The following is a 55795-nucleotide window of genomic DNA, read 5'->3' as shown; positions in this document are numbered from 1 at the left end:
GCCTACGCCCAGGGATTCGACCAGCTCAGGGTCGGCAGCGCCGAGTACGGCTGGGACCTCGACCTCGGCGCGCTGGCCACGATCTGGCGGGGCGGCTGCATCATCCGCGCCGTCTTCCTCGACCGCATCCGCGAGGCGTACGCGGCACAGGAAAAGCCGGTCACGCTGCTCGCCGCCCCCTACTTCGCCGACGCGCTCACCCTGGCGCAGGACTCGTGGCGGCGGGTGGTGTCGAAGGCCGCCGAGCTGGGCATCCCGGCGCCCGGCTTCTCGACCGCGCTGGCCTACTACGACGGGCTGCGCGCCGAGCGCCTGCCCGCCGCCCTGATCCAGGGCCAGCGTGACTTCTTCGGCGCGCACACCTACGAGCGGGTGGACCGCGAGGGCTCCTTCCACACCCTGTGGTCGGCCGACCGCACGGAGGTCGAAGGCTAGCCGGTAGCCCCCGGGGGCGGCGGAGTTCCGCCCCCGGCCCCGTCCCTCCGGCCCCGGCCCCCCTGCCCCGGCGCTGTCCCGCTCCCCTGCCGCTCCGCGCTGCCCCGCGTCGGCGCCGCGGCGCCGACGCCGCGCGTTCAGCGGAGCTCGGGGAGCTCTGGGAGCAGGGCGAACGCGTGGTCGGCGGCGGCGACGGCCGACGGGTGGGTCCCCTCGGCCGTCGCCCCCCCGACCAGGGTCAGCCAGTTGCGCCGGGCCAGTACCCGCTGCGTGGCGAGGACCTGACCGGCGACGAGCAGCGCGGTGAGCTCGTCGGTGTCCTCGGCGAGCGCGGCGGCGAGAGCCTCCTCGTCGAGGGCCATGTAGTGGAGCACCCGGGCCGCCAGGCTGGGCGTGGAGAAGACCATCCGGTGGTAGCCGAGCACCTCGGGATGGTCGTTGAGCCCCGTCACGGGATCGCGCCGATCGAGCCCGGCCAGGAAGTGCCGGTGCAGCGCCGCCAGCGGCCTCTCGCCCGCCCCGCGCTCGCGGACGACCCGGGCGGCCTCTCCCTGGTGGTCGGAGATGCGGTGCAGGACGAGGTCCTCCTTGGTCGGGAAGTACTTGAACAGGGTCGGTTTGGAGACCCCCGCCGACGTCGCCACCTCGGCGACCGACACCTCGTCGAAGCCGCGCTCCAGGAAGAGCGTGATCGCCGCAGCCGAGATCGCCTCGTGGACCTGCTGTCTCTTGCGTTCCCGGAGTCCTGTCACGCGGTCCAACCTAACAGAAGCACAACTCGGTCAATATCTTAACCTAGTTAAGCTTTTTGGCGGGTGAAGCGCGACGACCGGCACGGGACTCGACGGCGAGCGGACCTGTCCGGCGGAGCGCGATGCGGCGATTTTCGCATTAAATGCACCTTTCGTCCGTTATCAACATTCAATGACCTGCACTTTAATGCTGGAATTCGCTGGAATTCAGGGGAGGCTGATGGAACTCCTGTTACGCTCCGGGCCGTGAGTGATTCACTGGACGCGCTGGAACGGCGAATAGCCGACCTCCGCGCCGAGGTGCGACGGGCGGTCAAGGCGAGGGAGAACTCGCTCGCCCGGTCGCTGCGCGGGGATCTACGCAGGGCCGAGCAGGCGTGGGACGCGGCGATAGCCTCCGAGGCCCCGGCAGCGGCGCACGAACCCGAGACCTCGCTGCTGCCCATCAGGGAGCAGGTGCACCAGGCGCTGACCATGCTGGGCGTGCCGACGCCGGCCAGGCTGATCGTGGCGGTGAACGACGCCTTCTTCTCCCGCGAGCTGCGCGGCTCCCAGCTGACCAGCCTGCGGCGCGACGAGGAGCGCTCGTTCCGCGGCGACCCCTACGCCAGGCCGTACTACCTGTGCGCCGCGCTGACCGACCGCCTCTCCCCCGCCCGGGGGCTGCTCGCCGACAGCACGTGGCCGCCCGAGCTGCGGGTGCTGGGGCCGCTGAGCCCGCGCGTCGACTTCCTCACCTCGGCCGTACGCGTCGCCGAGCAGCTGACCCGGCTGGCGGAGCCGCCCCCGGGGGCGGTGCGGCTGCTGTCGCGGATGGCGCAGAACATCCCGGGGGCCGTCGAGGGATTCGCCCCGGCCGACCCGGCGACCGCGATCCGCGCGGCGCGGGCCGAGCTGGAGGTGCACCTGGCCGCCGACTCCGCGCAGCGGGCCGAGGTGGCGGCACGGGCGACGAGGCAACTACCGGACGTGGAGCGCCTGTTCGGCGCCACCGCGATGAACACCTTGAGGGGGGCCTGTTGAAGACCAGGCTGGACGGGGAGACCGGCTCATGAACAAGCTCAGGGAGAGGTCCTTCCCGAACAGGCTTGACGAGCTGCGCGGGCCGATGCCGTCCCGCCCGCACGACGCGCGGGCCATCGCGGCGCTCGCCGCCAACCCCGGCTGCGCGCGCCGGGCGCTGATGGACGCCGCCGGTGTCGACAAGGACCTCACGGCCCGGCACGTCGGATTCCCCGCGCCGTTCGGCCAGTCCCAGTTCGCGATCAGCCGTGGCAACGTGTTCGAGGCGCTGGTGAAGGAGAACGGCTGCGCCGAGCTGCTGCGGCTGCTGCGCGACCTGCTCGGCCTGGCCGTCGCCCAGGTCGGCTACCAGGACGTGGAGAGCGTCGGCTCCCACCTGCGCCACTCGCACACCCGGGCGCTGATCGACCGCGCGGCGCGCGAGGACGACGGTACCGCGGTGTTCTACGACCATCCGCTGTTCAGCCTGCAGATCGCCGGGCACACCTCCTACCTGGAACCGGACGTGGTGGCCTTCCAGATCGGAGGGCGTTTCCACATCGTCGAGATCAAGTCGTTCGGCATGATCGACGGCCAGGCCGAGCCGGACAAGGTCGCGGCGGCGGCGCGGCAGGCCGCGGTCTACGTCCTGGCGCTGCGCACGCTCATGGCCGACCTCGGCCACGACCCGCAGCGCGTCTCCCACGACGTGGTCCTCGTCTGCCCGGAGAACTTCGCCAACCGCCCGACGGCGGCACTGGTCGACGTGCGCAAGCACCTCTCGGTGCTCACCCGCCAGCTCACCCGGATGACCAGGGTCGAGCACCTGCTGGAGGGCCTGCCCGGCGACCTCACCTTCGATCTGGCCCCCGGCGAGGACGGCGTGCCGACCCGCTCGGCGGAGGAGCTCGCCCAGGCGCTGCTCCAGGTGCCCGCCCGCTACGCGCCCGACTGCCTGTCCACCTGCGACCTGTGCATGTTCTGCCGTCACGAGGCCCGCGCCTGCGGGTCCACCGACCTGCTCGGGCGCCAGGTGCGCGACCAGCTGGGCGGCGTCTCCGGCATGGACGAGGCGCTCGGCCTGGCCGAGGGCACCCGCGAACCGGCCGAGGGGCAGGAGGAGATCGCCCGCCTGCTCCGGCTGGCGAACCGGCTGCGCGAGGAGTCGCTGCGGTGAGGACGGGCACACCGGCCGCACGAGACGTCACCATGGCGGACACCGGCACACCGGCCGCACGACACGTCACCGACGTCACCATGGCGGAGGCCCGCGAACCGGCCGCGCGGGACGTCGCCGCGACGAGGACCGGTACACCGGGCCCGGCAGGCGCCTCGCGGCGGACGGAGGCCGGCAGGTGAGCACGCTGACGGCGCTGGCGCAGCTGCGGGCCGTCAGGGACGGCGTCGCGCAGCGGATCACCACGGTCCGGCACTGCCACATCTCCGCCCAGCCGATGGTGCTCATCCCGCTCAAGCTCGCGGGCGAGGCCGCCGCGCCGCTGGCCGCCATGGTGGGCACCGACCCGGGTCACCCCCGGCTGCTCCTCGTTCCCCAGCCTCGCAACCGGGACCTGCGGTTCGCCTTCGCCGCCGGGCTGGCCGAGGTGCTGCTGCCGTACATCGAGGGGTTCGAGAAGAGCACCGAGACGGTCGAGCGCAGGGGCGGCGAGCCGTACGAGCGGTGTCTGGACGCGCCGCAGATCCTGGTGCCGAACCGGCCGGCGGCCTCGTTCGCCGGGCTGCTGGGCCGGTCCACCCGGTTCCGCCGGGCCGACGGCCCCTACCCGGTGCATCCTTCGGTGCCGCTGCTCGGCCGGTGGCTGACCTACTTCGGCGACCGGTCGAGGCAGCCGGGCTCCTCGGTGCTGCTCGCGGCCACCGAGGCGCTGAGCCTGCACTGGGCGACCGGGCAGAGCGGGCTGGAGGACGCCAACCTGGCGGCGCTGCTGGGGTGGATCGATCCGCCGCCGGGAATGTCCGGACGCCGGGCGGCCGAGGAGGCCGAGGACCCGCTGCTCTGGCCTCCGGCCGGTCCCGCCACCGATCCCGGCTTCGACAACGAGGTGCTCGGCCCCGCGATACGCGCCTACGAGGAGGCGCCGACCGATCGCGCCGTCGACCGGATCGCCCAGGCGCTGCGCACCCAGCTCGACCCCACCTGGCGGCTGATGTGGCGGAGCGTGGACCTGCTGCGTTCCCTGCCCGAGGGGTCGCGGGTGAAGGACCGCTGGGAGATCGACCGCGGGTCGTTCACCCGGTTCGTCGAGCGGATCGCCGAGGGCGGGCCGCCTCAGGCGCGCAGGGACGGGGCGGTCGGCGCCGCCGCGCGGCTGGCGGGCCTGGAGCGGGCGCGGGCGAGCTACGACGTGCAGCGGGCCCACGACGACCCGCTGCTCATGGCCGAGTACCGGCTGAGCGGCGAGGCCTTCGCCGGGACGGTGACGTCCGCCGACCCCGAGCACAGCGAGGGCGAGGGCCGCTCACGCAAGCTCCGCCCCCTGATCACGGTACGGACCGACGACCCGGTGCGGCTCGCTCCCGGCACCACGGTCGGCAGCCCCGACCGGCGCGGCCACGCCGCCGAGATCGTCGAGATCGCGGACGGCGAGATCACCCTCAAGGTCACCAAGGGGATGGGGCGGGGCAGGACACCGGCCCCCGGCTCGGTGCCCGAACCGGGCGAGCGGGTCTCGTACACCTCGCTGACCGACGACTTCCAGTCGTCGGCGGCGCTGCCCGACCCGGAGCAGACGCCGTGGACCCACGGCGGGCCCCCGCAGGAGTACGAGCCCAGTGACGACGACGCGCAGGAGGAATGGCTGTGAGCGTTCACCGGATCCCGTGCCGCCGCGCGACGCCCCCGGCCTCGCGTGCCTCCGGTGCGGCGGGCCGTGAGGGGGGTGCGGCATGACCCCGCAGCAGGAGGCGGCGGCCGTGGTGGAGGCCGTGCTGGCCGACCTGCCCCGCCACCGCGGCGTGGTCGTGGACTCGCCGCCGGGCGCGGGCAAGTCCACGCTGGTGGTGAGGGCCGCCGGGCACATCGCGGAGACCGGCGAGCCGCTGATGATCGTCGCCCAGACCAACGAGCAGGTCGACGACCTGGTGGAGCGGCTCGCGGCCGAGCACCCCGACCTGCCGATCGGCCGGCTGTCGGCGAGCGGCTACATCACGCCGGGCCGCATCCTCGCCCTCCCCAACGTCTCGGTCGCGGGCAAGCTGCCCGACCTGGGAGACCCGGCCGTGGTGATCGCCACCGCCGACAAGTGGGCCTGGATCGGCGACCGCACCTGGCCGTGGGCCATCGTCGACGAGGCGTACCAGATGCGCTCGGACAAGCTGCTGCGCATCGCCTCGCTGTTCGAGCGGGCATTGTTCGTGGGCGACCCCGGCCAGCTCGACCCGTTCTCGATCGTGGACGGCGACCGCTGGGCGGGCCTGTCGTGGGATCCGGTGCAGAGCGCGGTCTCGGTGCTGCTGCGGCACAACCCCGACCTGCCGGTGCACCGGCTGCCGGTGTCCTGGCGGCTGCCGGCGTCGGCGGCGCCGGTGGTCTCCGAGGCGTTCTACCCGTTCACCGGCTTCCGCGCCGGGACGGGCCCCGACGACCGGTCGCTGGAGTTCACCGTCAACGGCATGCGCACCTCCCACGACCGGTCGCTGGAGGAGGCGGCCGTGTCGGGCTGGGCGCTGTACGAGCTGCCGAGCCGCCACACGGTGCGCACCGACGCGGAGGCCGTGGCGGCGACCGCGTTCCTCGCGACGCGGCTGCTCCAGCGGGGCCCGGTCGCGCACTCCGAGCGCGGCAGCCATCCCGTCACGGCCGACCGGATCGCCATCGGCGCCGCGCACCGCGACCAGGTCGCCGCGATCAGGGCCGCCGGGGTGCCGCCGGAGATCACGGTGGACACCGCCAACCGCCTGCAGGGCCGGGAGTACGACGTGACGATCGTTCTCCACCCGCTCTCCGGGCGCCGCGACGCCACCGCGTTCCATCTGGAGTCGGGGCGACTGTGCGTGCTCACCTCCCGGCACCGCCACGCCTGCATTGTGGTGGCCAGGGCGGGCATTCCCGAACTCCTGGACGCCCACCCGTCGTCCGAGCCGGTCCAGCTCGGCGTGCCGGTGAAGTTCCCCGACGGCTGGGAGGCCAACCAGGCGGTCCTGGCCCATCTCTCCAAGCACCGGGTGACCCCGGACGGATGACCGCTCTCCGCGCGGTCAGATCGTGCGCCGCCAGACGTCGATCGCCAGCACCTGGCGCATGCCCACCGAGAGGTAGAGGCCGAGGGCGGGCGTGCTGTTGTTGGCGTCGACGTGGAGATAGGTGCCGGCCCGCCCGCGGCGGGCGTCGTCGGCGAACGCCCCGCGCAGCATGAACCGGCCCAGGCCCCGGCCCCTGAAGGCGGGGAGTACGGCCAGCCGGCGCACGTAACCGCAGTTCTCGTCGCCGAGGAAGGCGTTGGTCCCCAGCAGCATCGCCACGGGCTCGCCGTCGAGGCGGGCGACCGCCAGCTGCGCCCAGTCGGTGCTGACCGAGGAGTCCAGCTCGCCGTACCACTCGTCGTAGTCCTTCGGGGCGAACCCGAAGTGCTCGGCGAAGCCGGACTGCTCCACGGCGTGGCCCTGGCGGCGCACCTCCTCGGTGAGCCCGTGGTGCACCGTCATCCCGGCCGGGAGCTCGGGCCGGGGCACCGCCCCCTCGTGGTCGGCGCGGAGCCGGATGAAGCTGGTGGCGGCGGCGAAGCCGCGGGCGGCGGCGACGGCGCGCTTGCCGCTGTCCTCGCGGTAGAGGCCGATGTCCACCACTGCCCGGTCGTGACCGAGCTCGGCGGTGATCTGCCCGGCCCGCTCGGTCACGGTGTCCCAGAGCGGGCCGGTCAGGTCCGGCGTGGCGGGGTGCACGACGACGTCGACGTCGACGTTGTCGCTGCCGCCCTTGCGGCAGGCCCAGGCCCACGCCACCAGCCGCCCGGTCTCGTCGTGGACGAGCCAGCCGTCGGACTCCGCGTCGAAGGAGGAGTCGTTCAGCTGGTCGGCGACGTCGTCCAGGGTCATGTCGGCCTTGCCGATCACCTGGGTGTCACAGAGCGAGATCAGCTCGTGGATCTCGCGGGCGTCGCGGGCATCGCGGACCAGGGGCCGCCGGGTGACGTACCCGGCGGCGGGGATGGTTGTCTTCATGCCGCCATCGTGGCGGGGGCGGCTTGGGGATCGCTGGGCCGGGACTTGGGGCCTGTCGGCCAGGCACCGGGACCAGAGCCAGGGCCAGGAACCTGAGCCTGGCCCTGGACCTGGGACTGGGACCGATCGGCCGGTCAGTCGAGCGCCGGGACCGGGGCCTGGGCCTCCTCGGACGCCTCGGGCCCGCCGCGCAGCGGGATCTCCTTGATGAAGGCCGCCAGCAACGGCACCACGACGGCGAACAGGATCGCCCACCAGAAGACGCTGGAGACGGACTCGGCCAGCGACTCCAGGAAGCCGACCCGCACGTTGGCGGGCATCTCGTGCAGCGCGGCCGGGTTGAACTGGGCACCGCCGGAGGCGAGCCGCTCGCCCGCGGCGCCCAGCTTGCTCTCCAGGCTCGAGGTGAGCTGGTTGTTGAAGACCGCGCCGAACAGCGAGACGCCGAACGATCCGCCGATGGAACGGAAGAAGGTCGAGGCGCTGCTGGCGACGCCGAGGTCCTTCTGCTCGACGCTGTTCTGGGCGATCAGCATGGTGGTCTGCATCAGGAAGCCCATGCCGAGGCCGAGCACCGCGATGAACACGCCGGTCTGCCAGGCGGGGGTGTGGACGTCCATCAGGGAGAGCAGCCACATGGCGAGCGCCATGCCCGCGCCGCCGACGATCGGATAGATCTTGTACTTGCCGGTCTTGGTGATGGCGCGGCCCACGAAGAGCGAGACCACCATGGCAGCGCCCATCATCGGGAGCAGCAGCAGGCCGGAGTTGGTGGCACTCGCCCCCTGGACGGTCTGCTGGAACAGCGGGAGGAAGTTGATCGCGCCGAACATGGCGAAGCCGAGCAGGAAGCCCACGCCCGAGATCAGGCTGAAGTTGCGGTCGCGGAAGACGTTGAGCGGCATGATGGGCTCGGCGACGCGGCGCTCCACCAGGACGAACAGCGCCAGCGTGACGACGGCGAGCCCCGCCAGGCCGAGGATCTGCCACGACCCCCACGCGTACTCGTTGCCGCCCCAGGTGGTGATGAGGACCAGCGCGGTGATGCCGACCGAGAGCAGGGCCGCGCCCAGCCAGTCGATGCGGTGCTCGGCGCGGAGTTTGGGCAGCCGCAGCTTGACCGCGAGCAGGGCGAGGGCGGCGAACCCGACGGGCAGGTTCACGTAGAAGGCCCAGCGCCAGTCGAGGTGGTCGGTGATGAACCCGCCCACGAGCGGGCCCGCGATCATCGCGAGTGACATCACGGCGGCCATGATGCCCTGGTACTGGCCGCGCTCGCGGGGCGGGACGAGGTCGCCGATGATCGCCATGGCGTTGACCATGAGGCCCCCGGCCCCCAGGCCCTGGAGCGCGCGGAAGGCGATGAGCTGCGTCATGCCGTTGGAGGGCCCGCCGAGCATCTCGGAGCCGGCCATGCCGCAGAGCGCGGAGCCGGCCATGAAGATGACGATGGAGCCGAGGAAGATGTTCTTCCTGCCGTACAGGTCACCGATCTTGCCCCAGATGGGGGTCGAGACGGTGGTGCCGAGCACGTAGGCGGTCACCACCCAGGACAGGTGTGTCAGCCCCTTGAGGTCGTCGACGATGCGGGGCAGCGCGGTGCTGACGATCATGTTGTCGAGCATGGCCAGGACCATCGCGAGCATCAGGCCCGGCAGCACCACCATGACCTCGCGACGCCGCGCCGGCGCGGCCGCGGTCTCCTTCACTTCTTGCCCCCCGTTGAGAAATCCTTGTAGATCTTGCTTACTTGCCGACCGGCTAGCATCGGCTATGCTGGAATGTAAGCCGCTTACTTGCCGGCCGTCAAGTTAATTTCTCGGTAAGGGAACCATGAGGGAACACGCCGACACACGGACGCGCATCCAGGAGATCGCTCTGAAGCTCTTCACCGAGCAGGGCTACGAGGCCACCTCGCTCCGCGAGATCGCGGAGGCCCTCGGCGTGACCAAGGCGGCGCTTTACTACCACTTCAAAACCAAGGACGACATCATCGCCAGCCTGGCGGAGGACCGGGTGAGGTCGATCGAGGAACTCGTCACCTGGGCCCGGTCCCAGCCGCGCACCGACGAGATGCGCGAGGAGCTGATCCGCCGCTACTCCCACGACCTGTACCGGGGCAGGCACCGCGAGGTCATGCGTTTCTTCGAGCGCAACCAGACCTCGCTCAAGAACCACCCGACGATGGAGAAGACCCGCGAGCGGATGTTCGAGCTGCTCGCCTTCCTCGTCGACCCGGAGGATCCCCTGCCCGCCCAGCTCAGGCACTCGATGGCCCTGTTCGCGCTGCACGCCTCGCTGTTCATGCTCAGGGACGAGTCGATCACCGACGAGGAGCGCCAGGCCGCCGCCCTGGAGGTCGCGCTCGACCTCGCCCGCCGGTGAGCGTGCTCATCGACCCGCCCAACTGGCCGGGTCCGCGCGATCTGCTCTGGTCACACCTGGTCAGCGACAGCTCGACCGAGGAGCTGCACGCCTTCGCGGAGCTGCTCGGCGTGCCGCGCCGGGCCTTCGACCGCGACCACTACGACGTTCCCGAGACCGTCTACGAGCGGGCCGTCGCGCTGGGCGCCGAGGCCGTGTCCTCTCGCGAGCTCGTCACCCGGCTCATCGCCTCCGGGCTCCGCCGGCGCAAGGTCCGTCCCGGTACCGACGGTTCTCGCATGGATCCCAATGCTTCGGGCATGGCATCCCTTTGATGACATCACCGCACGTCAACGGAGGAGACGACATGCTGAACGGCAAGACGATCGCGTTCCTCGTGGCCCCGGAGGGCATCGAGCAGGTCGAACTCACCGAGCCCTGGCAGGCCGTCAAGCAGGCGGGAGGGACCCCCAGGCTCATCTCCACCGAGCAGGGCCGGGTCCAGGGGTTCGACCACCTCGACAGGGCCGACACCTTCCCGGTGGACGCGACGGTCGGGGAGGTCTCCGCCGCCGACTTCGACGGGCTGGTGCTGCCGGGCGGCGTCGCCAACCCCGACTTCCTGCGGACCGTGCCTGAGGCCGTCGGCTTCGCGAAGGGGTTCTTCGACGCGGGCAAGCCGGTCGCGGCCATCTGCCACGCGCCCTGGACCCTGATCGAGGCGGACGTCGTGCGCGGCCGGAAGGTCACGTCCTGGCCGAGCCTGCGGACCGACCTGCGCAACGCCGGGGCGACCTGGGAGGACCACGAGGTCGTGATCTGCTCCTCGGGCCCGAACACCCTGATCACCAGCCGCAAGCCCGACGACCTCAAGGCCTTCTGCCAGGCCGCGATGGACGCCTTCTCGGGCTAGCGTCCTTCGATCACCGGGGCCGGGCGGGGGTCTGCGACCCCCGCCCGGCGGACGTTCCGCGCCCGGAGTGAATCCTCCGCACATCCGATTACCTGTCACGTACGCGGCGCTTTGCCATGCGTTGCCGTATTCCAGGGACACGATCACCCATCTTCGATTAGGACGGGTCGCCCAGGGCAAAGCTCCTACACATCACTGCGAAAGGAGGGGACCGTGGAGGCCACGATCGCGTTGCGTCTGCCGCGTGACGCCGCGAGTGTTCCCGTGATCAGGCAACTTCTCGACTCCTCGCTCCAGGCCCTGGGCGTGGTGCCGCAGATTCGCGAGGACATCCAGCTCATGCTCTCGGAGGCGTGTTCCAACGTCATCCAGCACGCCACCCCCAGTGACGACTACATGGTCAGCACCGAGCTGACCAGGGACCGCTGCGTGATCAAGGTGGTGGACGCCGGCAACGGCTTCGACTTCTCGGAGACCACCTCCCCCGCCCCCACCTCCGAGCACGGCCGGGGACTGCTGATCATGCAGGCCCTGGCCGACGACATCCGGTTCGTCAAGCGGCAGGAGCGGGGCTCGATCGTCTGCCTGGAGAAGACCCTGCGCTTCGTCGAGGACGCTCCCGGGCTGTCACTGCTCCTCAACGAGGAACTTGAGCTCCAGGAGGGCGTCCCTGAGATAGTCGGTGACGGTCCACACGTCGGGAACCATCTCCCTGCAGGCGATCACGCCGACGTCAAGTGAGCCGTCGTAGGAGAAGACCGTGATGTTGATGCCGCCGCTGGCGTCGGTCACGACGGAGACGGGGTGGTACGAGAGAAGCCTGGCGCCGCTCACGTAGAGGGGGAGCTGCGGGCCGGGCACGTTGGAGATCACCACGTTGATCGGGCCCGCGCTGCCGGCGAACAGGTTGAAGGCCGCGCGGGAGGCCAGGCCGGTCAGCGCGGAGGGCATCATGTCGCTGAGCTGCTGGAGCCAGCGCGCCGGGGCGAGCGACGAGCGGTCCTTGATCAGGCGCATGGCGTCCCGTACCGCCAGCAGCCGTTCCACCGGGTCGGCGATCTGCGTCGCCAGAGTGGTGATCATGATGCTGACCTGGTTGCCCGCGCTCTGGTCGCCGGGGACGCGGAGCGAGAACGGCACCCCCGCGACGAGGGGCTGCTCGGGCAGCGCGTCGTGCTTGAGCAGCCACTGGCGCAGCGCCCCGGCGCACAGGGACATCACCACGTCGTTCACCGTGACGCCGAAGGCGTTCTTGACCAGCTTGACGTCCTCCAGCGGCAGGGTGGTGTAGGCGAACCGCCGGTGCGCGCTGATCCTGCCGCTGAAGGGGGTGCGGGGAACGGTCATGCGGGGCATGGCGGGCACCTCGGCGGCCCCGGACCCGGACAGGTAGGTGGCCAGGTCCCGGGTGAGCCGCGAGACCAGCCCCGCCCCGGGCACCTGGGAGATCAGCGGGATCTCGTCGAGGTGCGGGACGGCGTTGATCAGGAACCGTATCGTGTTGGCCGGGTTGACGACGGCCTTGGCCAGCCCCCTGACGACCATCTCCCCGGTGTCGATCTCCTCCTCGGGCTCGGCCGCGGGTGCCAGCCGGACCTCGGCGGGCTCGGGCGAGGTGTCCAGCAGGCTGGCCAGCACGTCGGCACCGGTGACGCCGTCGACCGCGGAGTGGTGGACCTTCATGTAGAGGGCCGTACGGTCGCCGCGGAGGCCGTGGATCAGGTACATCTCCCAGAGCGGGCGGCGCCGGTCCAGCCGGCGGGCGTGCAGCCTGGCCACCTGCTCGCCCAGCTGCTTGTCACTGCCCGGCCCGGGCAGCGCGATCTCGCGCACGTGGTAGTCGAGGTCGATCCTGGAGTCCTCGGTCCAGTACGGGTGGTCAAGGCCGAGCGGGACGAAGGCGAGCCTCATCCGGAAGGGCGCGGCCAGGTGGAGCCGGTGGGCCAGCAGCGACACCAGGTCACCGCGCGACAGCCCGCCGGACAGGATCGCGAGTCCCCCGATGTTCGCGACGTTCGTCGAGGTCTCGAAATTCAAAAACTGCGTGTCCACCGCACTGAGCTGCCGCACCGTCTACCTCCGGGATGTCGTTCTCCCATCCTGCTCCCGCGAGGTCCCCAGAGCCAACGCGGCCAGCGCCACCAGGAAGACTACGGACACAAGGATCAACGACAGCGGGATGAGCACGAGCACGACGACGACGGTCATGATCTCGCTGATCAACTGCGGCACCGGAGAGCTGTGCCCTGATTACCGGGCCGTTACACCGCGTTCCAGCGACAGAGCTTCAGCGCGAGATGGAGTTCTAACCTGTGGGTTCCGTTCTTGAGGTTACGGCCGGCCAGCTGCTCGATTCTGGCGAGGCGGTAATAGAGGCTGGTGCGGTGCAGGTGCAGCAGCCTGGCGGTCTCCTGCGCGTCTCCCCCGCTGTCCAGATAGGTCTCCAGGGTGGTGAGGAGCGCCGGATGCTCGCGCAGCGTGTCGAGCGGGCCGCCCGCCGTACCCGCCGCGCCCGGCCGGCCGGTGAGCGGCTCGGCGAGCAGCCGGTAGACGCCCAGGTCCGGCCAGTGGGCGACCGGCCGCAGCGCGCGTTCCGCCGCGGCGGCCCTGGCCGCGGTCAGCGCCTCCTCGTGCGCCCGTACGGCCGACTCCAGCCCCGGGTGCGGCGCGCTGACCCCGACGCCCACCTTGATCCTGGCGGCCAGCCGCTCCCCCAGCGCCGTCGCGTCCTCTCCGCGGTTCAGCAGCAGCACGGCGTGGCGGTCCAGGATCGTGAAAGCCGGTGGGCGGCGCACCCTGGCCAGCTCGGCGCCGACCGCCTCGCGCAGGCCGTCCGGGTCGCCGCGCAGCGCCAGGACGCGCAGCGGCCCCTCGCCGAGCACGCCCGCGGCCCGCCGCACGCCGATCTCACCGGTGAGCAGCTGGCTCAGGGTGTGGGAGCTGCCTCCGTCGTCGAGCAGGGCGGCGATCGCGGCGGCGTCGCGTACGGCCCTGTCCCGCTCCTGCGGGCTCAGCGGGCCGTGCCCCTCGATGATCCAGAGGTAGCCGACGCGGCGGTCCTGGTGGAGCAGGGGCACGCAGAGCCGGGCCGCCATCCCCAGGTCAGGATTTTTCGGGATACGCACCGGATCGCGGGTCGTGGTCACCCCGTGCGCCTCCTGCCAGGCGCTCACCTCCGCGGGAACGGACCGCGAGAGGATGGCCTGGGCCCTGACCTGATCGACCTCTCCGTGGTGGGCGCTGTGCGCGACGACGCGGCCCTCCAGGTCGTCCACGGACATGCCCCTGCCCACCGCCACGGCCAGCGATTCCAGCAGGTCCTGGACATCATCCGCTATCACGGTCCGATCCTACATATGTAGGAAGTATCTCCGGCGTCGGAACGATGACTCGATCTGGCGCGAGCCGTAGCGTCGCACTTGTTCATTTCGGGGAATCCGCCTCGCGAGAGCCGGGAAGTCCGTCTCGTGAGAGCCGTCCGATCGCCCGGTGAAAGGAGCCTCGTGGAGGAGCGCAGCCGCGTCGCCCCGTGGGCACCCCCGCGGGCACAGCTGCGCCTGGCCGAGCTCGAGGCCGAGGTGGACGGGCTGGGACTCGACGCGGTCACCCGGCTGGTCGAAGCGGTGCTGGCCGAGCACCGCGGCCGCCTCGACGAGGACGGCGTGGTGCTGTACGCGGGCACCAACACGATGAGCGCGCGCGCGAGGGCCGCGCACGAGATCTCCCTGGGCTGCCGCCCGTCGATGGGCTGGCCCGGGGACAAGTACCAGACCGGCCTGGACGAGCTGGACGTGCTGGAGGTGCTCGCCCCGCTCCAGGTCGCGGCGCTGATGGGCGGCGAGTTCGCCGAGGTGCGGCTGCAGAGCGCCACCCTGGCCAACCTCGCCTGCTACAGCGCGTTCGCCCGCCCCGGCGACACGGTCGCGGTGCTGCCGGAGACCGCCGGGGGCCACGCCGGCCACCACGCCCAGGGCGCCGCCGGGATCCGGGGCCTGCGGGTGGCCGACCTGCCCTACGACACCGGGCGGCTCGACGTCGACCACGCGGCCCTGCCGGCGTTCCTGCGCGAGCATCGGCCCGCGCTGGTGGTGATCGGTGCGAGCCTGATGCTGTTCCCGCACGACGTCGCGGGAGTGCGGGCGGCGTGCGACGAGGTGGGGGCCCTGCTGGTCTACGACGCCTCTCAGGTGGCCGGGCTGATCGCGGGCGGCCGGTTCCAGCGGCCGCTGGACGAGGGCGCGCACCTGGTGACCATGTCCACCTACGCGTCCTTCGGCGGCCCGCCGGGGGCGGCCGTCGTGACCCGCGACGAGGATCTCGCCCGCCAGGTGGCGGCGGCCGCCCATCCCGGCCTGACCGCCAACTACGACGCCTCACGGCTGGCACCGCTGGCCCTGGCCGCCGCCGAGCACGCCGCGGGAGGTTCCGGGTACGCCGACCGCTGCGTCTTCAACGCCGCGGCGCTGGCCGCGGCGCTGGACGGCGAGGGTTTCACCGTGGCCGCCGCCCACCGGGGCTGGACCGTCTCGCACCACGTGGCGGTGGACGCCGCCGCGTTCGGCGGCGGGGACGAGGCCGCCCGGCTGCTGGCCGAGGGCGGCGTCTATCTCAGCGGTGTCCACCTTCCCGGGCAACCTCCCGGTGAGCCCGCGCGGGGCCTGCGGATCGGCACCCAGGAGGTGACCCGCCGCGGCTTCGGCCCGGAGACCATGGGCGAGGTGGCGGTCCTGATGCGCCGCCTGCTCGTCGACGGCCAGGCCCCCGCCGCGGTCCACCGGGACGCGGTGGCCCTGCGCCGCACCACCCCATGATCACGGACCGGCCCGCTCGACCCCCGGGGGTCCGCCCCCTGGCGGGCCGGTCCGCCCATCGCCACTCCCCCTGACAGGCGGACCGGCCCGCGTCCCCCCTGGCGGACCGGTTCGCCGCCTTCCGCCCCACCCGCGCGCGTCGCCTCCTCCGGACGGTCACCTCCCCGCCCGGCGTCGGGGACGCGCGCGGGTGGCGGCCGGAACCTGCGAGCCCGGCTCACACCTGGGGACCGGCTGGCCCCGGGGGAACGCGCGGATGGCGGGCGGAAGCGGGTCAGACCGCGCGGTGGTACTGGTCGGGCCAGCGGGCTCCGGCGGAGCCGAGCTCACGGGCGGCGAGGTTCGGCCAGTAGGGGTTGCGGAGCAACTCGCGGCCCAGCAGGACGGCGTCGGCCTGGCCCGAGGCGATGATCTCCTCGGCCTGCCGGGGCCGGGTGATCTCACCGACCGCCCCCACCGGCAGGTCGGTCTCGGCCTTCACCCTGGCCGCGTACGGCACCTGGTAACCGGGTCCCATGGGGATGCGCGCCCTGGCGACGTTGCCTCCGGTCGAGGCGTCGAGCAGGTCGACGCCGTGGGCGAGCAGGTCCTTGGCGAAGCGGACGGTGTCGTCCGCGCTCCAGCCCTCGCGGTCGTCCGCGGGGTCCTCCGCCAGCCAGTCGGTGGCCGAGATGCGGAAGAAGAGGGGAAGCTCGTCCGGCCAGACCGCGCGGACCGCGTCGACGACCCGGAGCGCGAAGCGGGTGCGGTTCTCGTACGAGCCGCCGTACGCGTCGGTGCGGTGGTTGCTGAAGGGCGACAGGAACTCGGCGATCAGGTAGCCGTGCGCGCCGTGGATCTCGGCCACCTGGAAGCCCGCTTCCAGTGCCCGCCGCGCCGCGGCGGCGAAGTCGTCCACGATCCGGTCGATGTCGCCGGCGCCCAGCTCCGTGGGAGTGGGGTGGACGTCGCTGAAGGGGATCGGGCTCGGCCCGACCGGCTGCCAGCCGTGCTCGCCGGGGCCGGTGGGCGCGCCGCCCTGCCAGGTGCGGCGGGTGGAGGCCTTGCGCCCCGCGTGCGCGAGCTGGATGCCGGGCACGGTGCCGTGGTCCAGCAGGAAGCGGGTGACGCGGGTGAACGCCTCCCGCTGGCGGTCGTTCCAGATCCCGAGGTCGGCCGGGCTGATGCGTCCCTCCGGCGCCACCGCGGTGGCCTCGGTCAGGATGAGCCCGGCGCCGCCCACCGCGCGGGCGGCCAGGTGGGACAGGTGCCAGTCGGTCGGCACTCCCTGCTCCGGCCCCTCGACCGCCGCGGAGTACTGGCACATCGGAGCCATCCAGACCCGGTTGGGGATGGTGACGGACCTCAACGTCAAGGGCTCGAACAGGGCGCTCACGGCCGTACTCCTTCTCGGGAGGGATCTCGGGGACGGCGCCCCGGCTTCACAACTAATACGATAGTCTACGTACTACGACAGATGTCAAACTACGATCACCTTCGTACAATCAAGTCGACCCACAGAAGGGACTCATCGTGTCGACCGCGTCCGCCAGGGCTCTGGAGCACCCCGAATGCGGGGAGATCCGTCTGGAGGGCGTGCTGCACGCCCTGTCCGACCCGATGCGCCTTCGGATCGTGCGCTTTTTGTGGCAGCTGGAGGAGGACGAGGAGGCCCCCTGCTCGGCGATCGAGCTGGCGGTCACCAAGTCGACCACCACCCACCACTTCCGGGTGCTGCGCGAGGCGGGTGTGATCAACCAGGCCTACCGGGGCACGGCCAAGATGAACGCGCTGCGCCGGCGTGACCTCGACACGCTCTTCCCGGGGCTTCTCGGCGCCATCCTGGCCGCCGACGCGCTCCAGTGCGAGCGCGACGGCTGACCGCCGGCGCGCCGGCGGGCGGCGCCCGGCCCCGGCACGATCGGGGGCCGGATCGGGCGGTTCCGGCGTGATCCGGTGGCCGAGCCGGGCGGTTCCGGCGTGATCCGGTGGCCGAGCCGGGTGGTTCCGGCAGGGCGGGACGTGCCCCGCCGGGCGGTTCCGGCGAGACCGATCGGATCGGACGGGCGGAAAGACCTCGAGACGGAGTACCGTCCTGTCATGTGCCGGAGTATCAAGACCCTTCGTGAGCCCTACGCCAGCGACGTGACCGACGACGACGTGCGAGCCGCCGCGCTCCAGTACGTCCGCAAGGTGTCGGGCTTCCGCTCCCCGTCGACGCGCAACGCGGAGGCCTTCGAGCGGGCCGTCGAGGCGGTGGCCGCCGCGACCCGGACCCTGCTCGACGATCTCCAGCTGAAGCACGTCTCCCGGGACTGACCTCGGGCGGCCGGAGACGGCGGAAGGCGGCTGTGACGGCGGCGGTGACGGCGGGAAACGAGCACGCCCCGCCGTGGCACGTACGTTCCCGCGGTGGGGGCGGGGCACAGTGGAGGCGAGGACCGCGCCCGCACCGGGAAACCGGGACGACAAAGAGTCCGGGGGGACAGTACGGTTACCCCCGAGGGGCGGCTCCTGGACGTGCTTCCTTCTTCTCATGCAAAGGGCTTTAGCGCGTCCGCTCTCCGCCCCTCCTCGCATTCCTCGGGCAGGGAAGTCCGGCAGGAAACTCCGACAGGGAGGGGACACGATGGACAGGACCGCCGAGATCCTGCTGCGGCGGCGCCGGCTCGTGCTCCCCGCCCTCCTCCCTCCCGGGGAGGCCGCGATCCCTCCGAGGCGCTACTTCCGCAAGCCGCGCGGCTCGCGGTGGATCGCCGGGCCCGACCTCGCGCTCGGCGTGCAGGTGCTGGAGACCGAGCTCCTGCAGCACGGCTTCCTGATGTCGGCCGCGCTCAGGGCCGAGTTCGGGCGGATGACGGCCACCGGCCTCGGCCTGGCGGGCCGCGGGCTCCTGCACGCGCTGCGGAAGGAGGCGGGCGACCACGTGGAGCACGTGCCGCTCTTCCGCCACTTCCCCGAGAGCGTCCCCGCCGACACCGCCGAGCTCTACGTCCGCAGGGTGTTCACCGTCCTGCTGCAGGAGCCCGAGCAGCCGTGCGCGCTGTGCGGGCGAAAGGACACCGTGCACGCGGTCTCCCCCTGCGCCCACCTGGTCTGCCACGCCTGCTGGGACGGCTCCGACTACGCGGGCTGCCCGATCTGCCACCGCAGGATCGACCCGGACGACCCCTTCCTGCGCCCGGCCGACGTCCCCGCGGCCCGGACCGCGACCGCCGCGACCGCCGCGCCCGACGCGGCCGTCACCCGCCGCCCCCTCGGCCTGCTCTCGTTCCGCGACGACGTCGCCGCGGCCGCCCGGGAGGTCGCCGTCTCGCTGCTGGAGCGCCGCACCCCCCTGTCGGCGGCCGACCGCGAGGACGTCACCGTGCTCGTCGGCGACCACCTGCCGGAGGCGGCGGGCTGGCTGCCGGAGAGCATCCCGGTCCGCGAGACCAGGGCGGCCGTCCTGGCGACGCTGCTGCCCCGCCTCTCCCCCGCCGCCGCGCGCGACCTGCTCGACCTGCACGCGGACACCGCGACCGACGTGCTGCGCCTGCTGTACGCGCTCATGGGCGGCGACCCGGGCCTGCGCACCAGGCCGCCGCGCCGCGTCTCCCTGCCCCGCCCCGTACGCCGCGTGCTGCTGGCCCGCCTCGACTCGCTGCCCCTGCGGTACCTCGTGGAGGACCTGCGCCGCCACCCCGAGGCGTGGAAGCACATGGCGGAGACGCTGCACCCGCACGAGTTCCACCGGCGCCACCCCACGGCGGCGCTGGCCTTCGCGGCGCTGCGTGGCACCCCGCTCACCGGCGCGTTCGGACGGGCGATGCTGGAGCATGCGGCCGGGCATCCCGACGTGCTGCGCGTGGACGGCGGGCGGTTGCGCGCGGAGACCTTCGCGAGCCGGGTGGAGGCGGCGCTGCGCGCGGGCGAGCCCGCGCTGCCGCTGCTCGCCGCGAGGCCCGGCGAGCTGGTACGGCGACTCTTCAAGCTCCTGTCCAGCGGGGAGAAGGGCGTCGCCGAGGCGACCGCCGCCGCCGCGCCCCGGGTCGCGCCCGGGGTGCTGATCGCCGCCCTCGGCAGGCTCCGCACGCCGGTCGGCGGGGCGCGCGCCTTCCTTCCGCGCGGCGACACCGCGCGCGCCTGGGTGCGGCCGGACGATCGCCCCCAGCTGCCCGAGGACGAGGTCGTGCCGGTCGTCGCGGCACTGACCGGCGAGATGCTGCGCCGCGCGGGCGCGCTGCCCCCGCTGGGGCGGGTGCTGCTGGACGAGGGGCTGGCCGACCTGGTCGCGCCCACCTCCGAGCGGTCCGCCTCCGGTTCCCTGGTCAGGATCCCGCGCGGCAGCGTGCAGCCGCTCCCCGGCGGGGATCGGATCCGCCTGTTCCTGCACTGGGCCGAGCCGCCGGGCGAGCGGATCGACCTCGACCTGTCGGTGATCCTCTACGACACGCACTGGCAGTACGTCGGCCACTGCGACTACACCAACCTGCGCCTGGGCGGGGCCGCCGCCGTGCACTCCGGCGACCTGACCTCCGCCCCCGAGCCGCTCGGAGCCTCGGAGTTCGTCGACCTCGACCTCGCCGCGCTGCGGGCCCTCGGCGGGCGCTACGCGACACCGATCGTCTTCAGCTACAACGACGTGCCGTTCGACGATCTCGTGCGCGGTTTCGCCGGGTTCATGAACCGGCCGGAGGGCCTGTTCGACCCCCGGGCGGTCGAGCAGCGTTTCGACCTGACCGGCTCCGACAAGATCCGGTCTCCGCTGGTGGCCGACCTGTGGTCACGCACGATGCGCTGGATCGATCTCGGCCAGGCCAGTGAGGGGTACGGGCACGACGCGCTGGGCTACGGCTCGCATCTGGCCAGGATGTACGCCGCGATCGAGGACTCCTACCTGCGGGCCGGGCACGTCACCCTGTGGGAGGTGGCGTGCTGGCACGCCGCTGCCCGCGCCGGCGAGGTGCTGGTCCGCCGCCTGGACGGCTCGGTCTCCCGTTACGCGCGCCGGGCCGGCGAGGACGTCGCCGGTCTCGTCACCAGGCTGATGAAACACGATCACGACGGTCCCCGGCAGGAGCCGGTGGGCGATGTGGACCTCGCCGTGCTCGTCCACGCGGACCTGGACCTGCCCGAGGGGTCCCGGCTCTACGCGCTCTACCCGTGGAGCGCGGACGCGAGCCGGGTGGAGCTGCTGGACGCCGCCGACCTGGTCGGCGCCCTGGCCCCGGACACCTCCGGCTGATCACCGGTCCCGAGCCCCGGACGCCGCCGGCTCATCACCGGTCCGGCCGTCCACCGTTTCCGGCGCCCGGGCTCCGGCGCCCCCGGCTTCGGCGCCCCGGCTTCGGACGACCGGCGGCGGCCGGACGCCCGGACCGGCGACCGGCCCTGCCGTGCCCGGTCGCACCGGGCGCGGCCCTCGCCTGCGGGCGGTTGTCTCGCCGGACGCCGCTCCCGCCCCTCGGCGGCGGTCAGTCGCGCGTGGTCGAGGAGCGGAAGAGCCTGCTCACGAACATGACCACCACACCTACCAGTCCGATGATCAGAGCCCACTTGAGGAGCGTGAAGAGGAAGCCCAGAACCGAGCCCAGCAGGAGGAAGCCGATCACCACGGCCGCCACGATCAGAAGAATTCGTCCCATGCGTTCCACGCTAGACCCCCGCCGGGCCCGGCGGCAGGCCGGAGCTCCGATGCCAGGGACAAGCCAGGGTTTTCCCTCATGACCACCCCGCCCTCCGAGGGCCGGAGGCGGGGTTTTCCATGATGGGGTGCCGGTAAGAACGCTGTCATGAGCCCCAAACGGTGTTGATCTTGTTGTGACCTGCGTAGGTGACGCTGACCGGGCATGACACGCCCCCCGCTTCATATCGACGAACTCGTCGAGCACTGGACGATCCTGGATGAGGAACACGAGCTCATAGCCGGAAAGCGCGGCGCAACGCGGCTCGCGTTCGGGATCTTGCTGAAGTTCTGCACGCGGCACGGGCCCGCTACCCGCGCGACCACCGCGGCCGCGCCGACCACCAAGCCGCTCGTGCTCACCTGCGCATGCAGCGCGACGCGGCCGCCACCCGAGCTACCCCCTCCCCGCCCGGTGGCCGTCGCGTGACCATGACGGGTGTCCGCGCCGACCGCGAGCGGAAATTTCTTGATACTTCATGTTCTTCCGGTCAACCGGGGGTGTGGCCCAGGGAGTGTCAGGGGTGGCTTTCACCGACGAGAGGAGACCGGGTGGATGAGGATTTCGTGGACTTCGTGCGGCACCGGGGTGAGCACCATCTGAGAACGGCGGTCCTGCTCACCGGGGACTGGCACACAGCCGAGGACCTGGTGCAATCCTGCCTTGGCAAGCTGTATCGGGTGTGGCATCGGCTGGATACCAGCAGCGAACCGGACGCCTACCTGCGCCGCATCCTGGTCAACACCCATCGATCCTGGTGGCGTGCCCGGTGGCGCCGTGAGGTCCCGCGCGCCGATCTGCCCGACCTGCCCGGTCTCGGGGACGTGGGAGAAACTCGGGCGGTGGCCGAGGACGTCCGCAATGCGCTGGCGAGGCTGCCGGTCAGGCAGCGGACAGCTCTGGTGCTGCGCTTTTTTGTGGACCTGTCGGAGACGGAGGTCGCCGAACTGATGGGCTGCTCGGCGGGAACGGTCAAAACCCACACGCATCGCGGCCTGCGGGCGATGCGCCAGATGATCTCGCCAGACATCGTGGTCAACCGAACCGAGGCGCAGGGGAGTGAGATCCGGTGAGACACCACCACGAGGAGCCGTTCATGAACGAGAAGGAAATCCGGGCACTGCTCGTCAGGGCCACCGAGGATCGCCCGGCGGGCATCGACCTCATGCCGGCCATACCGGCGGTATCGGCACCGGCGACGCAGAGGCGGGGACCGGTCCGGGTCCTGGTCTCGATCGCCTCGGTGGGCGTCGCGGCCGCGGTGGGGGTGATCGCGCTGCTCCTGCCGGCGGGTCAGCCCTCGGCGCAGGCCCAGGTGGCCGCCGCGGCCGAAAACACCAGCCGGGAGAGCTACCGGATCCACGGCACCAGCGGTGCCAAGACCTTCGACGGCGCCTTCGACCCTGCCCAGCGCGTGGGCGTTATCACCAGGGCCGGGGACGGGGCCGAAACCCGGTTCGTCGGCGACCTGATGTACGGCCGGCAGCAGCGCGAGGGGAAATGGACGGTCTCCCCGCGCATCGAGGAGGAGTTGAAGAGCGCTCCGCAGGCCGTCGCCCTGGTCAAACTCGCTCCACTGGACCCTCAGGCGGCCTTGCAACGACTCCGTTCGGCCACCGACGTCCGTGAGAACGGCTCCGCCTCCGGTCAGGGCTGGACCGGCCAAAGGTTCACGTTCTCGCTGAAGGATGACGGCGAACCCGGATTGAAGGAGGCCGTGGACACGTCGGTGGAGATCACGGGAGCCGTGAACGTGGACGACCAGGGACGCGTCCGGCGTCTGGAAGTCGCCTTCAGCGACACCGGCCAGCGAAACGTCCTGGACTTCGAGGACTTCGGAACCCCGGTGACGGTCACGGCCCCGCCCGCCGACCAGGTGGAGCAGCTACCGGCCGGCAAGCAGGACCACAAGGTGGACCGGGTACCGGCGGGCACGCCGGACCGCGATCCGGCCGATGAGCCGATCGTCAAGAACCCCTGACCGCCCCGTCCGGCACCGGCTGGCCACGTATCGGCCTTCGGTGCCGGCAGAGGCTGGGGGTCCGGCGGGAACGGAACGGTGAGTCCGGGTTGGGGCTGTTGAGATAGGGCAGGTGCTCGGCGTCCAGGGCGCCGATCTGCTCGGCGTAGACGGCGGCGGTGGCGTCGGTGATCGTGCAGGCGCTGAACCCGAGCATTCGGTGAAGAAAACGTCTCCGCCGCCGTCAGCCGGCGCGGTCGAGGATGTTCGCGCAGGCCACGGCGTACCGTTCGCGGATCGCCGGCACGGCGTCCGCCTCGTGAGTCTCAACCTGCCCGATCGTCCACGACGGCGGTCGCTGCCCGCCCGACAACACCCAGGCCGCCTGACGGGCGGCGCCGTCGGCGACGTACTCCCCCAGCGGCGGGACGAGCACGGGGCGGCCGAAGACCGTGGGAGCGATCCGGCGCACCGCCTCCGAGCGGGCGCCGCCTCCGACCAGGATGACCCGGTTGACCGTCATGCCCTGCGCGATCATCGCGTCCAGCCCGTCGGCGAGGGCGCACAGCATGCCCTCCACCGCCGCGCGGGCCAGGTGGGCGGGGGTCGAGGTCCGCAGGGTCAGGCCGTGCACGGCTCCGGTGGCGTGCGGGCGGTTCGGTGTGCGCTCGCCCTCCAGGTAGGGCACCAGGACCAGCCCGTCGGCGCCCGAAGGTGCGGACAGCGCCAGCGCCGACAGCCCCGCGTGGTCCACTCCCAGCATGGTCGCGGCCGCGTCCAGCACCCGGGCGGCGTTGAGCGTGCACACCAGCGGCAGGAACCGGCCGGTCATATCGGCGTACCCGGCCACGATCCCGCTCGGGTCGGCGGCCGGCACCTCGGAAACGGTGGACACTATGCCGGAGGTGCCGATCGACACGATCACGTCGCCAGGCTCGGCACCGACACCCAGCGCCGCCGCGGCGCAGTCGCCGGCGCCGGGGCCCAGCGGCGCGCCGGTGCGCAGGTGCCCGGCCTGACCGGTCGGCCCGAGCACCTGCGGCAGCAGCACATCGTCGCGGCCGAACGCCAGCCGGAGCAGGTCCAGGCGGTACTCATCGGTCGCGGCCGACCAGTATCCGGTCCCGCTGGCCTCGCTGCGGTCGGTGCGCAGCGCATCGAGGCCCGGCGCGCCGGACAGTCGCCAGGTCAGCCAGTCGTGCGGCAGACACACCGCGGCTGTACGGGCGGCGTTGCCCGGCTCCGCCGAGGCCAGCCAGCGCAGCTTGGTGACGGTGAAGCTGGCCACCGGTACCAGGCCGACCGCCTCCGCCCATGCTCGCTGTCCCACCTCGCCACCGCCGAGATCCGAGATCAGGTCGGCGGCGGCGCCCGCCGAGCGGGTGTCGTTCCACAGCACGGCGTCCCGGACCACCGCGCCGCCCTCGTCCAGGCACACCATGCCCTGCTGCTGTCCGGCGATCGAGGCAGCCGCCACGTCGTCCAGTCCGCCGGCCTGTGCGACCGCGTCGGACAGTGCGGCCTCCCACGCGGCCGGCGGCACGGCGGTGCCGACGGGGTGCGGTGCGCGACCTTCGCGCACCAGCTTCCCGGTCTCTGCGTCGCGGATGACGACCTTGCACGACTGGGTCGACGAGTCGACCCCGGCGACGAGGGGCACCGGTCCTCCAGGGGGTTGTCGGGTGCGCGGCAGATGGCGCGGTTGGTCAGCGGGGGGCGCGGACCAGATGGTCGACGGTGAGCCGGTTGTATCCGAAGCCCCGGCGCCGGCCGTGTCCTGGGGCGAAACTCCAGAACGCTTGGTTTATTTGTCGGGTCGCTGAATTATTTCGGCTGCGGCAGGTGTGTTGTCAAGATCATGACGTAGTCCGTGACGGGTTACTGAAGCTGATCATCAGCGACGCGCTCTGAGCGCCGTCCCTCATGCCGTGCTCCCCCGGCCCTTGCTCCCGACGACGAACTCGCAAGACCAAGAACGGCTTGGAGGCCGCCCGCAAGCGCGGCCGCGTCGGCGGCCGCCGCCCCGTGGTCGACGACGACAAGCGCGCCGCGATCCTCGCCCGCCATCAGCGCGGCGAATCCATCCGCACCATCGCCGCCGGGGTGAAGGTCTCCATCGGCGTCGTGCACAAGACCCTCACCGCCGCCCGCTCCGGGAGTGAACCGGCGATCGCCACGGACATCCCCGACTCCGCTGGAGGACACCCCTGATGGCCACTCGATCCGTGCTCGTGCCCGACCAGCACGAGGACCTGCTCGCCATGATGGCGTCCGCCGAGGAGCTGCTGATCACCTTCGGCCTGTGGGAGGACGACGGCGACCCGGGCGACCTGCCAGAGGCGCTGGTCGGCCGGGCCGCCCTGGAGGCCCTCCACTCGGGTCCGTGCCACCAGCCGCAAGGTAGCTCCGCGTGACGGGTTGGGATGGCGATAGCCGATCATCGCGGTCGCGGTGCTGTGTCTGTCGGGTCGCGCCGACAGGCCTCTGAGGAGGTTCTCCGGAGTGGTCGGCGACGGCTGGGTGCGGCGGTGGATGCTGTTTACCGCGGACCGCAAGACCGAGGAGCTGCGCACGCTGGAACTGCGGCTGACCAAGTTGGGAGTCCATCGCAGCGGCGAACCGCCGGTCGCGACGGGCCTGGGTGACGGCATGCCCGGCTGTATCTCGACGAAGAGCTCCGCCGGTTTGACCTTGACGCTGCGTCAACTTCTAGCATCGGGGCCATGTCGATCACTGTTCTTGACACCTACGCCGCCATGCGGCAGATCCTGCTGTCCCCGGTCGCGGACCGCGTTGACCTGCTGCGTTCGATGCTGGAAGCCAACAAGGGCATGTATCGCTACCACCCAGGCGAGCTCGACCTGGTAGCCGTACACCTCCAATCGTCCGGGTTCCCCATCGACCGCGACGAGGAGCGTTGCCTGGAGGCGCTCGAAACCCTGGCAGCGGCCGGGGCCTGGGAGCGGATGCAACGCGCGCTCGACAACGCTCTCGCCGTACTGCTGGAGGCGACAACGGGGCTGGAGGCCCCGGACATCACCGTGCTGTTCGTTCTCGGCGATCCGGGTGACGAACACTTCATGGGTCCCTGCAAAGGATTGACCGGGTTCGGCGGCATCTCGGGCAACATCGCCATCACGTTCTGGCCCTTCCCCGAGAACGTGGAACGGCTGGAGGCCACCGCCGTGCACGAACTGCACCACAACCTGCGGTGGAGCCCGGGCGGGGTGGCTTGGGACCCGATGACCGTTACGGTCGGCGAGCACATTGTCGGCGAGGGGCTGGCCGACGCCTTCGCCCGCCAGCTCTACGGCGATGAGCTCGGCCCCGCCCGCATCGGTGTGCCGCACCTGCACGACGACGAGGTCTTCGCCAAGGTGCTCACCGGGCTCGACGTGACAGGCATGCAGAACTTCACCGCCTGGGTGCACGGCGACCCCGGCGCGGAGCACCTCGGCGTCGCCCCGGTGGGATTGCCGATGGGCGCGGGGTACGCCGCGGGCAACCGGCTGGTCGACACCTACCTGGCGGCGACCGGGCAGACGGCGGCCCAAGCCCTGCACGCCGACGCCTCGGAGATCATCGCGACCACTCTCCGCCGCGGGTAACACTGGAGGGATGGAGTGGACGATCCAGGAACTCGCGGCGAGGGCCGGCATCACCAGCCGGACCCTGCGTCACTATGACCGCGTCGGGCTCCTGGTCCCGTCGCGGGTCGGCGCGAACGGGTACCGCTACTACAACCCCACCGCGGTCGCCCGGCTCCAGCGGATCCTGCTCATGCGCCGGCTCGGCATGGGCTTGCCGGCCATCGCCGAGGTCTTGGCCGAGGAGGTGGACACGCTCGACGGGCTCCGCGCCCACATCGCCGCGTTGGAAGAGGAACGGGACCGCATCGAACGGCAGGTCCGGTCCGTGCGTCACACGCTCGAGGCCCTTCAGTCCGGGGTTGAACCGCGGATGGATGTCATGTTGGCGGGGTTCAATGACCTCTACAAGGACGAGGTGATCTCACGTTGGGGCGAGCACGCGTTCCAAGTGAGCAACGACTGGTGGCATGGCAAGAGCCTTGACCAGCAGCGGGCCTGGAAGCAGGACACCGAAGACCTCGTCGCCGCATGGGTTGCTGCAGTGAAGGCCGGGGATTCGCCGACATCGGAACACGCTCAGTCGCTGGCTGCCCGACATGTCCAGTGGCTGAGTCAGATCCCGGGCACTCCCACCGCTGAGGGCGACCGGGAGCGCTCGATCGAGATGGTGAACGGCATTGGGGACATGTTCGTCGACGACCCTCGCTTCGCCGCCATGTACGACGACGAGGCGGGGGCGAGGTTCGTCCGCGACGCGCTGCACACGTACGCGCATACCCGGATGTAGCTCGTGTGGTTCGCAGAAATGGTCATTTCTGCGAGAGGCACCAGCGCGCCGGACGCCAACGCTCCCGCCCAGGTGGCTCTTCGCAGAACATCTCTCAAAAGGCCAGACTTCTGCGAAGCACTTCTGCGAGTCTCCGAGACATGGAGATGACATCGGAGTCGGCGGGCACGGTCGAGCGGCACGCCTGCCCCCGATGCGCGGTCCCGGCCGGAAGTGTGTGCCGGACCCAGGGCGGCAAGGTCGCGTCGAAGTATCACACCGCCCGGTTCGTTCTGGTCCCGGCGTTGCGTGAGGTGCTGGAGGTCGCCGTCCCAGCCGACCGGCTGCCCGGCAGGCCATGGATGAAGGGCCCGCCGCTCCAGGCCGCCGTCGCCGAAGTCAGCGACACGGCGATCAGGATCGGCTACGCCCGCTGTTCCACCGCCCAGCAGGAGCTGGCCAGCCAGATCGAGGCCGCCGTCACCGCCTGGCGCAAGCACATGATGGGCGCCCGCCGCTCCCCCGCCACCATCAACCAGGCACTGGCCGCGGTGACGCTGCTGTACGCCCAGGTAGGTCTCCGGATCGACGTCACCGGCGACGTCGTGCTGACCGCCCGCACCGGCCATGTGCGCCTGCACGGCAAGGGTGATGAGGTGCGCACCGTCCCGCTGCCGCCGATCGCTCGCGAGCACCTGGCCGCCTGGCTCGACGCACGCGTTGGGGATGAGACCGCCGGCGAGGGCACCGGCGTGCCGCTGTGGTGCGGCCAGCGTGGGCGGCTTACCGACTCGGGGATCACCCAGATCATCGTGGCCATCGGCCAGGACGCCGGACTTCCCGGGCTGCGGCCGCACCGGCTGCGCTACACCTACGCCACCCGCCTGCGCCAGGGCGGCGCCGATGCCGCCCAGGTTCAGGCGCTCTTGGGCCACACCTCCCTGGAGACCACCGCCCGATACTTTCGCGCCGGACCTGCCGAGCAGGCCGCCGTCGTCGACCGCGTCTTCACATAGCCGGCCCCAACCTTGGCCCGCTCCCAGCTCTGTTGGCAGCCTGCCGTTGCAGGGCGGCGACTGTCGGCGTCAGCACGGGTGCCGGCGGTCACGTCGAGGGCCCGATGAAGGTGTTGGCGACGGTGAGCACGGCGCCGAAGGCGGCCCCAGCGGCGAACAACGCCTTCGGCCAGGAGTTGCCGTCCGCGACCATGAGCGTCGCGGCGAGGACCGCGGCGACGAACGCGAAGCCGAGGATGACAGCGACCCGAACAGTGATGAGCATGTGAGTTCCCAAGCGTCGGGCGAGGCCTGGTGACCCCGCGACGGCCTACATCATGAGCGATTCCAGAGTTAACGTCCCCGTGCAGGTCACATGGGGTACGGCGGTGTCTGCGCTTTGAGGATCGCAACCCCCATGGGTGTCACGATGGCGATCCGGTCGGGATGTCACCCCGCCGGTCTCCGTCGTCGGCGAGAGCGTCGGCAGCAAGCCCGCAGCGGGGCGTTTAGATTGATCCTTATGAACGAGCGCGGCGGGTACGGGACGCGAGACGTCCCGGGCCTGCACGAGGCGCTGGCCACGATCGCCGCCGCGGCGCTAGAGGTAGCGTGCCCGTCAGCCGCCAGTGAGAGGTGCCGCCGGGCATCTTCTTCAACAAACAACGGAGTCCTTGCGTGAGTCTTGTGCCGCCCTATCGGCCGACCGGTGTTCTCTTCGGCGCCGCGTACTACGCCGAGTACCACCTCAGCGACCGGGTCAAGCAGGACCTGGACCTGATGAAGCAGGCCGGGTTCACAGTGATCCGGGTGGGCGAGTCGGTCTGGTCGAGCTGGGAGCCGGAAGAAGGGCGCTTCGAGCTGGAGTGGCTGCTACCGGTGCTGGACAGTGCCTATGAACGCGGCATCAAGGTCATCCTGGGCACGCCCACCTACGCCGTGCCGCCGTGGCTTCAGCAGGCCTACCCCGAGATCGCCGCCGAGCGAGCGACAGGGAATCCGATTCCTTGGGGGGCCCGTCAAGAGGTCGACTACTCGCATCCGGCGTTCCTGTTCCACGCGGAGCGAGTGATCCGCAAGGTGGTGGGCCGCTACGCCGACCACCCGAGCGTCATCGGCTACCAGGTCGACAATGAGCCGGGCCTGGAGCTGTTTCACAACCGCGGGGCGTTCATCCGCTTCGTGCGCCGGCTGAAGGTGCAGTACGGCGATGTGGACACGCTCAACCGGGAGTGGGGCCTGACGTACTGGTCTCACCGGATCGCCGACTGGTCCGAGCTGTGGCGCCCCGACGGCAACAGCCTGCCGCAGTACGACCTGGCCTGGCGGCGGTACCAGTCGGAACTGACCACCGAGTTCATCTCATGGCAGTCCGACATTGTGCGTGAGTACGCGCACGAGGACCAGTTCGTGACCACCTGCATCAACTACCCGCGCAAGGCGCACGACGACCTGAAGCTCTCCGCAGCGCTCAGCGTGACCGCCGGCAACCCCTACTACTCCATGCAGGACCACCTGGATGTGACCAAGGAACTGGCCCCGCAGACGGAATGGACCACCACGGGCGTCGCCGGCTTGTTCCGGCAGGCCGACCGCCTGTTCTCCTCGCGGCAGGAACGCTTCCTGGTCACCGAGACGAACGCGCAGAGCATCGACGGCAGCGCCAACAACCTGCCCCCGTGGCCTGGTCAGCTGCAGCAGGCGGCCTTCGCCCTCATCAGCCGCGGCGCCGCCATGATCGAATACTGGCATTGGCACACCATTCCCTACGGGACGGAGACCTACTGGGGTGGTGTGCTCCCGCACTCCTTGCAGCCGGGTCGTGTGTACCAGGAAGTGTCCGCCATCGGTGCCGCGCTCGAGAAGATCGGCGACGCTCTGGACGGTTTCGAGCCCGACGGTGACGTGGCATTGCTGTGGTCGAACGACACGCGGTGGGCATTCCAGTTCTTCCCGCCGCTGAGCGTGGCCGGCCGCCCCGACCCGGCATCCTACGAGCGCATCTTCGACGCCTTCCACCGCGGCGTCATCGATGCGGGCGCGCAGGCGCGCATCCTGCACGCCCAGCAGGCCGTCGAACTCGGCGCAGCCGAGCTGGCGAAGCGTTACCCGGTGCTGATCGCACCCGCCTTCTATGTGGCGGCCGACCGCGAGCTTGAACTGCTGCGCGACTATGCGGCAGCCGGCGGGCACCTCATCATCGGCATCCGCACCGGCTACGGCGACCACGAGGCCCGCGCGCGCGTCGATGTCGCCCCCGCGGTCCTGCGAGAGCCCGCCGGAGTGCACTACGAGGAATTCTCCAACATCGATGAGCCGATCCCGGTCACCGGCCGCGGTGATTTTTCTTCCCCCGCGACCGCGGCGGCCACCTGCTGGATCGACGGCCTCATCCCGGAGGAGGCCGAACCGATCGCCGAATACATCCACCCGCGCTTCGGTGCCTTCCCTGCCGCAGTGACACGAGCCCACGGGTCTGGTCGCATCACCACGGTCGGAACCGTCCCGGACCCGACCCTGTCTGCGGCAGTGATCGCCTGGGCGCTACCGGCGGCGGTCGCCGACGAGCTCGCCCCATCGCGCGCACTGCCCGTCACGATCTCGTCGGGAACCCTTCCGGACGGCAGACGTGCCTGGTTCCTCTTCAACTGGAGCTGGGACGAGACCTCCGTCACGATCCTCCGGCCCACCACCGACCCGGTGGCCGGCACCGCCCACGAGGCCGGGGCCGTCCTCTCCATCCCCGCATGGTCCACGCGGATCCTGCTCGACGGCTGAGTCCGCCCAGGTCAACGAAGCTCCGACACCATCGCCCGCGAGAAGAAGAACACAAATACTGAAAGCGACAAAGCGAGCAACGGCATTCGGGGTTCCGGTAGCAATGAAGAAATTTCCAACGAAGTACCGTCTGACCTGCGCTGATGAAGGCGTCGTAGAAGCCGGGGTTTCGGCTGTGGATAGCCGAGCCCGGCATCGGGCCGGATTGGCTCCGTAGCGCTCTCACCGTGCTGACCTGGGCAGACGCTGTTCCGGGAAGGGGGCAGTACTCAGGTTCTGTCCGGTCTGCGGCAGGTCCGTTGGATTTTTCGCCGCCGGTAGGCCAGGGTCTGGCTACCAGGCGGGTCGCCGACGTCGGGCATCGCTGGTGTTCCGGTCAGCCGCGATGGCGGATGTCGACGTCTCGGGCGTTGCTGATCTGAACGTTGTCGCCGCCGATATGGCTTTCCGAGACGATCTGGCTTCCGCTTTCGGTGACGATTGACGACGTGTTCAGCATCGCCATGATCTCGCTCGCCAACTCCGGATTGGCGGCTGGCGCCTTCTTGACCTGGCCACGCAGCGCCGCCTGAAAGTCCTCATCCTCGGGGACATCGACAACGTCGCCGACCGCGGTCTCCAGCCGAGACCGGGACTCCTCGGGCCCGGCCATACGCCACCCGGCTCCGCGAAGCAGGCGCCGACCACGCACAGATCCAAGCCCTCCTCGGCCACACCTCCATCGAAACCACCGCCCGCTACTTCCGCGCCTCATCCACCGAAGTCGCCGAACTGGTCGGCCGCGCTCTCCACTACTGATTCATCGAGACGATGCGAGCCGCTGCGGTGAACCGATGATCACGCTGCCGAATCGACACCACCCCCGGCGACCATCTGGTCTACCTCCACAGGAGCCATCCCCGCGGGCGGGGGAGCTCGACGAGTTCGTCGATATGAAGCGGGGGGCGTGTCATGCCCGGTCAGCATCACCTACGCAGGTCACAACAAGATCAACGCCGCTTGGGGCTCATGACAGCGTTCTTACCGGTACCCCATGATCTGCGGGGATCGTCCCTTCGCGAGATCACGATGGGGGCGGGGTGACGGATTCTGTCGGTCCCCGGTGCCAAGATCTTCCCGATCTGTCATCGGACCCCCCGTGAGCGACTACGACTGGATCGACGACGACGCGTTCTGCGTGACCTTCGTCCGCGACCTCACTCCGCGCGAGGCTCTCGACCGCCTCGGCGTCGAGGTGTTCGACGGCGACGACGACGAGGGAGACCACGAGGAGGGCCTGGTCTCCGCCCGCCCCGCCGAGGGCGGGACGATCCTCAGCGAGTGGAACGGCTTCGCGGGGACGCTGCCGGAGGTCCTGGTCAAGCTCTCCTCGGGGACGGTGACGGCGAGCGTCTTCCGCAACGTCAACATGGTCGCGAGCTTCGTCCACTACGCCGACGGGCGGGAGGTCCTCGACTTCGACTGGCTGTTCCCCGGCGACGACGCCTCCGGCGCCTACCTCGCCGAGCGGACCGAGCTCGGCCTGGTGGGCGAGGAGGCCGAGGGGGACCTGCCGGGCGCGCTGAAGCTGGCCGAGCGCATCACCGGCGTGCGGGCGGACGGTTCGAGCGAGACCGTGGCGGCCCACTGCGTGTTCGAGCACTACTGATCCGGCGTGGCGGCCCACTGCGTGTTCGAGCACCGCTGATCCGGCGGGGCCTCGCGCACCACGACACGGACCCCCGGCCCGGGAGGGTGCCGGGGGCCGGGGGTCCGTGCCCTCCCGAAGGGCTCGCCGTCCTGAGCGGCTCGCGCCTTCGGGAGGGATCCGCTTCCCGGACGGGGCCGGGGGCGGGGGTCAGCGAAGGGCGAAGCGCCCGCCGACGACCGGGAGGGTGACCGAGCTGGATCCCGGGTCGACCGAGACGCCGGTGCCCGGGGGCAGGCGCAGGGTGAAGTCGCGGTCGGTGGAGACGAGCACGACGCCGATCCGGTGGCCGGCCTTGACGACGTAGTCGTTCGGCTGGAGGTCGAAGCGGAAGTCGTAGAAGCGGCCCTCGCGCAGGAGCTCGGTCTTGGAGGCGGAGTCGCGGTTGCGGACGTCGAGCCAGCCCCTTGTGATGATCTTGTAGGGGGCGGTCACCGTGGTGTGCTCGGCCAGCCGGGCGCAGCCGGTGTCGCCGGGCACGCCCTGGCCGTAGCAGACCTGGTTGTCGCCGTAGACGACGTCGCCGTACGCGCGGGCGTCGGTGCCGTAGTCGACGAGCAGCGCCGTCAGGTACGGCGAGCGCCCGCCCTTGAACGCGGCGCGCACCTCGACCTCGGGGGTGCCGGACAGGCGCGCGTCGCGGGCCAGCGGAGCCGACAGGTAGGCGAGGCGGTTGGGGTCGACGGCCTCGGCGTTCTCGGCGAGCTGCTCGGCGGTACGGGCGCTCTGGTCGACGAAGGACTCGACGGTGTGGCGCCCGCGGGGGCGGTCGGTGCCCAGGGTGCCGTTGCGGCCGTCCTTGCCGGCGGCCAGGTGGAGCCGCGCGTCACGGGTGCCGGGCAGCGGCCACGAGGCGTGCTGGGCCCACTGTCCCGGGCCCGACTCCACGTCGGCCTGCGGCTCGTCCATGATGCCGTTGCGCAGGCCGTACAGGTGGAAGTCGAACCAGCGGTGGAGCTGGCGCAGCCACTCGGCGTTGCGCCCGGCGAAGGAGAACGGGTTGAAGTGCGCGCCCTGGTGGAGCCAGATCTTGCGGGGCACGTTCCGCTTCGCGAGGGCGTCCCACCACTGGACGGCCTGCTTGGTCTTGACGTTCCAGTCGTTGAGGCCGTGCACCAGGAAGACGGCGGCGCGGACCTTGCGCACGTCGTTGAGGTAGTTGCGCCGGTCCCAGAAGTCGGAGTAGTCGCCGGTGACCCGGTCCTGGTCCTTCTCGATCCGGTCCATCAGCGCGCCGCAGGTCTGCTCGGCGTTCTCGCGGGTCAGGACGTAGCGGGCGAGCACGTCGGCGTCCTCACCCTGGTAGCCGCCGGGCGCCAGCACGCCGCCGTTGGCGCGGTAGTAGTCGTACCAGGAGGAGATGGCCGCGATCGGCACGATCGCCTTGAGTCCCTCGACCCCGGTCGCGGCGACGGCGTTGGGCAGCGTGCCGTTGTAGGAGACGCCGATCATGCCGACGTTCCCGGTGGACCAGTCGGCCCTGATCTCGTTCCCCGCCGCGTCGAATCCCCGGGCCCGGCCGTTGAGCCAGTCGATCGCGGCCTTGGGGCCCGCGGTCTCGTTGTCCAGGCCGGTCGTGGGACAGCCGGTCGCCCGTCCCGAGCCGAGGTTCTCCACCAGCGCGATCGCGTAGCCGCGCGGCACGAAGTAGTTGTCGTAGTAGCCGCGGAAGGGCGGCGCCGCCGCGCGGTTCACGTCGGAACCGTCGACGCCGAACATCTCGTCGCGCAGGTCGTTGAACTTGTTGCGCCGGTACTCCATGCCCGCGGGGTCGGAGCCGTCGAGGTCGACGACGTGGTTGGGCACGTCGTTGCCGCCCGCGTAGTAGGGGCTGGCCTCCATGACGACCGGGACCTTCAGTCCCGACGCGGTCTCCTTGGGGCGCATGATGTCGACGGCGACCCGGTCGGGGCGGCCGTCGGCGTCGCTGTCGACCCCGGCGACCTCGACGAACACGGTCTCGGTGAGCGCGTCGGCGCGCGAGTAGATCGGCTGGGTCTCGCCGTTCTCGATCGGGGGGGCCGCGGATCGCGCGGCGGCGGCGGGCAACGCGCCGGTGGGCAGCACACCGGCGGGAAGCGCGGCGGCCGGCAGGACGCCGCTTGGCAGGGTGACCGCCAGTGCGACGATGACCGTCTTCCATCTGTTCATCGAGGAAAGCTCCCAGAGGGTCGCTGAAAAAACTGACAACTCCGGTCAATCTCCTGCGAAGCAATCTTGACCTGCAAGATCGAAGATATAACGAATAAGCGGCTATCTCGCGTTACGCGCGAGTTCCAGCGCGTATTCGGGGAACCAGTCGCCGGCGCGGGGCTCTCCCCGGTGGCATTCGCCGTCCGACTCGCCGGGCCGCTTGATCCACAAAAAGGCGTCGACCCGCTCGTGGCCGGTCTCGGTGGTCGGCTCCACGCCGAGCGCGCGGCCCTTGGGGTTGCACCACGCGTCGTCGCCCTGCGCGTCGCGGACGGGGCCGTTGCCGTTGCGGGAGGTGTCGATGACGTAGTGGGCCCCGTCGACCCCGTCCGAGAGCCGTTCGGCGACGGCGACGCTCTCCTCGACGGTGAAGAAGTTGCTGACGTTGAAGGCGAAGCCGTCGGCCTGGGGCACCCCGGCCCTGCGCATGGGCTCGGCCCACTCGCCCGGGTCCTTGATCCAGCCGGCGTTCCCCGCGTCGACGTAGACCTTGGCGGCGGGCTGCTTCTTCAGCGTCTCCACCGCGCCGCGGAGCAGGTCGAGGCGCTCGCCGGCCTGGCCGCCCTGGGTGCAGTTGTCCAGGATGTGGGCGAGCGCGTCGGGCTCGACGACGACCAGGGCGGGCCGGTCGCCGATGCCCTCGGCGAACCGGCCGATCCAGGAGCGGTACTCCTGCGCGCCGGCGGCGCCGCCCGCGGAGAACTGCCCGCAGTCGCGGTTGGGGATGTGGTACGCCACCAGGACCGGGATCCGGCCCGCCCGCTGGGCCCTGGTGGTGATGTCGGCGACCCTGTCCCTCGGGTCCTGGTCGCCGATCCAGATCGCGTTGGGCCGGTCGGCGATCCTGCGGATCAGCCCGGCCTCCTCGGTCCTGCCCTCCCCCTCGAGCTTGCGGACCTCCTGGGCGGCGGCGCCGTCGGGGTCGACGTAGAAACCGCTCGCCTCCTTGGAGGCGGTGCTCCCCGGGGCGCTGCTCCCCGAGGCGACGCTCCCCGAGCCGGCGGGCGGCGCGGGGTCGCCGGTGCAGGCCGCCGTCGCGAGAGTGAGAGCCAGCGCGGCTGCGAGGCCGTACCTGTTCATCGAGTACCTCCGGCGTGGGGACCCCGGGCCTGGCCCTGGGGAGCGGAAATGGGAGGGCTGGGGGTGGGGGTGGAAGGGCGGCGTACGCCGCGGGAGGCCGAGGGAGACGTGTCCGCCTCACCCTGGACGTGGACCCAGCGGGCCGGGGACGGTGTTCCCCGTGCGGTGACCCCGAACAGCATGTACCACCCCGGGGGCACCAGGGCCGGGTTGGAGGGGATCTCGGCGATGATCCCGGTCTTCACCCGGGTGAAGTCCAGCCTGATCGAGCGCTGCTCCACGTCGGTGACGTGGGTGACGGCGCTCGGGCGCATCAGCCGCACCTGGTGGATGCGTGCGGCGTCGGGGGTCTGGAACCCGGCCCTGCGGCCCAGGGACACGCTCTCGCGCCCGCCGGTGAACACCGGCGCCTTCTCGCCGTTGTGCAGGTACGTCGGCGTGTAGATCTCGATGCGCTGGTCGAAGGTGCCCGGGAGCGAGCCCGCCTTGTCGCCGAAGAGCGGGTCGGAGCCCATGCCGAGCACCCGGCCGTCGGGCAGCAGGAGACCCTCGGCGTGGTAGTTGCGGCCGACGGCGGGCGCCGCGGCCTCGTGGAAGCTGTTGCTCTCCGGGCGGTAGACCTCCGCGCGCAGGACGTCGCTGGCGCCGCGCCCCCGGTAGTCGCTGGAGCCGTTGAAGGAGAACACGGTGTCGTCGGGCAGCAGCACGGCGTTCGGGTAGCGCACCGGGTCGGACAGGTCGGGACCCCTGACGTAGCGCGGGCTGGCCTCGGTGAGGTCGACGATGGCGGTCCTGGCGGTGGCGTTGGGCAGGCCCGGCTGGCGTTCCCCGACCGGTCCTCCGCCCATCACCATGACCCGCTGGTCCTGTGCGGGCGGCAGCAGCACGGAGGCGCCGGTCTCGTTCAGCTCCGGCTCGGGCAGCCCGGGTACGGGGGTGAACGCCTCCATCTCGTCGGGTGCCACGCCGCCGACGCCGCCCGGCGTCTTCACCGGCCGGTCGGTGTCGCGGCGGTAGTCCCAGATGCCGGGGGGACGCAGCGCGAGCTGGCCGGGGCCGTACCCGGCGCTCATGCCGGAGAAGAAGAGGGTGTCGTCCTCCAGCAGGAACAGCGCGGGGTAGGTGGGGAAGAACCGCTTGGGTCCCGGCCGCCAGGTCTTGGTCCGGGGGTTGTAGATCTCGTTGTCCCTGGTGATCTGCCCCACGACGTCGAGCCCCGAGACGGTCATCACCCTGCCGTCCGGCAGGTTCGTCATGGTCGGGTACCAGCGCCCCTCGGCCATCTCCTGGACCTTGATGTAGCGCTCGGTGACGGGATCGAACTCGTAGGCGTCCCTGATGCCCTGGAAGTCCTGCTTATCCAGCGTCATGCTGCCGCCCATGGCGTACAGGTCGCGCTTCTCCCGGCCCTTGAGTCCCTGGATCTCGTACTTGACGGAGCCGGCCGGCGCGGTGAGCAGGCCCGCCGCGCCCTCGGTGACGGCCTCGGCGAAGACCTTGGTCTGGCTGGGCCGGATCCGCACCTTCCCCGGCACGCCGGTCTCGACCTTCCGCGCGGGCGGCACGCTGACATGGGCGAGGGTGCGGTAGACCTGCCCGCCGGGAGCGGTCAGCAGCGTGCCGGGGTGGAACTCCCTGGGCTTGGCGTCAGGGTCCTCGTTCTTGATGGTGAGGGCGCCCGCGGCCCGCTTGACCTTGGCCTTCAGCACCTCGAAGCGGCCTGTGCCGCCCGCGATGAGGAGCTTGCCGTCTGGCAGCACCGAGTGTCCGGCGCAGAAGAAGTCGACGGGCGTGTCGACCATCTTGAACTCGTCCGGCCTGCCCGGCTTCGCCGGGTCCCACAGCACGGTCTTGAAGGTGCCCTTGTCGAAGTTGGCGGCGTTGTTGCCGGAACCGGCGACAATGAGCACCTTGCCGGTGTGCAGCAGCGCGGCGTGGATGGCGTTGACCTTGAACTTCTCCGGGACGTCGAGGAAGGTCCAGTGGCCGTGGGTGGCCTTGTAGTCGTCGCGGTTGATGCTGTAGTCGTGCCACTTCTCGGTGGCGAAGCCCGCGACGGCGGGCAGGTTGATCGCGAGGACGGCGGTCACCACCGCCACCCCGACCAGGTGCTTGCGCAGGCGGCTCACGATCCGTCACCGACCGCTCGCGGGGCCGCCTTGAGCGCCCGGAGGTTCCAGGCCCAGGTGGTGAGCGGTCCCAGGCAGATGACCAGGGCGAGGATCCCCCACAGGGTCATGACCAGGTGGATGTGGCCGGTCCAGAAGATGGTCAGCAGCAGGCCGCCGCCGAAGATCGCCGCCCACCACAGGTGGATGCGGAACGTGGCGACCTGGTCGGGGCTGGCCGAGTCGCCCTTGGGGGTGACCACGAACTTGCTGGGCCTGCGCAGCGCGGCGCCGATCAGCGAGGTGACGTAGATGGGCGCCGACAGCGCCGACATGACCATCCCGGCCACCCCCGAGGAGCCCTCCGGCTCGTGCGGGCTGACGTTGTGCCGCCGGTTCCAGGTGTAGAGCATGACCTGCAGCAGCGCCGCGTCGCCGTACAGCATGAGCCACACGTCCATCGGCACGGTCACGCCGGAGCCCCCGACGGCCATGAACAGGGTGGCGCTGAGCCCGGCCAGCAGCCAGTTGAGCGCGGACATCGGGTAGAAGGTCACCATCAGGGTGTAGTTGAAGAACCGTCCCGGCGAGAGCTTCGGCGCGGCCCTCCAGAACTGGGTGAGCAGCGTCTCGTAGGTGCCGCGGCTCCAGCGCAGCTGCTGGGTGAAGAAGTCGGTCCACGACGACGGCCCCTCCCCCACGGCCAGCACGTCGGGGGTGTAGACCGACATCCAGCGCTGCCCGGTCTCCGGGTCGCGGGAGCGGTGGAACTCGATGCCGGTGGCCATGTCCTCGGTGATCGAGTCGTACAGGCCGCCGATCTGCTTGAGCGCGCGGATGCGTACGGCGTTGTTGGTGCCGACGAACATCGGCGCGCCGTACAGGTTGCCCGCGCGCTGGATCAGCGAGTGGAACAGGAACTGCTGGCTCTCGGCGGCCTTGGTGACCCCGGCGTCGTAGTTGCCGTAGACCTGGGGGCCGACGACGAAGGCCACCCGAGGGTCGCGGAAGTAGCCGAGCATGCGCTCGCAGAACTCGGGGAGCGGCACGTGGTCGGTGTCGACCGAGACGAAGAAGTCGTAGTCGTCGCCGTGCGCGTCCAGCCAGCTGTTGTAGTTGCCGTGCTTGGTCTTGGCCCGGAAGCCGCCCTTGGGCTGGTTCCATTCGGGCACGCCCTTGCGGGTGAAGTGGTGGGCGCCCAGCCAGTCGCAGAGCTCGTGGATGTCGGGGTCGTCGCCCTCGTCCAGCAGCCAGACGTCGAGCACGCCGTCGTGGCGGATCTTCAGTGCGGCGGCCAGGGTCTCCCTGACCATCTCCAGCGGCTCCTTGCCGGGTACGCAGGTGGTGATGAAGGCCACCCGGGTGCCGGGCTCGGGCGCGACCGGGACCGGGTCCCTGGCCGCCAGCATGGCGTGCACGTTGGAGACCACGCTGACCAGCCGGAAGACCTCGATCAGGGCGATCGCGACGAGCATGATCCGGTCGGCCACCGGCAGGTACCACGGGATCGTGCCGTAGGGGTCGGGCCGGACGGTCCAGTGCTCGGGCAGCAGCAGCCAGACCATGAGGGTGAACTCCACGAGAAGCGCCGCGACCATCAGCAGCACCGCCCGCACCCGGTGTGGCTCGGTGGCCAGCAGGGAGCGGTAGCTCACGCGGTAGGGCACCCCGGGTTCCGGTTCTGTCACGGGCCCGGCGAGCCTGCTGAACCTCTCGTAGTCGTAGGGAGCGATTTTCGCGGCGTCGGCGGGGGCGCTCATCGTTGAAGCGACCTCGGAGCGCGCGAAAGCAAGCCCAGCACTGTTCCCCCAGGTAGATCGCATAGGCCGCTCCTCGTCAAGGCGAGGTCACCTGCGGCCCGCGTGGTGATAAATCGTCACACATCATATTCGGATCAGTAAGCAAGATCTCCCCAACCCGGGGATGTGCGGAACATTTCACCCGGCTTTCTAGTTTAAGTTTCAACAACCGAGGTGAGAGGACCACCAGGCATGACCGTCGACATCCGCAGGGCCGCCGAACGACCCGCCACCAAGATCCAATGGCTGGACTCGAAGCACTCCTTCTCCTTCGGCCGCCACCAGGACCCGGGCAACACCCACCACGGCGTGCTGCTCGTCAACAACGACGACATCGTCAAGCCCGGCACCGGCTTCGACACCCACCCCCACCGGGACATGGAGATCGTCACCTGGGTGCTGCGCGGCTCCCTCGTCCACCAGGACTCCGAGGGCCACTCCGGGGTGATCTATCCGGGACTCGCCCAGCGGATGAGCGCGGGGACGGGCATCCTCCATTCGGAGAAGAACGACTCATGGCGCCTTCAGGGTGAGCAGCATACTGATCCGGTGCACTTCGTCCAGATGTGGGTGGTGCCCGACGAGGGCGGGCTCACCCCCGGTTACGAGCAGCTGGAGATCGACGCCGAGCTGCTCGGCGGCGCCCTGGTTCCGGTCGCCTCGGGCATGGCCAGGGACGCGGGCCGCAGCGCCATCCGCATCAACAACAGGTACGCCGCGCTGCACGTGGCCAGGCTCCAGCCGGGCCAGAGCGTGGAACTGCCCGAGGCTCCGTTCCTGCACCTGTTCGTCCCCCGAGGCGCCGTCGACCTGGAGGGTGCCGGCCACCTCTCCGAGGGCGACGCCGCCCGCTTCACCGCCACCGGCGGCCAGCGCGTGACCGCGATCGCCCCGGCCGAGATCCTGCTCTGGGAGATGCACGCCACCCTCGCCGCCTGACGGCGGGACGGGCGGCGGTGGCGGGCCCCTGCCGCACCCGGCGGGAGTGCCCGCCCGCGCCGGGCCCGGCCCGGCCTACGACGGGTCCCTCAGGTCGTGGGAATCGGCGTACAGGTCGCGCATCAGCTCGGCGAAGGAACCACGCCGTCGCGGCCCCTCACCTGACCAGGAGTACAGCTCGTAGGCGGCCCATTCCCCGTGCTCGTCGACGTCTTCCGGGTCGAGGAACAGCACGCCCGCGTCCGCCCCTTCCGAGATCATGAGCATCCGCCGCATGGCGGCCCGCCTGTCGGCCTTGGTCCACATCGGTTCCAGGTCGCGCAGCCACCCGAGTTCCGCGGTGCCGCGCACCTCGCCACCGAAGACGCCCGCCTGCTGCCAGCCGTCACTCGTCAGGAGGAACTCGCGAAGCGACGGCGGCAGCACGCGTCCCAGCCGCGCCTCCGCCGCCGTCACCTGCTCGGCGGAGGCCGGCGGAAACCCGAACCAGTCGTCGGTGACCGGCTTGTCCAGCAATGAATACGGCCTGAAGTCCGCGGCGAGCAGGTCTTCGTTCCAGCGCTTCAGGAACGACTTCCAGGCGGTACGGTCCACGCGGCATTCCTCTCGCGTCGATCATGTCGCGCTCATTCCAGCAGAGGCCACCGACATCGCGGGGCGGCCCACCCGGCCCACCCGGCCCCGCCGGGAGACCGACCGGGAGCGATCGGTCTCCCGCGCCGTCCGCGCACCCCGCGCGCCTTGCGCGCCGCACGTGCGAAAACCCGTACCCGCGCCGCGCACGGGCCTGGCAGGCTGTGCGGATGGAAGTACGGTACGTCCCGGATCACTCGATACTGTCGGTGGTGGTCGGCTCGCGGGCATACGGGCTGGAGATCGAGGGATCCGACGTCGATCGGCGCGGGGTCTTCGTGGCGCCGACCCGGCTGTTCTGGCGGCTGGCCAAGCCGCCCACCCACGTCGACGGGCCGCTGCCCGAGCAGTTCTCGTGGGAGGTCGAGCGGTTCTGCGGTCTCGCGCTGGAGGCCAACCCGACGGTCCTGGAGTGCCTGTGGTCGCCGATCGTCGAGCAGGCCACCGCGGCGGGTGAGGAACTGCTCGCCCTCCGGGACGCCTTCGTGTCCGAACGCGCCAACCAGACCTTCGTCGGATACGCCGACGCCCAGTTCCGCCGCCTGGACCCCGCGCGCCCCAGATGGAAGCAGGCCATGCACATGATCCGCCTGCTGCTCAGCGGCCTGCACCTGGCCCGCCACGGCGAGCCCCTGGTCCGGATGGACGCCCACCGCGACCGGCTGCTCGCCGTACGGCGGGGAGAGCTCCCCTGGGACGAGGTCGAGCGCTGGCGCTCGGAGCTGGTGGCGAGGTTCGGCGGTGCGAACGTGCTGCCCGCCGAGCCCGATCGGCGGCGCGTGGAGGAATACCTGGCGCGCACCAGGGAGGCGGCGCTGTGACCGTCACCCTGCCCTCCTGGCTGGCCGAGATTCCCGCCGGGCAGGCGCACCCGGCCGCCTTCGCCACGGTCAGCGGGGCGCACCTGTACGGCTTCCCCTCCGCCGACTCCGACGTCGACCTGCGCGGCGCGCACCTGCTGCCGCTGGAGGAGGTCGTCGGCCTGCGGACGGGCAAGGAGACCCTCACCCGGTCCTGGGTCCGCGACGGCGTCGAGGTGGACCTGGTCACCCACGACCTGGCCAAGTTCTGCCGCCTGCTACTGCGCCGCAACGGCTACGTGCTGGAGCAGTTGCTCTCTCCGCTGGTGGTGGCCACCTCGCCGGTCCACCAGGAGATGGTCGCCGTCGCCCCCGGCTGCGTCACCCGCCACCACGCCCACCACTACCTGGGTTTCGCCCGCGCCCAGTGGCGGCTGTTCGAACGCTCCGGCGAGCTCAAGCCCCTGCTCTACACCTTCCGCGTGCTGCTCACCGGCATCCACCTGATGCGCACCGGGGAGCTGGAGGCCGACCTCACCCGGCTCTCCGGCGGCCCGCCGTACCTCGGCGACCTGATCGCCGCCAAGCGCTCCGCCGAGCACGGCCCGCCGCCGGCGGGCGCACCGGCGCCGGAGCGTCTGGCCGGCGACGTCGCCCGGCTGACCGGGAGGCTGGAGGAGGCCCGGGACTCCTCCGGGCTCCCCGGCGTCGCGCCGTCGGCGGACGCGGTGCACGACCTCGTCGTCCGGACCCGCCTGTCGACGAGGTCCGCCGGGACCTGAGATCCCGCGTCGCGGCCGTCACGCCCCCGCCGATCCCGGGCCCCGAGGTTCGTCAGGACCCGAGGCCGGGGCGTCAGAGCCTGGGGTCGGAGCCCAGGGGCGGAGAGGCGGGCACCGGCGCGCGCCGGGGCCGGCGGGACGTCTCACCGCCGGGCAGCGTCTCCCACCAGCTCTCCAGCATGGGCACGTCGACGGTGTCGACGCGCTCGCCCGGGCGGGGAACGGCGATGCGGACGTCGCGGGCCTTGGCCTCGCGCCACAGCCGGTCGACCGGCTCGGCCCACGGGTGGGTGGCGAGGGCGAAGGTCGCCCAGTGGACCGGGAGAAGCAGCCTGCCGCCCAGGTCGAGATGGGCGTTGACCGCCTCCTCCGGATCCATGTGGATGTCGGGCCAGGCGGCGTTGTAGGCGCCGATCGGCATGAGCGTGAGGTCGAACGGGCCGTGCGCGGCGCCGATCCCCGCGTAACCGTCGAAGTATCCGGAGTCGCCCGCGTAGAAGACCTTCTTCTCTCCGGCCGCGATCACCCATGAGCCCCACAGGGTGACGTTCCGGTTGAAGGTGCGACCGGAGAAGTGGCGGGCGGCGGTGGCGACGAACCGCAGGCCCGCGACGGTCGCCTCCTCGTCCCAGTCGAGCTCGACGATCCGGGAGGCGGGCACGCCCCACCGCTCCAGGTGGGCGCCGATGCCCAGCGGCACCAGGAACGGGGCGGTCTGCAGCGCGGTGAGCCCGCGGACCGTCGCGCGGTCGAGGTGGTCGTAGTGGTCGTGCGAGATCACGATCGCGTCCAGCGGCGGGAGGCCCGCCAGCGGCCCCGGCACCGGGTGCAGGCGCCTGGGGCCGACCAGCTGGGAGGGCGAGGCGCGCCTGCTCCATATCGGGTCGACGAGCACGCGGCGGCCCTCGATCTCCAGCAACGCGGTGGCGTGGCCGTACCAGATGACGCTCAGCCCCGCCGGGGACGGCCCGCCGGACGGTGAGGTCACCACGGGGATCGCGGCGGCCGGGCGGCGCTCCTCGCGGTTGCGGAACATGTTCCAGGCGATCTCCCGGGCGCTCTGCGGGGAGGGCACGAAGCCGCCGGGCGCGGAGTTGCGGAAGACGCCGTCGTGGAAGCGCGGCGAGCGGCGCATCCGCTCCAGCCGCTCCCCCCTGGCCTCGCCCCCAAGTTCCGCGGGGATGTCCTTCAACGCCCACCCGGCGGCGGCCAGCGCCAGCCCGCCCGCGAGGAGACGCCCGATCGACCTGCTGCCCGCCATGCGGCTCACGCTCCTGAGAATCGCCCGTTCCTGCAGAACGATCCCGGCTCCCTCGGTGTTCCCATTACGCTCTGGGCGGGACAGGCCGCCCGGAGACGACACGCGGGGACGCGAGGTGCGTCACGGGGCGAGATGCCGCTCGACGGTGGCGACCTTGGCCTCCAGGCGGCCGCCCGCCCCCTCGCGGATGTCCGCCTTGAGGACGAGGCTGACCCGCCCGGCGCGAGCCTCGACCGCCGCGACGGCGTCCTTGACGACGGTCATGACCTCGTCCCAGGTCTCACCCTCGATTGTGGTGAACATGGCGTCGGTCCGGTTGGGCAGGCCGGAGGCGCGGACGACGCGCACGGCCTCGGAGACGAGCTCGCCGACGTCCTCCCCCGCTCCGATCGGGGTCACGCTGAACGCCACGAGCACCGACATGTCTCACCCTTTCCCCGGCTTCCCGCACCTCTCCCCACGCACCCTAGTTTCCGGCCGGACCGGCGGGCAATCCGGCCGGGCGAGGGCCGGGTGCGCCGTACCGGACGGCTCCGGGCGAGGCGGAGGCGGGCGGGCCGGGGACGGGAGACCCGGCGCCGGGCGGAACGGCGGTGGGGATCAGCGGGGACCGGGGGTGGCGGTGGCGCGGTCTCCGAGGCGGGCGGTGCCGGCGCGGGTGACCCGCATGATCACGCCGAACTTGTTCCCATGCTCGCCGATCAGCCACTTCTGCAGTTCGGGCCAGCGCTCGCGCCCCTCGGGGTCCCAGCTGGGCACGACGCACCTGATGCAGGGCCCCGCGTGGTCGCCGGTGACGGTGAGTTCCGTCTCACCCGCGGTGACCGTGGTGCCGGGCGTCCAGTTCTCCTCGTCGAACGCGGGCGCGTCGGTCTCGAGGTGCAGGTTGGGCCGGAACCTGAGCAGGTCCACCGGCCTGCCGAGTTCCTCGCCCAGGGCGGCCAGGGACGCCTCGAAGGTGACCAGCACGGTCGGGCCCCGGTCCTGCTGCCCGTCGGCGGCGCGCAGGCTCAGCGGCGTGCCCAGCGACTCCGCCAGCGCGTCCGTCAGACCGGGGGCGTCCCAGTCCCACGTGGCGCCGTCCGGTCCGGTCAGTGTCGGCGCCGGCGCGTCACCGTTCCACGGGGAGCCGCTCCCCGTGGAACCGCTCCCGGGAGAACCGTAGGCGGCACGCCAGTGCAGCATCTCCGCCCGCCGCCGTACGGTCAGCGCCCTGCCCGCGTGGTTCTCCCGCTCGTCGACGAGCGCGTAGGCCCGGTCGCCGGCCAGTCCCCGATCGTCGAAGCGCGCCTCCCGGAGCTCCTCGCCCCGCAGCGACTTCACCGGCCACCGAAGAATCCGATGAACAGTACCGAAATATGACGTCATACTATAAAAGTAGCGATCATGGAGTAATGAAGGTACAAATGCCGCACACTGTCACGGAGGCCGAGGCCATCCAGGACGAGCTCAGAGCGCTGCTCGACCTGACCGGCCCCGGACCGCGCCGCCCCTCCAGGATCGCCGGAGTGGACGTCGCCTACGACAGGGACCGGCTGGCCGCGGCGGTGACCGTCCTGGACGGGACGACGCTGGAGATCGTCGAAGAGGTCGCCGTGGCCGGGAGGGTGACCTTCGACTACGTCCCGGGACTGCTCGCCTTCCGCGAGGTCCCCGCGCTGCTGGACGCCCTTGAGCGCCTGTCCGCGCCGCCCGACCTGGTCGTCTGCGACGGATACGGCCTGGCGCACCCGCGCCGCTTCGGCCTGGCCTGCCACCTCGGCGTGCTCACCGGACTGCCCACGATCGGAGTCGGCAAGACCGCCTTCGTCGGCACCTACCCCGAGCCCGCGCCCGAGCGGGGCGCGTGGACCGCCCTGACGCTCGACGGCGACGTCGTCGGCCGCGTGCTGCGCACCAGGGACGGGGTCAAACCCGTCTTCGTCTCCACCGGTCACCGCGTCGACCTCGACACCGCCTGCCACAACGTGCTGAACCTGACGCCCCGCTACCGCCTTCCCGAGACCACCCGCACCGCCGACCGCCTCTCACGACGGTTCCTGACCGAGAACTGTCGTACGGACCTGGTTGGATCCGCTCAGCACGACAAGATGGGATAAAAGTGGGCGAAGACGAGTGGGCCGAGGACGTCGACGCGTGGCGCGACACCAACCTGGCGCAGATCCGCCAGCGGCTGGCGAACGGGTTCGACCCCGGCCGGCGGCTGCCGTGGCTGCGCACGACCCCTCTGCACCAGGCCGCCCAGGAGGGCGCCACGCAGGTGATCGAGCTGCTGCTCGCCTCGGGCGCCGAGGTCGATCCCGTCGACGCCGACGGCGCCACCCCGCTGTGGGAGGCCGTTCGCCACGGCTGGGACGACGCCGTACGGATCCTGCTCGCCGCGGGCGCCGACCCCTGGCGGCCGTGCATCGCGGGCCGCTCCCCCGGCGCCCAGGCCCTCTTCACCGAGATGGCCGGCCTGTTCGCCCACCTGCCGGGGGCTCCCAGCGTGAGCCCCAGGTTCCGCGAGCTCCAGGACACCGTCGACGCGATGATGTTCTCGTACGAGGACTACAGCGAGGAGCTGTGCGTGGCCTTCGTCGGCGAGGTGGCCGAGGACGAGGTCATCCGCCGCCTGGGCGCCGCGCCGGAGGCGTGCCCGCCGATGGAGACCGGTGAGCTGTGGGGTGCCGAGCAGTCCTCCCCGGTGGAGGTGCTGCGCGTGGCCAGCCCGCCGGGGGGCGGGGTGGTGCTCTTCCAGTCCGGCGGCATCCTGCCGGTGCGTGACGGGGTCGGCAGGGCGGTCACCTCGGGCGGCGGGGTGCTGGCCGGGGCGTTCCCGTCCACCAGCCCGTCGGTCGACATCTGGCGGGACGGGATTCCCGCGGGGCGGCCCTCGGTCCACGAGCAGCTCTCCGACGACAGCATGGTCGAGCTGTGGATGTGCCGCTTCGGCGACTGCGGCGCCCACCCCTCCACCGCGACCGAACGCACCCTGGGCCTGATGACGCTGCTGACCTCCACCTACATCACCGAGGAGTGGCTGTGGAGCGCTCCGATGAGGCTGGTCCCGGTCATGCTGCGGTGACGAGCCGGCAGGAGTCCGGAATGGGTAGAGTCGCACGACGATGAGAAAGCACACGATCACCGCGCTGTGGGAAGAGATACCGGACGACGCCGACGACCTCGCCGTGGTGCGCGGCGGCTTCCGGGTCTATCTGTGCACGTGCGGCAGGCGGCCGGCCGACCGGGCGGCGGCGGAGTCGCACGCGTCGGAGACCGACCAGTGCACCACCTGCCTGGGCACCACCGTCGAGGACATCGTGCCGGGCTTCTCCCAGCCGTGCACCGCCTGCGCCGGAACCGGCCGGCGCATGGTTCAGCTGAGCTGGCAGCTCGCCCACCTCGAGGCCGAGTCCGTGATCACCGTTGAGATCGTCCGCGGGCTGATCGCCGGTTTCACCGGGCCGTTCCGGCTCTCCGAGGTGGCCGACCTGGTCCGCGAGACCCTCCACCTGCCGGTGGGCCGCCTGCCGGTCGGCCCGCGTGTCCGCGACATCCTGCGGGGCCTGGAGGCGTCGGGCGAGCTCGTGCTGATCTCCGCCCCCGACGAGCTGCTCCGCGGCACCTCGGTCATGCTCTACCGCGACCCCTACTGGGAACACGCCACCGGCTGAGCGTCCACGCGTCCACCGGGCAGGTCCCTCCGTCGTCTCGGCGCGCTTGCCGGAGAGGCTCGTCTCGGCGCTTGCCGGAGAGGCCGCGGCCCGACGGGCGCCGGTTCAGGAGAAGATGCCGAGGATCACCAGCAGGGCATGCTCCGCTCCGCTGCCGAAACAGGCGGCGAGCGCGTAGCCGATGGCGGCCTCCTCCGGGCTCGGCGAGGCGACCCACTCGGCCCTGACCTCGCCGTCGGCGAGCGTGGTGAACTCCCCGAGGCCGTACTCACCGCGGAAGAGGCCACTGGACACCTCGGAGGTGGGAACCAGGGTGTAGGTGGTTCCCGCGTGTTCCACCTCGGCCCGGTAGGAGTGGCGCGTGATGCGGCCCGGCGCGGGACGCAGCGTGACCTCGGTGCCGCCGACGGTCATGGTCAGGTGTTCGGGGCCCCGGGTGCCGATGGGAATGTGCCGCCGCGCGGCGACGTCGGCCGATCGGCGCACGACGACCGTGGGAATCGCATCGCCCTCGACGCGCATGATGCCGGCGTCTCGATCCAGCGTGAGCGTCAGCTCTCCCACGACCGCGTCGGTGACGTGTGTTCCCATGCCCGCAAGTATGCAAGCCTTCCACGCGCCTTTCCATCGAAAGGACCGCTCGGAGAAACCCGCGCCGGGCTCACCCCCCGCCCGGGATTCCGTACGGGAAGGTTCTGCCCGGCCGGACACCTACGTGGAACCGCCATGATCCGAGAGGGCGCCCGGAGCCTGTTCCCGCCCCCGCGGGAAACACGACCCGAGCGGTCGCCTCAGGCCGCGCAGCCCGCGTACTCGTCGAGGCGCCGGAACATGGCGGCCAGCATCAGCGGGAACATCGCCACGTGGGCGATCGTCATGAGCGCCCCGCCGTCGATGAGGCCCAGCCAGAGCAGCGGGAAGAGCGGCACGACGGGGACGAACATGGCGGCGCACATCTCCAGGGTGGGAGCCCAGCCATGGCCCCGGTAGCGCATCCAGACGGCCATGCCGACGGACATGTCGAACGCCATCAGCAGGTACGCGAGCTCGGGCTGCCGTTCGTGGGAGAAGCCGAGCCCGGCGGCGGACAGGAGCATGCCGAGAACGAACATCCCGGCGAACATCGCGATGACCATCTCGGCGTAGTGCCAGGCGAAGCGGCCCCATCGGCGGCGGGCGGTCGGTGCTGTCTGTGTCATGGTCCGACTGTGTCGCCGTACCGGTCACGCTCCAAGGAACGCGGTCGCACATGTCCGGAAATCTGGGACTCCTGTCCTTTCTGGCATAGGGTCGCCTCGTGATCGAACGCCGCGTCGCCGTCATCGGGTACGACGCGGCGGAGCTGCTCGACATCGCCTGCGTGACCACGACCCTGGAGAACGCGAACCTGCAGGGTGCCGCTCCCGCCTACCGCGTGCGCCTGGCCACCCCCGGGGGAAATCCCATCGTCTGCGGCACCGGCCTGACGCTCCAGGCCCAGGAGGCGCTCGAACGGGTCGTCGGGCCGCTCGACACGCTCGTCGTGTCGGGAGGCATCGGGCACGAGGCGGCGGCCGGCAACCGGTCGATCCTCGGTCACGTCCGCCGCCTGGCGCGCGAGAGCCGCCGCGTCGCGTCGGTGTGCACGGGTGCCGCCGTGCTGGCCGCCGCGGGCCTGCTCGACGGGCGGCGTGCCACCACCCACTGGCAGTCGGCGAAGGTCCTCGCCGACCGCCACCCGGAGGTCTCCGTCGATCCCGCTCCGATCTTCGTGCGTGACGGGAACACCTACACCGCGGCCGGGGTCACCAGCGCCCTGGACCTCACCCTCGCCCTCGTCGAGGAGGATCACGGCGCCGAGCTGGCGCGACGAGTGGCGCGCGCCCTGGTGACCTACCTTCAGCGCCCCGGCAACCAGGCGCAGATGAGCATGTTCACCGCCTCACCCTCACCCGAGAACGGCCTGGTCAGAAAGGTCGTCGAGTACGTCACCGGGCACCTGGACGCCGACCTGACCACGGGCACGCTGGCGCGCGGCGCGGGCGTGAGCGAGCGGCATCTGACCCGGCTGTTCCTGGAACACCTCGGGCAGGCACCGGGACGGTTCGTGCGACAGGCCCGCACCGAGGCCGCCGCGCACCTCCTGACCTCGACCTCCCTGCCGATGACCGGCGTGGCGCTCCGCTGCGGGTTCGGGACGGCCGAGGCCCTGCGCCAGGCGTTCGTCGACCGCTACGGGGTCGCGCCCTCGCGATATCGGTCCACGGCGACGTCCGCCACACGGTCCTGACGCGTTCCCGACGCGGGCCGCCGTTCCTCGGGTCGCGGTTCCTCGGGCCGCGGTTCCTCGGGTCGCGATGGAGCGCGACGCTCCCGCGCAGGTCGGCGCGCTGCCGAAGGGCCTGAGCCGACCCATATCACGGCGTTATGGAATTTTGCGAGGTACTCAACCGCCCCTCCCGGTGCCAACTTTATGGAGCCCGGACTCTTAGGGCTCCTTGCATCCCTCCTACCCCCCAAGGGACACCGAGAGGAGTCACCCCGCGTGAATCCGAAGGTCAAGCTTGGCGCCGTGGCCGTACTGGCCGTCGCCGCCATGACCACCCCCACGGCGGTGAACGCCGCCACCCCGGCGGACAGCGCCGCAGCCCGTACCACGTCCGCCGAGCCGCCGGTGTTCGCGCCGCCGGACGCGGAGTCGCAAGCACGCGCGGTCACCACCGCCAACGCGACCCTCGCCGCCAGGTCGGAGGCCGTCCTCAAAGGACGGAACGAGAGGTTCACCCTGGCCAGGAACATCGCCGGCGCCCACGGCCTGCAGTACCTGACCTACACGCGCACCTACCGCGGGCTGCCGGTTCACGGCGGCGACGTGATCGTCGCCACCGACAGGGCCGGAGAGCTCGTCGGGTCCGTGAGCTCGGGCCAGCAGGCCAGGATCACGATCGACGTCACGAGCAAGGTGGACGCCGAGGCCGCGGCCGCCACCGCCCGCGCGCAGCTGCCCGTCGTGGAGAGCGTGGCCGCGCCCAGGCTGGTCGTGCACGCGACCACCGAGACGCCCAGGCTGGCCTGGGAGGTGGTCGTCAACGGCGCCACCGCCGAGGCCCCGAGCGTCCTGCACGTCTTCGTGGACGCCCTCGACGGGTCGATCGTCGACTCCTACGACGACGTGCACGCCGGGACCGGCAACAGCTACTACAACGGCAACCCGGTGACCATCCAGACCTCGGGCTCGGGCAGCTCGTACTCGATGACCGACACCACCCGTCCCGGCCTGCGCTGCGGTGGCCAGAACGGCGCCACCTACACCGGGAGCGACGACTCCTGGGGCAACGGCTCGGGCACCAGCCTGGAGACCGCCTGCGTCGACGCGTTGTACGCGGCGCAGAAGGAATGGGACATGCTCCGCAACTGGCTGGGCCGCAACGGGTTCAACGGCTCCGGCGGCGCCTACCCCGCCCGGGTCGGCCTGAGCGCCGTCAACGCCTACTGGAACGGCAGCTACACCAGCTTCGGGCGCAACAGCGCGAACACCAGGCAGGCCACCCCGATGGACGTGGTCGGTCACGAGTACGGTCACGCCATCTTCCAGACCTCCGGCAGCGGCGGCGGGGGCAGCGGCAACGAGTCCGGCGGCCTGAACGAGTCGACCGGCGACATCTTCGGCGCGCTGACCGAGCACTACGCCAACCAGCCCGCCACCCTCGACCCGCCGGACTACCTGGTGGGCGAGGAGGTCAACCTGACCGGCGCCGGCGAGATCCGCAACATGTACAACCCCTCGGCCAAGGGTCACCCGAACTGCTACAGCTCCTCCATCCCCTCCACCCCGGTGCACGCGGCGGCCGGGCCGCAGAACCACTGGTTCTACCTGCTCTCCGAGGGCACCAACCCGGTGGGCAAGCCGTCCAGCTCGGTCTGCTCGGGCCCGACGAGCCTGGCGGGCATCGGCATCCAGAAGGCCGGCCGCATCTACATGGCCGGCCTGAACACCAAGACCGCCCCCTGGACGCACGCGAAGGCGCGGAGGGCCACCGTGGCCGCGGCCAAGTCGCTCTTCCCGAGCGGCTGCGTCGAGGTCAACGCGGTCAAGGCCGCCTGGAGCGCGGTGAACGTCCCGGCCACCAGCGGCGAGGTGTCGTGCCCGTGACGCCGGACGATCCGGGCGGTCCCCCTCTGCGGCGTTGACCACACCGTCCGGGAGATCATCGGCCATACCCGTACGGACCTGTGCGTCGGGCGGCGATGGGGCCGCCCGACGCACCTCCTTGTCAACCGAGTCTTCCCGGCCAGGGGTACCGACGTCCTCACAAGCCACGAGTGGATCGCCCGCCTGGAGCCGGTCGTCGGAATCGAAACTCTGGGGCCTGTACGGAGTCGAGATCAGAGGGATCACCTGACCGGCCACCGGCAGGCACCGCCGAGGGGTGGCGTGACTCTCCGCGGCCGTGACGAACAGGGCTCACGACGAGGCGGCTCGTACGCGACAGCACGGTCCAGGCATGTGTCGCGCGTCACATTCATGCGGTGTCACATAGGGATGGGGGTGTTTGTCTCATGGTCGTCGCCGGCACCACGGACCTGAGCCGGTGGCCTGGCCGAGGGAGTGAGAAATGACGAAGAACGACCACCACGTCGTCGTACTGGGCGCGGGTTACACGGGCATGCTGGCCGCGATCCGCCTGGCCCACCGGACCCGGCGTGACGGTGTCCGGATCACATTGGTCAACCCCTCTGCGCGGTTCACCGAGCGGCTGCGGATGCACCAGATCGCCGCCGGGCAGCAGCTGGCCGACCACCGGATCGGCGACCTGCTCGCCGGGACCGGCATCACGTTCGTGCAGGGCGAGGCCACCGCCATCGACCCGGACGGGCGCACGGTGGAGATCGACGGCGGTGAGACAAGGCTGGACTACGACACCCTGGTGTACGCGCTGGGCAGCTCGACCGACACCGGCCGGGTCCCCGGCGCGGACGTCCATGCCTTCACGCTGAACAGTCCGCAGATCGCCGCCCGTTTCGCCGCCCGGCTGGGCGAGGTCGTGACGGCCGGCGGCACCGTCACGGTCTGCGGCGGCGGTTTGACCGGGATCGAGGCGGTGACCGAGATCGCCGAGGCCCACTCGGGCCTGAACATCACGCTGATCAGCTCTGAAGAGCCCGGCGCGATGATGGGGCTCAAGGCCCGCGCCTACCTGCGGCGGGCACTGGACCGCCTGGGCGTCACCGTCAGGACGGGCGTGCGGGTGACCAAGGTGCTGCCCGACGTCGTCGAACTGGAGAGCGGCGAGATCGTCCCCTCGGACGTGTGCTTGTGGACCACGGGCGTCAGGGTGTCGCCGCTGGCCGCCGACGCCGGGATCGCGGTGGACGACCACGGCCTGATCCTGGTCGACGCGACGCTGCGTTCGGTGTCCCACCCGGCCATCCACGCCATCGGTGACGCCGCCGCCATCCGGCTGGCCTGGGGACGGGTGCACGGCACCTGCCAGAGCGGCCTGCCCACTGCCCAGTACACGGCCGACACCATCGCCCGCCTGCTGCGCGGCAAGCCGGTCAAGCCGTTCCGGTTCGGCTACTACCACCAGCCGCTCAGCCTCGGCCGCCGCGACGCGGTCATCCAGTTCACCCACTCCGACGACACCCCGCGCCGGATCTACCTCACCGGGCGTACCGCCGTTCTCTACAAGGAGACCGTCAGCAGCAGCCCCCTCATGACGTACCGGCTCAGCAAGCGCGTGAACGTCAACGTCACCCCCTCCAAGGGCGGCCGCGCCACCCGCAGGCCCGCCGCCTGAGGACGACCGCGCCGACACGCTCCCCCGCAAGGATCACCATGAAACGTCAGGTTCTGATGACCGCGGCGGTCCCGCTGTGCGCGGCGAGCATGCTGGACACCCCGCTACCCCACCACGCGGGCATCGCCGCCACGCTCGCCCCGCGGCCGGGACAAGGGGCGGGACACGTGTCCCCCGGTCAGGGGGCAGGCGAGGTGACGAACGCACCATCCGATCCATCGGTAACGTTTAGCAATTTCCAACGTAGCCGCTTCGGCCGTTCCACCCGAAGCATCGCACCGAAGGCATGAGTTGATGATCGACACGAAGCCCGAATCCGATCCGTACATCGAGCACCGGCGGCTGCTGTTCTCCACCGCCTACCGGATGCTGGGCAGCGTCACCGACACCGAGGACGTTCTCCAGGACGCCTGGCTGACCTGGAACTCCGCAGACCGCGTCGCGATCCGGCACCCGAAGGCCTACCTGGTACGTACGGTGACCAACCTGTCGCTGAACCGGCTCACCTCGGCCCGGGCGACCCGTGAGACCTATGTCGGTCCGTGGCTTCCCGAGCCGCTGCTCACCTCTCCCGACGCCGCCGTGGAGACCGAAATGGCCGACACCGTCTCCACCGCGATGCTGGTGGTGCTGGAAACCCTTACCCCCGTCGAGCGCGCGGTCTTCCTGCTGCGCGAGGTCTTCAGCTACTCCCACGCCGAGATCGCCGACACCCTCGACCGGCCCGAGCCGGCCATCCGCCAGATCGCGCATCGCGCCCGCGAGCACGTCCAGGCCCGCCGGCCCCGCTTCGACACCGACCGCGCCCGGCGGGAAGAGATCACCGCCCGGTTCATCACGGCCTGCTCGGGCGGCGACCTGAACGCGGTGATGGAACTGCTCGCCCCGGACGTGACCGCCTGGACCGACGGCGGAGGCAAGGTGACCGCCGCCCTGCGCCCCCTGCACGGCCCCGACCACGTCGCCCGCTGGCTGCTCGGAGTCCTGGCCAAGCCCCAGTCGGCGGGCGTCGTCCTGGAGGCCGGCACGATCAACGGCGAGCTGGGCGTCCTGTTCGCCGCCGGAGACATGCCCGTCGGCGCCCTGACCTTCGACATGGTCGACGGCCGCCTCCACAACGTCCGGCTCCAGGTCAACCCGGACAAGCTCAATGGCCTGCACACCCCGGCAACTGCCCCGCCCCTTCCCGGGCGTTGACGACCGCACTCCCGAGTGCGAAGCCGCCTGACACATCAGTCCCGGCGTCCTCCTGAGGAGCGGCGCCGATCGAGATGACGAGCCATCGAGACTCGCGCGGGCCCACTCGCGGCGACGATCCCGGCCCTGCCGAACTGGAAGGAGACGGTGCCGCAGGTAGGGCTTGCCCTCCCCTTCCACGATCTGCTCGGGCGGCGGGACCGGCCCGGCCCGCGTGATGGTGAGGTTCCCGTCCACGTGCGATCTGGAACAGACCACGGCCCACCCTCGTGTCGGTCACCGACCGCAGCGGCGGCCCAAATGACGAACTGTGATTGGGAAGACTGAAAAGGGTACGTATGCGCTGCTGAAAGGTGGAGAGGTCGACCGGAGACGGGGAACGGGGCGGTCATGACGATGCTCAGCCGATCACGGGCCGGGGCACCGCTCCCCCACGCGGCCGGATGAGCACCGGACCGGACGGGGTGACGTCTCCCCAGGATCGGGCGGGGGCGGATCCGCGCCGCTGGAAGGCGCTGAGCGTCTGCCTCGTCGCCGGTTTCATGACCCTGCTGGACGTCAGCATCGTCAACGTCGCGCTGCCCGCCATCCGCGCCGGGCTGGACGCCCCGCAGAGCGCCCTGCAGTGGGTGGTGTCGGGGTACGCGCTCACCTTCGGGCTGGTGCTGGTCCCCGCCGGGCGGTTCGG

58 protein-coding genes (2 of these 58 cut by a window edge) are annotated in these 55795 nt (G+C 71.2%); 36 read left to right on the top strand and 22 right to left on the bottom strand.

Annotated elements, in window-relative coordinates; translation table 11 throughout:
- Positions 1-435, top strand: partial view of an NADP-dependent phosphogluconate dehydrogenase gene (gndA, locus tag AB0F88_RS21810; protein WP_362686688.1) — the 3' end only. It extends 996 nt beyond the left edge of the window; the window shows 435 of its 1431 coding nt (coding positions 997-1431); its start codon lies beyond the left edge, outside the window; its stop codon occupies positions 433-435.
- Between the two features lie 137 nt (positions 436-572).
- On the opposite strand, the gene AB0F88_RS21805 is transcribed toward gndA, so the two are convergent.
- On the bottom strand, positions 573-1187 hold the full coding sequence (locus AB0F88_RS21805) for a TetR family transcriptional regulator (RefSeq protein WP_362686685.1): 615 nt from the start codon (positions 1185-1187) through the stop codon (positions 573-575).
- A gap of 246 nt (positions 1188-1433) precedes the next feature.
- Here AB0F88_RS21805 and AB0F88_RS21800 point away from each other — a divergent pair, with 246 nt between their 5' ends.
- The 5 genes from AB0F88_RS21800 (at position 1434) to AB0F88_RS21780 (ending at position 6392) form a co-directional block, all read left to right on the top strand.
- Positions 1434-2210, top strand: a complete 777-nt coding sequence (locus tag AB0F88_RS21800; protein WP_362686682.1) for a hypothetical protein — start codon at positions 1434-1436, stop codon at positions 2208-2210.
- 28 nt (positions 2211-2238) lie between these two features.
- Complete coding sequence (locus tag AB0F88_RS21795; protein WP_362686679.1) at positions 2239-3366, top strand: hypothetical protein; 1128 nt, start codon at positions 2239-2241, stop codon at positions 3364-3366.
- Positions 3363-3548: a hypothetical protein gene (locus AB0F88_RS21790; RefSeq protein WP_362686676.1), complete on the top strand. Its 186-nt coding sequence runs from the start codon at positions 3363-3365 to the stop codon at positions 3546-3548. The genes AB0F88_RS21795 and AB0F88_RS21790 overlap by 4 nt, the downstream gene beginning before the upstream one ends.
- The gene (locus AB0F88_RS21785; RefSeq protein ID WP_362686673.1) at positions 3545-5014 is read left to right on the top strand and encodes a hypothetical protein; all 1470 of its coding nucleotides are present in this window, start codon (positions 3545-3547) and stop codon (positions 5012-5014) included. Before AB0F88_RS21790 ends, AB0F88_RS21785 begins: the two co-directional genes overlap by 4 nt.
- Before the next feature lie 82 nt (positions 5015-5096).
- Complete coding sequence (locus tag AB0F88_RS21780) at positions 5097-6392, top strand: AAA family ATPase (protein ID WP_362686670.1); 1296 nt, start codon at positions 5097-5099, stop codon at positions 6390-6392.
- A 15-nt stretch (positions 6393-6407) separates the two neighbouring features.
- On the opposite strand, the gene AB0F88_RS21775 is transcribed toward AB0F88_RS21780, so the two are convergent.
- Both AB0F88_RS21775 and AB0F88_RS21770 read right to left on the bottom strand, forming a co-directional pair.
- A complete protein-coding gene (locus AB0F88_RS21775) occupies positions 6408-7370 on the bottom strand; it encodes a GNAT family N-acetyltransferase (protein ID WP_362686667.1) in 963 nt (320 codons plus the stop codon).
- 134 nt (positions 7371-7504) lie between these two features.
- Positions 7505-9079 (bottom strand): MDR family MFS transporter, encoded by a 1575-nt coding sequence (locus AB0F88_RS21770; protein WP_362686664.1) that lies wholly within the window; start codon positions 9077-9079, stop codon positions 7505-7507.
- Between the two features lie 124 nt (positions 9080-9203).
- Here AB0F88_RS21770 and AB0F88_RS21765 point away from each other — a divergent pair, with 124 nt between their 5' ends.
- The 4 genes from AB0F88_RS21765 (at position 9204) to AB0F88_RS21750 (ending at position 11388) form a co-directional block, all read left to right on the top strand.
- Positions 9204-9755 (top strand): helix-turn-helix domain-containing protein, encoded by a 552-nt coding sequence (locus AB0F88_RS21765; RefSeq protein WP_362686661.1) that lies wholly within the window; start codon positions 9204-9206, stop codon positions 9753-9755.
- A complete protein-coding gene (locus tag AB0F88_RS21760; protein ID WP_362686658.1) occupies positions 9752-10069 on the top strand; it encodes a DUF4031 domain-containing protein in 318 nt (105 codons plus the stop codon). Before AB0F88_RS21765 ends, AB0F88_RS21760 begins: the two co-directional genes overlap by 4 nt.
- Before the next feature lie 32 nt (positions 10070-10101).
- Positions 10102-10647: a type 1 glutamine amidotransferase domain-containing protein gene (locus AB0F88_RS21755; RefSeq protein ID WP_362686655.1), complete on the top strand. Its 546-nt coding sequence runs from the start codon at positions 10102-10104 to the stop codon at positions 10645-10647.
- Between the two features lie 213 nt (positions 10648-10860).
- On the top strand, positions 10861-11388 hold the full coding sequence (locus AB0F88_RS21750; RefSeq protein WP_362686652.1) for an ATP-binding protein: 528 nt from the start codon (positions 10861-10863) through the stop codon (positions 11386-11388).
- Here the strand turns inward: AB0F88_RS21750 and AB0F88_RS21745 are convergent.
- Genes AB0F88_RS21745 through AB0F88_RS21735 form a run of 3 tightly spaced genes read right to left on the bottom strand, consistent with a single transcriptional unit; the run spans position 11275 to position 13988 of the window.
- On the bottom strand, positions 11275-12717 hold the full coding sequence (locus AB0F88_RS21745; RefSeq protein ID WP_362686649.1) for a wax ester/triacylglycerol synthase family O-acyltransferase: 1443 nt from the start codon (positions 12715-12717) through the stop codon (positions 11275-11277). The genes AB0F88_RS21750 and AB0F88_RS21745 overlap by 114 nt on opposite strands.
- Positions 12718-12720: 3 nt before the next feature.
- Complete coding sequence (locus AB0F88_RS21740; protein WP_362686646.1) at positions 12721-12879, bottom strand: hypothetical protein; 159 nt, start codon at positions 12877-12879, stop codon at positions 12721-12723.
- A 29-nt stretch (positions 12880-12908) separates the two neighbouring features.
- Entirely contained in the window at positions 12909-13988 is a 1080-nt protein-coding gene (locus AB0F88_RS21735) for a helix-turn-helix domain-containing protein (protein WP_362686643.1), read from the bottom strand.
- 162 nt (positions 13989-14150) lie between these two features.
- Between AB0F88_RS21735 and AB0F88_RS21730 the strand changes: the two genes are divergently transcribed.
- Entirely contained in the window at positions 14151-15458 is a 1308-nt protein-coding gene (locus AB0F88_RS21730) for a glycine hydroxymethyltransferase (protein ID WP_362686640.1), read from the top strand.
- Positions 15459-15732: 274 nt separating this feature from the next.
- Here the strand turns inward: AB0F88_RS21730 and AB0F88_RS21725 are convergent, their stop codons facing one another.
- Positions 15733-16833, bottom strand: coding sequence for an NADH:flavin oxidoreductase/NADH oxidase (locus AB0F88_RS21725; RefSeq protein ID WP_362686637.1), 1101 nt, complete (start codon positions 16831-16833; stop codon positions 15733-15735).
- Positions 16834-16970: 137 nt separating this feature from the next.
- Between AB0F88_RS21725 and AB0F88_RS21720 the strand changes: the two genes are divergently transcribed.
- From AB0F88_RS21720 to AB0F88_RS21710, 3 genes are all read left to right on the top strand, one after another.
- Complete coding sequence (locus AB0F88_RS21720) at positions 16971-17318, top strand: helix-turn-helix domain-containing protein (protein WP_362686634.1); 348 nt, start codon at positions 16971-16973, stop codon at positions 17316-17318.
- Positions 17319-17537: 219 nt separating this feature from the next.
- On the top strand, positions 17538-17756 hold the full coding sequence (locus tag AB0F88_RS21715; protein WP_362686632.1) for a DUF2277 domain-containing protein: 219 nt from the start codon (positions 17538-17540) through the stop codon (positions 17754-17756).
- Between the two features lie 310 nt (positions 17757-18066).
- Positions 18067-20664 (top strand): MXAN_6230/SCO0854 family RING domain-containing protein, encoded by a 2598-nt coding sequence (locus AB0F88_RS21710; RefSeq protein ID WP_362686629.1) that lies wholly within the window; start codon positions 18067-18069, stop codon positions 20662-20664.
- Between the two features lie 229 nt (positions 20665-20893).
- Here the strand turns inward: AB0F88_RS21710 and AB0F88_RS21705 are convergent, their stop codons facing one another.
- A complete protein-coding gene (locus AB0F88_RS21705) occupies positions 20894-21064 on the bottom strand; it encodes a hypothetical protein (RefSeq protein WP_362686626.1) in 171 nt (56 codons plus the stop codon).
- 204 nt (positions 21065-21268) lie between these two features.
- Here AB0F88_RS21705 and AB0F88_RS21700 point away from each other — a divergent pair, with 204 nt between their 5' ends.
- The 3 genes from AB0F88_RS21700 to AB0F88_RS21690 all read left to right on the top strand — a co-directional run bounded on the left by AB0F88_RS21700 (position 21269) and on the right by AB0F88_RS21690 (position 23084).
- Positions 21269-21532 (top strand): hypothetical protein, encoded by a 264-nt coding sequence (locus AB0F88_RS21700; protein ID WP_362686623.1) that lies wholly within the window; start codon positions 21269-21271, stop codon positions 21530-21532.
- Positions 21533-21654: 122 nt separating this feature from the next.
- Positions 21655-22176: a SigE family RNA polymerase sigma factor gene (locus AB0F88_RS21695; protein WP_362686620.1), complete on the top strand. Its 522-nt coding sequence runs from the start codon at positions 21655-21657 to the stop codon at positions 22174-22176.
- Positions 22177-22199: 23 nt separating this feature from the next.
- Entirely contained in the window at positions 22200-23084 is an 885-nt protein-coding gene (locus AB0F88_RS21690; protein WP_362686617.1) for a hypothetical protein, read from the top strand.
- Here AB0F88_RS21690 and AB0F88_RS21685 read toward each other — a convergent pair.
- Together AB0F88_RS21685 and AB0F88_RS21680 are read right to left on the bottom strand one after the other, a co-directional pair.
- On the bottom strand, positions 23071-23280 hold the full coding sequence (locus AB0F88_RS21685) for a hypothetical protein (protein WP_362686614.1): 210 nt from the start codon (positions 23278-23280) through the stop codon (positions 23071-23073). The genes AB0F88_RS21690 and AB0F88_RS21685 overlap by 14 nt on opposite strands.
- A 27-nt stretch (positions 23281-23307) precedes the next feature.
- A complete protein-coding gene (locus AB0F88_RS21680) occupies positions 23308-24723 on the bottom strand; it encodes an FGGY-family carbohydrate kinase (RefSeq protein ID WP_362686611.1) in 1416 nt (471 codons plus the stop codon).
- Positions 24724-25043: 320 nt separating this feature from the next.
- On the opposite strand from AB0F88_RS21680, the gene AB0F88_RS21675 reads away from it, so the two are divergent.
- The 5 genes from AB0F88_RS21675 (at position 25044) to AB0F88_RS21655 (ending at position 28435) form a co-directional block, all read left to right on the top strand.
- Entirely contained in the window at positions 25044-25274 is a 231-nt protein-coding gene (locus AB0F88_RS21675) for a hypothetical protein (RefSeq protein ID WP_362686608.1), read from the top strand.
- Complete coding sequence (locus AB0F88_RS21670; protein WP_362686605.1) at positions 25274-25477, top strand: hypothetical protein; 204 nt, start codon at positions 25274-25276, stop codon at positions 25475-25477. Before AB0F88_RS21675 ends, AB0F88_RS21670 begins: the two co-directional genes overlap by 1 nt.
- A gap of 309 nt (positions 25478-25786) precedes the next feature.
- Entirely contained in the window at positions 25787-26671 is an 885-nt protein-coding gene (locus tag AB0F88_RS21665; RefSeq protein ID WP_362686602.1) for a DUF2268 domain-containing putative Zn-dependent protease, read from the top strand.
- A gap of 10 nt (positions 26672-26681) precedes the next feature.
- Positions 26682-27440 (top strand): MerR family transcriptional regulator, encoded by a 759-nt coding sequence (locus AB0F88_RS21660; protein ID WP_362686599.1) that lies wholly within the window; start codon positions 26682-26684, stop codon positions 27438-27440.
- A gap of 140 nt (positions 27441-27580) precedes the next feature.
- Positions 27581-28435 carry a tyrosine-type recombinase/integrase gene (locus AB0F88_RS21655; RefSeq protein ID WP_362686596.1) on the top strand — a complete coding sequence of 285 codons (855 nt, stop codon included), beginning with the start codon at positions 27581-27583 and terminating at the stop codon, positions 28433-28435.
- 88 nt (positions 28436-28523) lie between these two features.
- Here AB0F88_RS21655 and AB0F88_RS21650 read toward each other — a convergent pair whose 3' ends face one another.
- Entirely contained in the window at positions 28524-28700 is a 177-nt protein-coding gene (locus tag AB0F88_RS21650) for a hypothetical protein (protein WP_362686593.1), read from the bottom strand.
- A 392-nt stretch (positions 28701-29092) separates the two neighbouring features.
- Between AB0F88_RS21650 and AB0F88_RS21645 the strand changes: the two genes are divergently transcribed.
- A complete protein-coding gene (locus AB0F88_RS21645; protein WP_362686590.1) occupies positions 29093-31192 on the top strand; it encodes a beta-galactosidase in 2100 nt (699 codons plus the stop codon).
- A gap of 376 nt (positions 31193-31568) precedes the next feature.
- On the opposite strand, the gene AB0F88_RS21640 is transcribed toward AB0F88_RS21645, so the two are convergent.
- Positions 31569-31844, bottom strand: a complete 276-nt coding sequence (locus AB0F88_RS21640; protein ID WP_362686587.1) for a hypothetical protein — start codon at positions 31842-31844, stop codon at positions 31569-31571.
- Between the two features lie 41 nt (positions 31845-31885).
- Between AB0F88_RS21640 and AB0F88_RS21635 the strand changes: the two genes are divergently transcribed.
- On the top strand, positions 31886-31990 hold the full coding sequence (locus AB0F88_RS21635; protein ID WP_362686751.1) for a hypothetical protein: 105 nt from the start codon (positions 31886-31888) through the stop codon (positions 31988-31990).
- A 340-nt stretch (positions 31991-32330) separates the two neighbouring features.
- Entirely contained in the window at positions 32331-32840 is a 510-nt protein-coding gene (locus AB0F88_RS21630; protein ID WP_362686584.1) for a DUF6461 domain-containing protein, read from the top strand.
- 189 nt (positions 32841-33029) lie between these two features.
- On the opposite strand, the gene AB0F88_RS21625 is transcribed toward AB0F88_RS21630, so the two are convergent.
- The 4 genes from AB0F88_RS21625 to AB0F88_RS21610 form a co-directional block, all read right to left on the bottom strand.
- A complete protein-coding gene (locus AB0F88_RS21625; RefSeq protein ID WP_362686581.1) occupies positions 33030-35030 on the bottom strand; it encodes a Xaa-Pro dipeptidyl-peptidase in 2001 nt (666 codons plus the stop codon).
- A gap of 102 nt (positions 35031-35132) precedes the next feature.
- Positions 35133-36152 (bottom strand): glycoside hydrolase family 6 protein, encoded by a 1020-nt coding sequence (locus AB0F88_RS21620; RefSeq protein WP_362686578.1) that lies wholly within the window; start codon positions 36150-36152, stop codon positions 35133-35135.
- Positions 36149-38281 (bottom strand): galactose oxidase-like domain-containing protein, encoded by a 2133-nt coding sequence (locus tag AB0F88_RS21615; RefSeq protein WP_362686575.1) that lies wholly within the window; start codon positions 38279-38281, stop codon positions 36149-36151. The genes AB0F88_RS21620 and AB0F88_RS21615 overlap by 4 nt, the downstream gene beginning before the upstream one ends.
- Positions 38278-40020 carry a cellulose synthase catalytic subunit gene (locus tag AB0F88_RS21610; RefSeq protein WP_362686572.1) on the bottom strand — a complete coding sequence of 581 codons (1743 nt, stop codon included), beginning with the start codon at positions 40018-40020 and terminating at the stop codon, positions 38278-38280. The genes AB0F88_RS21615 and AB0F88_RS21610 overlap by 4 nt, the downstream gene beginning before the upstream one ends.
- A gap of 231 nt (positions 40021-40251) precedes the next feature.
- On the opposite strand from AB0F88_RS21610, the gene AB0F88_RS21605 reads away from it, so the two are divergent.
- Positions 40252-40998: a pirin family protein gene (locus tag AB0F88_RS21605; RefSeq protein WP_362686569.1), complete on the top strand. Its 747-nt coding sequence runs from the start codon at positions 40252-40254 to the stop codon at positions 40996-40998.
- A gap of 75 nt (positions 40999-41073) precedes the next feature.
- Here the strand turns inward: AB0F88_RS21605 and AB0F88_RS21600 are convergent, their stop codons facing one another.
- Positions 41074-41592, bottom strand: a complete 519-nt coding sequence (locus tag AB0F88_RS21600) for an SMI1/KNR4 family protein (RefSeq protein ID WP_362686566.1) — start codon at positions 41590-41592, stop codon at positions 41074-41076.
- A 209-nt stretch (positions 41593-41801) separates the two neighbouring features.
- Here AB0F88_RS21600 and AB0F88_RS21595 point away from each other — a divergent pair, with 209 nt between their 5' ends.
- Together AB0F88_RS21595 and AB0F88_RS21590 are read left to right on the top strand one after the other, a co-directional pair.
- A complete protein-coding gene (locus AB0F88_RS21595; protein WP_362686563.1) occupies positions 41802-42452 on the top strand; it encodes a nucleotidyltransferase domain-containing protein in 651 nt (216 codons plus the stop codon).
- The gene (locus tag AB0F88_RS21590; protein WP_362686560.1) at positions 42449-43213 is read left to right on the top strand and encodes a nucleotidyltransferase domain-containing protein; all 765 of its coding nucleotides are present in this window, start codon (positions 42449-42451) and stop codon (positions 43211-43213) included. Before AB0F88_RS21595 ends, AB0F88_RS21590 begins: the two co-directional genes overlap by 4 nt.
- 73 nt (positions 43214-43286) lie before the next feature.
- Here the strand turns inward: AB0F88_RS21590 and AB0F88_RS21585 are convergent, their stop codons facing one another.
- The 3 genes from AB0F88_RS21585 to AB0F88_RS21575 form a co-directional block, all read right to left on the bottom strand.
- Positions 43287-44474, bottom strand: coding sequence for an MBL fold metallo-hydrolase (locus tag AB0F88_RS21585; RefSeq protein ID WP_362686748.1), 1188 nt, complete (start codon positions 44472-44474; stop codon positions 43287-43289).
- Positions 44475-44594: 120 nt separating this feature from the next.
- Positions 44595-44891 (bottom strand): thiamine-binding protein, encoded by a 297-nt coding sequence (locus AB0F88_RS21580; protein ID WP_362686745.1) that lies wholly within the window; start codon positions 44889-44891, stop codon positions 44595-44597.
- Between the two features lie 183 nt (positions 44892-45074).
- Positions 45075-45842, bottom strand: coding sequence for an MOSC N-terminal beta barrel domain-containing protein (locus AB0F88_RS21575; RefSeq protein WP_362686557.1), 768 nt, complete (start codon positions 45840-45842; stop codon positions 45075-45077).
- Between the two features lie 26 nt (positions 45843-45868).
- Here AB0F88_RS21575 and AB0F88_RS21570 point away from each other — a divergent pair, with 26 nt between their 5' ends.
- The 3 genes from AB0F88_RS21570 to AB0F88_RS21560 are packed head-to-tail and all read left to right on the top strand — an operon-like array spanning position 45869 to position 48130.
- On the top strand, positions 45869-46573 hold the full coding sequence (locus AB0F88_RS21570) for an endonuclease V (protein ID WP_362686555.1): 705 nt from the start codon (positions 45869-45871) through the stop codon (positions 46571-46573).
- Between the two features lie 2 nt (positions 46574-46575).
- Complete coding sequence (locus AB0F88_RS21565; protein ID WP_362686552.1) at positions 46576-47541, top strand: ankyrin repeat domain-containing protein; 966 nt, start codon at positions 46576-46578, stop codon at positions 47539-47541.
- A 40-nt stretch (positions 47542-47581) separates the two neighbouring features.
- On the top strand, positions 47582-48130 hold the full coding sequence (locus AB0F88_RS21560) for a hypothetical protein (RefSeq protein WP_362686549.1): 549 nt from the start codon (positions 47582-47584) through the stop codon (positions 48128-48130).
- Between the two features lie 105 nt (positions 48131-48235).
- Here AB0F88_RS21560 and AB0F88_RS21555 read toward each other — a convergent pair whose 3' ends face one another.
- Both AB0F88_RS21555 and AB0F88_RS21550 read right to left on the bottom strand, forming a co-directional pair.
- Entirely contained in the window at positions 48236-48721 is a 486-nt protein-coding gene (locus AB0F88_RS21555; RefSeq protein ID WP_362686546.1) for a hypothetical protein, read from the bottom strand.
- A gap of 200 nt (positions 48722-48921) precedes the next feature.
- Positions 48922-49329, bottom strand: coding sequence for a hypothetical protein (locus AB0F88_RS21550; protein WP_362686543.1), 408 nt, complete (start codon positions 49327-49329; stop codon positions 48922-48924).
- Positions 49330-49427: 98 nt separating this feature from the next.
- On the opposite strand from AB0F88_RS21550, the gene AB0F88_RS21545 reads away from it, so the two are divergent.
- From AB0F88_RS21545 to AB0F88_RS21525, 5 genes are all read left to right on the top strand, one after another.
- Entirely contained in the window at positions 49428-50399 is a 972-nt protein-coding gene (locus tag AB0F88_RS21545) for a DJ-1/PfpI family protein (RefSeq protein WP_362686540.1), read from the top strand.
- Positions 50400-50654: 255 nt separating this feature from the next.
- Complete coding sequence (locus AB0F88_RS21540; protein ID WP_362686537.1) at positions 50655-52262, top strand: M4 family metallopeptidase; 1608 nt, start codon at positions 50655-50657, stop codon at positions 52260-52262.
- Between the two features lie 463 nt (positions 52263-52725).
- The gene (locus tag AB0F88_RS21535) at positions 52726-53910 is read left to right on the top strand and encodes an FAD-dependent oxidoreductase (protein ID WP_362686534.1); all 1185 of its coding nucleotides are present in this window, start codon (positions 52726-52728) and stop codon (positions 53908-53910) included.
- Positions 53911-54204: 294 nt separating this feature from the next.
- Positions 54205-55107 carry an RNA polymerase sigma-70 factor gene (locus AB0F88_RS21530; protein WP_362686531.1) on the top strand — a complete coding sequence of 301 codons (903 nt, stop codon included), beginning with the start codon at positions 54205-54207 and terminating at the stop codon, positions 55105-55107.
- A 443-nt stretch (positions 55108-55550) separates the two neighbouring features.
- On the top strand, positions 55551-55795 hold the 5' portion of the coding sequence (locus tag AB0F88_RS21525; protein ID WP_362686528.1) for an MFS transporter. 1207 nt of this gene lie beyond the right edge of the window; 245 of the gene's 1452 nt are visible here — the first part of the coding sequence; the start codon lies at positions 55551-55553; its stop codon lies beyond the right edge, outside the window.

It is taken from the genome of Streptosporangium sp. NPDC023963 (genome assembly GCF_040639135.1).
Classification (GTDB): Bacteria; Actinomycetota; Actinomycetes; order Streptosporangiales; family Streptosporangiaceae; genus Streptosporangium.
Note: the sequence above shows the minus strand (reverse complement) of the source record. Positions and strands in the feature narration are given on the sequence as shown.

Bases quoted from the DNA above. Each gene is read 5' to 3' on its own strand.
- AB0F88_RS21795 (WP_362686679.1), top strand. From the start codon at position 2,239: ATGAACAAGCTCAGGGAGAGGTCCTTCCCGAACAGGCTTGACGAGCTG.
- AB0F88_RS21780 (WP_362686670.1), top strand. From the start codon at position 5,097: ATGACCCCGCAGCAGGAGGCGGCGGCCGTGGTGGAGGCCGTGCTGGCC.
- AB0F88_RS21775 (WP_362686667.1), bottom strand. From the start codon at position 7,370: ATGAAGACAACCATCCCCGCCGCCGGGTACGTCACCCGGCGGCCCCTG.
- AB0F88_RS21765 (WP_362686661.1), top strand. From the start codon at position 9,204: ATGAGGGAACACGCCGACACACGGACGCGCATCCAGGAGATCGCTCTG.
- AB0F88_RS21755 (WP_362686655.1), top strand. From the start codon at position 10,102: ATGCTGAACGGCAAGACGATCGCGTTCCTCGTGGCCCCGGAGGGCATC.
- AB0F88_RS21715 (WP_362686632.1), top strand. From the start codon at position 17,538: ATGTGCCGGAGTATCAAGACCCTTCGTGAGCCCTACGCCAGCGACGTG.
- AB0F88_RS21710 (WP_362686629.1), top strand. From the start codon at position 18,067: ATGGACAGGACCGCCGAGATCCTGCTGCGGCGGCGCCGGCTCGTGCTC.
- AB0F88_RS21705 (WP_362686626.1), bottom strand. From the start codon at position 21,064: ATGGGACGAATTCTTCTGATCGTGGCGGCCGTGGTGATCGGCTTCCTC.
- AB0F88_RS21700 (WP_362686623.1), top strand. From the start codon at position 21,269: ATGACACGCCCCCCGCTTCATATCGACGAACTCGTCGAGCACTGGACG.
- AB0F88_RS21690 (WP_362686617.1), top strand. From the start codon at position 22,200: ATGAACGAGAAGGAAATCCGGGCACTGCTCGTCAGGGCCACCGAGGAT.
- AB0F88_RS21685 (WP_362686614.1), bottom strand. From the start codon at position 23,280: ATGCTCGGGTTCAGCGCCTGCACGATCACCGACGCCACCGCCGCCGTC.
- AB0F88_RS21670 (WP_362686605.1), top strand. From the start codon at position 25,274: ATGGCCACTCGATCCGTGCTCGTGCCCGACCAGCACGAGGACCTGCTC.
- AB0F88_RS21665 (WP_362686602.1), top strand. From the start codon at position 25,787: ATGTCGATCACTGTTCTTGACACCTACGCCGCCATGCGGCAGATCCTG.
- AB0F88_RS21660 (WP_362686599.1), top strand. From the start codon at position 26,682: ATGGAGTGGACGATCCAGGAACTCGCGGCGAGGGCCGGCATCACCAGC.
- AB0F88_RS21655 (WP_362686596.1), top strand. From the start codon at position 27,581: ATGGAGATGACATCGGAGTCGGCGGGCACGGTCGAGCGGCACGCCTGC.
- AB0F88_RS21650 (WP_362686593.1), bottom strand. From the start codon at position 28,700: ATGCTCATCACTGTTCGGGTCGCTGTCATCCTCGGCTTCGCGTTCGTC.
- AB0F88_RS21640 (WP_362686587.1), bottom strand. From the start codon at position 31,844: ATGGCCGGGCCCGAGGAGTCCCGGTCTCGGCTGGAGACCGCGGTCGGC.
- AB0F88_RS21625 (WP_362686581.1), bottom strand. From the start codon at position 35,030: ATGAACAGATGGAAGACGGTCATCGTCGCACTGGCGGTCACCCTGCCA.
- AB0F88_RS21620 (WP_362686578.1), bottom strand. From the start codon at position 36,152: ATGAACAGGTACGGCCTCGCAGCCGCGCTGGCTCTCACTCTCGCGACG.
- AB0F88_RS21610 (WP_362686572.1), bottom strand. From the start codon at position 40,020: ATGAGCGCCCCCGCCGACGCCGCGAAAATCGCTCCCTACGACTACGAG.
- AB0F88_RS21605 (WP_362686569.1), top strand. From the start codon at position 40,252: ATGACCGTCGACATCCGCAGGGCCGCCGAACGACCCGCCACCAAGATC.
- AB0F88_RS21595 (WP_362686563.1), top strand. From the start codon at position 41,802: ATGGAAGTACGGTACGTCCCGGATCACTCGATACTGTCGGTGGTGGTC.
- AB0F88_RS21585 (WP_362686748.1), bottom strand. From the start codon at position 44,474: ATGGCGGGCAGCAGGTCGATCGGGCGTCTCCTCGCGGGCGGGCTGGCG.
- AB0F88_RS21575 (WP_362686557.1), bottom strand. From the start codon at position 45,842: ATGACGTCATATTTCGGTACTGTTCATCGGATTCTTCGGTGGCCGGTG.
- AB0F88_RS21570 (WP_362686555.1), top strand. From the start codon at position 45,869: ATGAAGGTACAAATGCCGCACACTGTCACGGAGGCCGAGGCCATCCAG.
- AB0F88_RS21560 (WP_362686549.1), top strand. From the start codon at position 47,582: ATGAGAAAGCACACGATCACCGCGCTGTGGGAAGAGATACCGGACGAC.
- AB0F88_RS21555 (WP_362686546.1), bottom strand. From the start codon at position 48,721: ATGGGAACACACGTCACCGACGCGGTCGTGGGAGAGCTGACGCTCACG.
- AB0F88_RS21550 (WP_362686543.1), bottom strand. From the start codon at position 49,329: ATGACACAGACAGCACCGACCGCCCGCCGCCGATGGGGCCGCTTCGCC.
- AB0F88_RS21535 (WP_362686534.1), top strand. From the start codon at position 52,726: ATGACGAAGAACGACCACCACGTCGTCGTACTGGGCGCGGGTTACACG.
- AB0F88_RS21530 (WP_362686531.1), top strand. From the start codon at position 54,205: ATGATCGACACGAAGCCCGAATCCGATCCGTACATCGAGCACCGGCGG.